The sequence below is a fragment of the Acinetobacter lwoffii genome (assembly GCF_024129355.1).
GTDB classification, from domain to species: domain Bacteria; phylum Pseudomonadota; class Gammaproteobacteria; order Pseudomonadales; family Moraxellaceae; genus Acinetobacter; species Acinetobacter lwoffii_I.
Genome location: NZ_JAMXXP010000026.1, coordinates 1 through 41824, shown reverse-complemented (window position 1 = coordinate 41824; position 41824 = coordinate 1). Strand labels below are relative to the sequence as shown.

At 44.2% G+C, this 41824-nt stretch carries 38 protein-coding genes and 1 other RNA gene; 21 read left to right on the top strand and 18 right to left on the bottom strand.

All coding sequences use genetic code 11. The features are described from left to right. The 3 genes from NI468_RS11970 to rimI all read left to right on the top strand — a co-directional run. Positions 1-125: EF-Tu C-terminal domain-related protein (locus NI468_RS11970; protein WP_075861485.1), on the top strand; the 125-nt coding region annotated here is incomplete at its 5' end. A gap of 223 nt (positions 126-348) precedes the next feature. Beyond that, the gene (locus NI468_RS11965) at positions 349-1230 is read left to right on the top strand and encodes a metal-dependent hydrolase (RefSeq protein WP_253102085.1); all 882 of its coding nucleotides are present in this window, start codon (positions 349-351) and stop codon (positions 1228-1230) included. Positions 1231-1335: 105 nt separating this feature from the next. Continuing rightward, a complete protein-coding gene (rimI, locus tag NI468_RS11960; protein ID WP_253102082.1) occupies positions 1336-1797 on the top strand; it encodes a ribosomal protein S18-alanine N-acetyltransferase in 462 nt (153 codons plus the stop codon). A gap of 12 nt (positions 1798-1809) precedes the next feature. Here the strand turns inward: rimI and NI468_RS11955 are convergent, their stop codons facing one another. The 3 genes from NI468_RS11955 to trxB form a co-directional block, all read right to left on the bottom strand. After that, positions 1810-2625 (bottom strand): arginyltransferase, encoded by an 816-nt coding sequence (locus NI468_RS11955; protein WP_253102080.1) that lies wholly within the window; start codon positions 2623-2625, stop codon positions 1810-1812. A 21-nt stretch (positions 2626-2646) separates the two neighbouring features. Next, a complete protein-coding gene (aat, locus tag NI468_RS11950) occupies positions 2647-3378 on the bottom strand; it encodes a leucyl/phenylalanyl-tRNA--protein transferase (protein ID WP_253102077.1) in 732 nt (243 codons plus the stop codon). A 92-nt stretch (positions 3379-3470) separates the two neighbouring features. Beyond that, positions 3471-4433, bottom strand: a complete 963-nt coding sequence (gene trxB, locus NI468_RS11945) for a thioredoxin-disulfide reductase (protein ID WP_004646117.1) — start codon at positions 4431-4433, stop codon at positions 3471-3473. A 249-nt stretch (positions 4434-4682) separates the two neighbouring features. Between trxB and NI468_RS11940 the strand changes: the two genes are divergently transcribed. Next, positions 4683-7742 carry a DNA translocase FtsK gene (locus NI468_RS11940; RefSeq protein WP_253102074.1) on the top strand — a complete coding sequence of 1020 codons (3060 nt, stop codon included), beginning with the start codon at positions 4683-4685 and terminating at the stop codon, positions 7740-7742. Positions 7743-7803: 61 nt separating this feature from the next. Here the strand turns inward: NI468_RS11940 and NI468_RS11935 are convergent, their stop codons facing one another. The 6 genes from NI468_RS11935 to NI468_RS11910 all read right to left on the bottom strand — a co-directional run bounded on the left by NI468_RS11935 (position 7804) and on the right by NI468_RS11910 (position 12323). After that, the gene (locus tag NI468_RS11935; protein WP_004279254.1) at positions 7804-8091 is read right to left on the bottom strand and encodes a PA4642 family protein; all 288 of its coding nucleotides are present in this window, start codon (positions 8089-8091) and stop codon (positions 7804-7806) included. A gap of 196 nt (positions 8092-8287) precedes the next feature. Further along, positions 8288-8560 carry a cell division topological specificity factor MinE gene (gene minE / locus NI468_RS11930; protein WP_004279256.1) on the bottom strand — a complete coding sequence of 91 codons (273 nt, stop codon included), beginning with the start codon at positions 8558-8560 and terminating at the stop codon, positions 8288-8290. Between the two features lie 2 nt (positions 8561-8562). After that, a complete protein-coding gene (gene minD / locus NI468_RS11925; protein ID WP_004646120.1) occupies positions 8563-9375 on the bottom strand; it encodes a septum site-determining protein MinD in 813 nt (270 codons plus the stop codon). 66 nt (positions 9376-9441) lie between these two features. Next, the gene (gene minC / locus NI468_RS11920; protein WP_168386748.1) at positions 9442-10155 is read right to left on the bottom strand and encodes a septum site-determining protein MinC; all 714 of its coding nucleotides are present in this window, start codon (positions 10153-10155) and stop codon (positions 9442-9444) included. Positions 10156-10314: 159 nt separating this feature from the next. Continuing rightward, complete coding sequence (locus NI468_RS11915) at positions 10315-11379, bottom strand: preprotein translocase subunit SecA (RefSeq protein WP_168386749.1); 1065 nt, start codon at positions 11377-11379, stop codon at positions 10315-10317. Between the two features lie 2 nt (positions 11380-11381). After that, on the bottom strand, positions 11382-12323 hold the full coding sequence (locus NI468_RS11910; protein ID WP_168386750.1) for an acyltransferase: 942 nt from the start codon (positions 12321-12323) through the stop codon (positions 11382-11384). A gap of 252 nt (positions 12324-12575) precedes the next feature. On the opposite strand from NI468_RS11910, the gene NI468_RS11905 reads away from it, so the two are divergent. The 9 genes from NI468_RS11905 to NI468_RS11865 all read left to right on the top strand — a co-directional run bounded on the left by NI468_RS11905 (position 12576) and on the right by NI468_RS11865 (position 21887). Then, on the top strand, positions 12576-13229 hold the full coding sequence (locus tag NI468_RS11905) for a YiaD family glycine zipper/OmpA-like lipoprotein (protein WP_004646124.1): 654 nt from the start codon (positions 12576-12578) through the stop codon (positions 13227-13229). Between the two features lie 137 nt (positions 13230-13366). After that, on the top strand, positions 13367-15406 hold the full coding sequence (locus NI468_RS11900; RefSeq protein ID WP_004730583.1) for a UvrD-helicase domain-containing protein: 2040 nt from the start codon (positions 13367-13369) through the stop codon (positions 15404-15406). A gap of 47 nt (positions 15407-15453) precedes the next feature. Beyond that, positions 15454-15906 (top strand): dUTP diphosphatase, encoded by a 453-nt coding sequence (gene dut / locus NI468_RS11895; protein WP_004646127.1) that lies wholly within the window; start codon positions 15454-15456, stop codon positions 15904-15906. A gap of 387 nt (positions 15907-16293) precedes the next feature. After that, entirely contained in the window at positions 16294-17712 is a 1419-nt protein-coding gene (locus tag NI468_RS11890; protein ID WP_253102071.1) for a phosphomannomutase/phosphoglucomutase, read from the top strand. Between the two features lie 10 nt (positions 17713-17722). Beyond that, the gene (gene argB, locus NI468_RS11885; protein ID WP_004279270.1) at positions 17723-18631 is read left to right on the top strand and encodes an acetylglutamate kinase; all 909 of its coding nucleotides are present in this window, start codon (positions 17723-17725) and stop codon (positions 18629-18631) included. A gap of 131 nt (positions 18632-18762) precedes the next feature. Continuing rightward, positions 18763-19611, top strand: a complete 849-nt coding sequence (locus NI468_RS11880) for a class II glutamine amidotransferase (RefSeq protein WP_004730575.1) — start codon at positions 18763-18765, stop codon at positions 19609-19611. 274 nt (positions 19612-19885) lie between these two features. After that, complete coding sequence (locus NI468_RS11875) at positions 19886-20332, top strand: bacteriohemerythrin (RefSeq protein ID WP_004279272.1); 447 nt, start codon at positions 19886-19888, stop codon at positions 20330-20332. A gap of 143 nt (positions 20333-20475) precedes the next feature. Continuing rightward, positions 20476-21555 carry a hypothetical protein gene (locus tag NI468_RS11870; protein WP_114541547.1) on the top strand — a complete coding sequence of 360 codons (1080 nt, stop codon included), beginning with the start codon at positions 20476-20478 and terminating at the stop codon, positions 21553-21555. After that, entirely contained in the window at positions 21555-21887 is a 333-nt protein-coding gene (locus NI468_RS11865) for an RnfH family protein (protein WP_253102069.1), read from the top strand. The genes NI468_RS11870 and NI468_RS11865 overlap by 1 nt, the downstream gene beginning before the upstream one ends. Positions 21888-21987: 100 nt before the next feature. Here NI468_RS11865 and NI468_RS11860 read toward each other — a convergent pair whose 3' ends face one another. Further along, a complete protein-coding gene (locus NI468_RS11860) occupies positions 21988-22386 on the bottom strand; it encodes an outer membrane protein assembly factor BamE (protein ID WP_004279275.1) in 399 nt (132 codons plus the stop codon). Positions 22387-22498: 112 nt separating this feature from the next. On the opposite strand from NI468_RS11860, the gene fur reads away from it, so the two are divergent. Then, a complete protein-coding gene (gene fur / locus NI468_RS11855; RefSeq protein ID WP_005096051.1) occupies positions 22499-22936 on the top strand; it encodes a ferric iron uptake transcriptional regulator in 438 nt (145 codons plus the stop codon). 67 nt (positions 22937-23003) lie between these two features. Here the strand turns inward: fur and NI468_RS11850 are convergent, their stop codons facing one another. Together NI468_RS11850 and NI468_RS11845 are read right to left on the bottom strand one after the other, a co-directional pair. After that, complete coding sequence (locus NI468_RS11850) at positions 23004-24125, bottom strand: PilT/PilU family type 4a pilus ATPase (RefSeq protein ID WP_004279277.1); 1122 nt, start codon at positions 24123-24125, stop codon at positions 23004-23006. A gap of 30 nt (positions 24126-24155) precedes the next feature. Beyond that, on the bottom strand, positions 24156-25193 hold the full coding sequence (locus tag NI468_RS11845) for a type IV pilus twitching motility protein PilT (protein ID WP_004279279.1): 1038 nt from the start codon (positions 25191-25193) through the stop codon (positions 24156-24158). 123 nt (positions 25194-25316) lie between these two features. Here NI468_RS11845 and NI468_RS11840 point away from each other — a divergent pair, with 123 nt between their 5' ends. After that, positions 25317-26006: a YggS family pyridoxal phosphate-dependent enzyme gene (locus NI468_RS11840; RefSeq protein ID WP_253102088.1), complete on the top strand. Its 690-nt coding sequence runs from the start codon at positions 25317-25319 to the stop codon at positions 26004-26006. A gap of 31 nt (positions 26007-26037) precedes the next feature. On the opposite strand, the gene NI468_RS11835 is transcribed toward NI468_RS11840, so the two are convergent. Genes NI468_RS11835 through NI468_RS11825 form a run of 3 tightly spaced genes read right to left on the bottom strand, consistent with a single transcriptional unit; the run spans position 26038 to position 32017 of the window. Next, positions 26038-27144 (bottom strand): acyltransferase family protein, encoded by a 1107-nt coding sequence (locus NI468_RS11835; protein ID WP_253102067.1) that lies wholly within the window; start codon positions 27142-27144, stop codon positions 26038-26040. A 5-nt stretch (positions 27145-27149) separates the two neighbouring features. Then, on the bottom strand, positions 27150-30755 hold the full coding sequence (locus tag NI468_RS11830) for an AAA family ATPase (RefSeq protein WP_253102065.1): 3606 nt from the start codon (positions 30753-30755) through the stop codon (positions 27150-27152). Positions 30756-30763: 8 nt separating this feature from the next. Further along, positions 30764-32017, bottom strand: coding sequence for an exonuclease SbcCD subunit D (locus NI468_RS11825; protein ID WP_216986595.1), 1254 nt, complete (start codon positions 32015-32017; stop codon positions 30764-30766). A 471-nt stretch (positions 32018-32488) separates the two neighbouring features. Here NI468_RS11825 and NI468_RS11820 point away from each other — a divergent pair, with 471 nt between their 5' ends. Further along, on the top strand, positions 32489-32947 hold the full coding sequence (locus NI468_RS11820; protein WP_004646142.1) for an ABZJ_00895 family protein: 459 nt from the start codon (positions 32489-32491) through the stop codon (positions 32945-32947). A gap of 153 nt (positions 32948-33100) precedes the next feature. Then, positions 33101-34006, top strand: coding sequence for a TIGR01777 family oxidoreductase (locus tag NI468_RS11815; protein WP_216986596.1), 906 nt, complete (start codon positions 33101-33103; stop codon positions 34004-34006). On the opposite strand, the gene thiO is transcribed toward NI468_RS11815, so the two are convergent. Both thiO and hemB read right to left on the bottom strand, forming a co-directional pair. Then, positions 33995-35119, bottom strand: a complete 1125-nt coding sequence (gene thiO / locus NI468_RS11810) for a glycine oxidase ThiO (protein WP_253102062.1) — start codon at positions 35117-35119, stop codon at positions 33995-33997. The two genes, NI468_RS11815 and thiO, sit on opposite strands and share 12 nt — an antisense overlap. A gap of 15 nt (positions 35120-35134) precedes the next feature. After that, positions 35135-36148, bottom strand: a complete 1014-nt coding sequence (gene hemB / locus NI468_RS11805) for a porphobilinogen synthase (protein ID WP_004646145.1) — start codon at positions 36146-36148, stop codon at positions 35135-35137. A 105-nt stretch (positions 36149-36253) separates the two neighbouring features. On the opposite strand from hemB, the gene NI468_RS11800 reads away from it, so the two are divergent. Then, on the top strand, positions 36254-36751 hold the full coding sequence (locus NI468_RS11800) for a thioesterase family protein (RefSeq protein ID WP_004646146.1): 498 nt from the start codon (positions 36254-36256) through the stop codon (positions 36749-36751). Positions 36752-36829: 78 nt separating this feature from the next. On the opposite strand, the gene glpK is transcribed toward NI468_RS11800, so the two are convergent. Next, the gene (glpK, locus tag NI468_RS11795) at positions 36830-38314 is read right to left on the bottom strand and encodes a glycerol kinase GlpK (protein WP_216986598.1); all 1485 of its coding nucleotides are present in this window, start codon (positions 38312-38314) and stop codon (positions 36830-36832) included. 130 nt (positions 38315-38444) lie between these two features. Between glpK and ssrA the strand changes: the two genes are divergently transcribed. The 3 genes from ssrA to NI468_RS11780 all read left to right on the top strand — a co-directional run bounded on the left by ssrA (position 38445) and on the right by NI468_RS11780 (position 41804). Next, positions 38445-38803: a transfer-messenger RNA gene (gene ssrA / locus NI468_RS11790) on the top strand. 182 nt (positions 38804-38985) lie between these two features. After that, complete coding sequence (locus NI468_RS11785) at positions 38986-40125, top strand: tyrosine-type recombinase/integrase (protein WP_100328909.1); 1140 nt, start codon at positions 38986-38988, stop codon at positions 40123-40125. Between the two features lie 440 nt (positions 40126-40565). Then, a complete protein-coding gene (locus NI468_RS11780) occupies positions 40566-41804 on the top strand; it encodes a hypothetical protein (RefSeq protein WP_253102059.1) in 1239 nt (412 codons plus the stop codon). Positions 41805-41824 lie beyond the last annotated feature (20 nt).

Below are 41824 nucleotides of genomic sequence, written 5' to 3'. Positions count from 1 at the left end.
GTGACAACGTTGAGATGTCAGTAGAGCTAATCCACCCGATCGCAATGGACCCAGGTCTACGTTTTGCGATCCGTGAAGGCGGTCGTACAGTTGGTGCTGGTGTAGTTGCTAAAGTAACTGCATAATCGCTGATTGTGTAAGAAAAGCGCCTCTTTGAGGCGCTTTTTTTTGATCTAAACTTTTATAAAACTAAAAATAAATTGTCTGACAATGATTTTAAAAGCTGTCCTTATCTGATATCGGCTTGACCTAAACTGCACTTATGTAAAAAAAATTACCACGTAATATACAGATAAGAATATGAATATTAAATTTTCGGGCCTGGATTGGCCTGATGGGAGTGGTCACATGAATGCGAAAGTAAATATTACCAATCGTGCCGGTGCTAGTTTTCCAGTTCGTCGCATGAACTTTGATTTTGATGCTGTACCGGAATATTGGATGAATGGTTCAGCAGGTCTCACTCATTTTATGACGGCATTATCTGCGCTATTTCCAGCAGGTGAAAAGTTTTTTATAGATTCAGTCCGTGCGGTGCGTAAACATCCTGCGATTGCCAATAATGAAGCATTACAAAAAGAAATTTCCGCTTTTATTGGTCAGGAAGCGATGCATACTCACGAGCATATCGGCTTTAATGCATCTGCACAAAAACATGGGCATGATGTCGAGACGCTTGATCGTTATACCGATAAAGTCATTCAAACGACACGTAAAGTCATGGCTAAACTGGGTAAGCCTGTGGGAATTACCCAAGAAATGGTAGATTTGACTGCAACCACGGCACTTGAGCATTTCACTGCAACCATTGCCTCACAGCTTTTGACCAATAGCCACATTCAGGAATTGATGACAGATGAAACCATGAAAACCATGTGGTTATGGCACGCCATCGAGGAAAATGAACATAAGGCAGTGGCTTATGATGTCTTCGAAGGGGTTTTTGGCAAAGGATTAAAAGCCTATGCATTGCGTACGTCTTCCTTGGTCATCGCAATGGCAACCTTATTTGTGGTGCAAAGCTATTTCCTTGCCCGTCTGCTCAAACAGGATCAGCAGCTCAATTTTGAGTCCTTAAAAGCCATTTATACCTATGCCTATAGTCCTTCTAAAGGTGTCATTACGGGTATGGCGAAAGAAATGCTGATGTATTTTAAACCGGGATTCCATCCGAATGATCATCATACAGATCGACTGCTGGCGACTTGGAAAACTAAATTGGGTCTGTGACAGAACTGAAGATTGAAGAGCGACTGAAATCGCTCTTTTTTTTGCTCGATTTTTTGCATGAACTTTCTATAATGCGGAGGTTGATTCTATATAAGATGAACGAAGATGATTCGTTTAATGCAAGCAGCGGATGTAGAAGCCGTTGCAAAGATTGAGAGATCGGTTCAATCACACCCCTGGACTTTCAAACAGTTCGAAGATGCTGTAACAGCTTATCAAAGTACCGTGATTGAAGTGCAAGGGCAGGTGGCCGGATTTTGTATTTTACAACCGGTGCTAGATGAAGCCAATTTATTGCTGATGGCGATTGATCCGGCACAGCAAGGTCAGGGCTTGGGCTATCAGTTGCTGGAGGCTTCAGTGGCGATGCTAAAAAATAATCCGGTGCAGATTTTCCTAGAAGTGCGCGAGAGTAATCTGGCTGCGATCAAGCTGTATGAAAAATCAGGCTTTCATCAGATTGATCTGCGCAAGAATTATTATCCTAACAGTAACGGAAGCCGTGAACATGCCATCATTATGGTGAAAGCATGTACAGATGATTTTGCCAGTCTGTTTAAATCATAAAAGCTGACGACCTTATTTAATAATCTGGTGATTCCATCCGCTGGGTAAGGTCGTCATTAATGAGTTTCCCAAGTGCTGAATCTCCGTGGCACTTAGGGCATGATTTAAGCGTCGCCATTGTCCATCGATCAAGAGTTCCAGTGGCAGGTACTGAGATTTGTAATTCATCTTGTTGGAATGTGGTACCCAATATCCCAGATAGATAAATTGCAAGCCCAGCTTTTGTGCATGTTCAATCTGTTTCAAGATCGCAAATGCACCGAGTGAACGACGATTTTCATCAGGATCAAAGAAGGTATAGACGGCAGAGATGCCATCATCCAGCAGATCGCAGGTGGAAACGCTGATTAGACGCTCACCTTGCCATAACTCCAGAAAGAAGCTGTCGGTACAACTTTGTAATAAAAATTTTTCGAACTGATCCCGAGTCGGTGGAAACATGTCGCCATCTGCGTGGCGTTCATTGATATAGCGTTCATACAGCGCATAATGCAGGTCACCGGCGTGCTCTGGACTGGTAATTTTCATCACCAGATCCTGATTACGTTTCCAGGCTTTTTTTTGTGAACTGTTCATGCGGAATTCAACAACAGGCACACGCGAAGACAGACATTGACGACACAGATGACATTCGGGTCGATACACGAAATCACCACTGCGGCGGAAACCGGTACGTGACAGTTCCGATAAAGTTACGACATCAATTCGATGTGCAGGATCCAGAAAAACCATGCGCGCCGACTTGTTGGGTAAATAGCTACAATCATGCGGCGGCGTAATATAATACTGTAAATCGTTCAGTAGGGCCTTTGGCTGATAAGAGTTCATAACAACTACCCTCTGTTATTTTCATTCACTTAAGCGCGCGTTTTGCGCTATTGTTTTACTTGAAAATACACCTTCCTGATAATTTTTCCAATCGATAGCAGGCTTTTTTACAATATCTTGTAAAGAATTAAGATAGGCTTGGCGAGAAAGTGTGCAGGCACCCAGGCTTAAAAGATGATCGTTGACCAGTTGGCAGTCGATCCAGGGTAGTTTATTTTCCTGTCCAATCAGCATTAAAGTATAGAAAGCCATTTTAGAAACATCGGTTTGCGTACTAAACATGGATTCACCAAAACAGCCTTGACCGATGGTCACACCATAAAGTCCACCGACGACGCGATCTTCATCCCAGACCTCAATGCTATAACCATATCCTGCGTCGAACATGTCACAATAGCCTGCGATAATATCTTCACTGATCCAGGTGTCGTCTGCATAAGCACGCGGCAATGAACAGGAACGAATCACCCTTTCAAAAGCATGATTGACCGTAATTTTATAGTCCTGCTTTTTCATATTGCGTAGCAGGGATTTGCTTGGATGATAATCTTCGGGGCGAATAATGCAGCGTGGTTCCGGACTCCACCAGCAAATTGGATCACCTTCTGAAAACCATGGAAATAATCCATGTGTATAGGCTTCATAAAGTGTAGAAGGGGAGAGGTCGGCACCAATACAAATCAGTCCTTCACCTTCAGGATCAACCTCGACCGGATTGGGAAAAATGAATTCTGAGAGAGGAAGTAAAGACATGGCAGACCCGACATAAATCTATAGATAAATCATCATCTCATTCTAGCAATAAAAAAGCCGCCCATAATGGACGGCTTTTTTATTCTTGCTGCTTAGTCTAGTTTGCCCATCGCATCAAGATATTTTTCTGCATCAAGCGCAGCCATACAGCCTGAACCGGCAGAAGTAATGGCCTGACGGTAAATGCTGTCCGCAATATCACCGGCTGCAAATACACCCGGTACCGAAGTTTGGGTTGCATTACCTGCAGTACCGCTTTGTACCTGGATATAACCGTCACGAAGCTCTAACTGACCTTCAAACATGGTGCTATTTGGCTTGTGACCAATCGCCACAAACATACCCGTCACATCGACGTTTTGAGTAGAGTCATCTTGAGTTGATTTAAGACGAACCGAGGTCACGCCAGATTGCGCATCACCTAATACTTCATCGACTTGATGGTTCCAGATAATGCTGATCTTGCCTTCTTTTTCTTTGGCAAATAAATGATCTTGCAAGATTTTTTCAGAACGTAATGAATCACGACGGTGAACCAGAGTCACGTGAGACGCAATATTGGATAAGTACAACGCTTCTTCAACAGCGGTATTACCACCACCGACAACCATGACTTTCTGGTTTTTATAGAAGAAACCATCACAAGTCGCGCAAGCACTGACACCTTGACCCATATAGGCTGCTTCAGATTCCAGACCGAGGTATTGGGCAGTTGCACCGGTACAGATGATCAGGGCATCACAGGTGAACTCTTCCATATCGCCTTTTAATACGAACGGGCGCTGGCTAAGATCCACTTCATTGATATGGTCATACACGATTTCAGTGCCAAAACGCTCTGCATGTGCCTGCATACGTTCCATCAATGCTGGACCAGTCAAACCTTCGGGATCACCCGGCCAGTTATCGACGTCAGTCGTCGTGGTCAGCTGACCGCCCAGTTGCAAGCCTGCAATCAGGGTAGGTTTCAAGTTTGCACGCGCTGCATATACTGCTGCGCTATAGCCTGCAGGGCCAGAACCTAAAATAATCAGTCGTGAGTGACGTGCGCTCATCAGCTGTATCCTTTTTTATTTAGAAATTTATTGAATTATACGTGAAACTGTATAACAGTGGTGTGAGATTAAAGTCGATATTATTGATCATTGAAATCGATTTGGGCTATATAGCATAAGTAACATTGTGCTTGCACAATAGTGCATCTTTTTTCACAGAACAGGTGCATAATATGCATTTTATTGCGTCGCTTTTTTCAAGCATTGAAGCAAAAGAATATTCATGAAGAATTGGTTACAGGACAGTATATGACAGCGGTGTCGAGTGCCTATGCACAGCGCTTAGTAATGACATTATTTTTAGTCTCATTTGGGATTTATCTGTTTCTTGCAACAGTGACCTATACGCCATTTGATCCGGGGTGGATGCATATCTCTAGTGATACGCAGACCGTTTCGAATGCTAGTGGGGTAGCGGGTGCCTGGATTGCAGACCTTTTGTTTGGCTTTCTCGGTTGGGCAAGTCTGCTGATCCCTGTCTATCTGTTTATGGAGGCGATTCAGGTCTGGTGGCCGCGTAGCTTCCTGAACCGGCCATTTCGCTATGCTGCGCAATTCTTCCTGTTGCTGAGCACCTCAGCGCTTTTGTTTTTATTCTGGCAAGTTCCTGCTGATACGCTGGATAATTCTTCCGGCGGTATTATTGGCTATGAATTAGGCCAGAGTCTGGAACAATTGCTGACAGTCTATGGTGCAGCATTCTTCCTGCTGGTGCTTTGGGTGGTGTTATTTACCTTGGCTTTTGGGGTGAAGTGGAACAAGACCTGGAGCAGCCTCAAAGCAACCCCTGCTTATTTACAAGACCTGTTCTACCGTAATGTGCCTGAAGGCATGTCCGATTTTGATCGGACTGCACCTGTCGCCAAAAAAGAGCCAGTCATTAGTGCAAAAAAAGTAGCGGTTGCAGTAACACCTGCGCCTGAGCATCAACTGGTAGAAATAGATCCGGTGGTACGTGATCAGGTGGCTGAACGCTTATTTGATGATTTTGCCGATAAAGAATCACAACAACCGCAGTTTTATGAGGATATTCCTGAGGCTGAGCAGCAGGCTCCTGAGCCAGTCGAGACATTTAAGCAAGTACAGCAAGTGCCTCAACAGCCGGATCGTGTGGTAGCCACAGGCGAGGTGTGGCGTGCCTTACATTCAAATGAAGATCAGCGGCATAAACAGGATATTGATGCCTTACTCAAAGCAGCCGAAGAAGAACAGCTTGATTCTCCAGTCTCACATATAGCTGCTCCACAATCTGTTGCAGCACAGACTCATGCTCACACCAGAACCGCATCGGCTCCACATACAGGTCTGGACTGGGATGATGATGAAATCTTTGATGAACTTCTGGCTGCAGTTCCGCAAGGCAAAACTGCGACCGATGTGCATAGTCCATTCAATACAGCGCCAGCCGAAAAGACCTCAAGAATTGTAGAAGACATGACCAATGTTGCACCGGCCATGGCATCCATGGCGACTGCACATGTCGTGAAAAACAGCGCATTACAGACCGATCTGGATGACCTGGGTGATTTGTTAGTTGAAGAGGAAGAGCCAAGCCAACCGGTACGTAGTTCTAGCTATGCTCAATCTTCTGCTTTTGTTCAGGCACCAATTCAGCATCAGGGTATAGAGCAACCAGTATCTCCTCCTTCTGCAACTCATGCAGCAGTACGCGAGGCTTTATCTAAAGAAGAATTTGTAGAAGCCTGGCAAGAAACGGCTGGTAAACCACAAGATGAAGACGAGTTTGATTTTGATGCTCCTTTAACTGATGCTTCAGGCCGTCCGATGTCACGTGCCATGCAGGTGGTGGAGCGCCGTAAAGATTTATCACCACTTCCAGGGCTAGATTTACTGGATGAAGTCGATCCGAATAAAAAAGTGAATTTTACCGAAGAGCAGCTGGCACGTTTATCTGAATTGCTTGAAATCAAGCTGCAAGAATTTAATGTCAAAGCCAAAGTGGTAGAAGCACAGCCAGGCCCAGTCGTAACACGTTTTGAACTGGATCTGGCGCCAGGGGTGAAAGCTTCTAAAGTGACCAATATTTCCCGAGATCTGGCACGTTCGATGTCGATGGCATCGGTGCGTGTGGTTGAAGTCATTCCAGGCAAGCCGTATATCGGAATTGAAGTACCAAACAGTACCCGTGAAATGGTCCGTTTGATCGAACTTTTGACCATTCCAGCCTTCACTGATCCGAATAGCATCCTCTCCATGGCAATGGGTAAGGATATTTCCGGTAATCCGGTGATTGCTGATCTGGGTAAAGCGCCGCATATGCTGGTGGCAGGAACCACAGGTTCCGGTAAATCGGTGGCGGTCAACTCGATGATTTTATCGATGTTGCTGAAATATACCCCAGATGAATTGCGTTTAATTCTGATCGATCCGAAGCAGCTGGAACTGGCGAACTATAATGATATTCCGCATTTGTTGACGCCTGTAGTCACCGATATGAAAGATGCGGTCAGCGCATTGAACTGGTGTGTCAATGAGATGGAACGTCGTTATAAGCTGATGTCTTTCTTGAAAATCCGTAAACTAAGCGACTATAACCGCAAGGTGGAAGAGGCGATTGCCAATGGTGAAGACCTGATCGATCCAACCTGGAAAGCCAGCGATTCTGTTGTGGGTGAACGTGCGCCGCGTTTGACGCCATTGCCTTCCATTGTGATTGTCGCGGATGAGTTCGCGGATATGATCATGCAGGTCGGTAAGAAAGCTGAAGAGATGATTACCCGTCTGGCACAAAAATCACGTGCTGCCGGTATTCACCTGTTGCTTGCGACCCAACGTCCATCGGTGGACGTGATCACCGGTTTGATCAAAGCCAATATTCCAACACGTGTCGCGCTACGGGTTAACTCCAAGATCGACTCGCGTACTATTCTGGATGCGGGTGGTGCAGAGGACTTGCTCGGTCACGGTGACATGCTATTCCTCGGCCCGGGTAAAATCGAACCTGAGCGTGTACATGGTGCCTTTATTGCCGATGACGAAGTCAACCGGATCTGCGATGCATGGCGTGAACGTGGTTCACCAAATTATGTCGACGAGATCCTGACACCATTTGATGAAGAACCATCCAGCCGTGGTTTTGAAGATGGTGGTGAGGGCAGTTCAGACCGTGATGCACTGTATGACCAGTGTGTAGCTTTTGTTTTGGAAACCCGTAAGGCTTCTACTTCATCCTTGCAACGTAAATTCAGTCTGGGCTATAACCGTGCTGCACGGATCATTGACCAGATGGAAGAAAACGGCATTGTCAGCGGTATGGGTGCCAATGGTAAACGCGAGATTCTGGTTTAATTTCAGTCTACCTTCAATAAAAAAGCCTGCTTTCAAAGCAGGCTTTTTTATGTATTTTGACTCAGGCAAATTTTGCCAATACATCCAGAAACTCGGCACTTTGACGCGGGAAAGTGGCAATCACGTCATGAATCCGTTGTCCTTCCGGATTGGTTGCATTGACATCACGGCCATCAGCGACAAATTTCGTCAACAGGCGTTCATAATCAAATGGACGCATATGCTTGAAAGCATGATAGAGCACGTGAAAATCAGCATTAACACCTGCAGGAGGAAGCTGATTCAAGTAGGCAAATACACGCTCATCTGACCATTCTTCGTTAAAGGTCGCTGGTTGAGATAATGCCATCGCAATTTCCTTGATCTAATGTAGTTTTTTCGGCATGAAAAAAGGCAAAATATGAGACTAGATTAGCAAAGCACTGCTTTGCCTAGTCGCAAGACTTGAAGCTATGCTTCAAGTGGGCGGAATATAGCTAAACTACTATTTCTACCACTCTCATATTTTGCCTTGAATCAATTTACTTGACCAATCAAAAATCAGATTATCGTTCTTCAGGTAAATTGATATTCATTTCAAGCATTTCAATATTGGCTTCAGAACGGACCTGCATTTGAATATGCTGTTCATCGACACCGCGAACATAACGATTGACCACTTGCATGATTTCAGTCTTCATCTGGTCAATTTTGTCCTGGCTCAAGCGACGACCCAAGCCTTGTTCGGATGCAACGATCACTTTCAAACGGTCTTTAGCAGTCCGTGCGCTTGATGGTTTATCCTCGCCACTAAAAAGTTTACTCCAGAATCCTGCCATGTCTACGCTCCAAATAGTCGTGCTAACCAGCCCTTAGGTTTTACCTCGATATGACGGTAAGGACGCTCTTCGCCAAGGAAACGCGCAACCAGATCATCATAGGCCTGACCTGCAGAAGCTTCAGTGAAAAGAATCACCGGCTTACCTTCATTCGATGCCTGTAAAACGCTTGGACACTCAGGAATAACGCCCAAGGTCGGTACACGTAAAATATCCTTAGAAATATCATCAATCGTTAGCATTTCCTGTTTATCGGCACGTTCCGGATTGAAACGGGTAATACACAGATGCTTACGAATGCGACCTTCGTTTTGTTCTACTTTTTTAGTTTTACTGTCGAGCATACCAATGATACGGTCAGAGTCACGTACTGAAGAAATCTCAGGGTTGGTCACAATGATGGCTTCATCCGCATGATACATGGCCAAAATAGCACCACGCTCAATACCGGCAGGCGAATCACAGATAATATAATCAAATTCCTGCGAAAGCTCATCCATTACACGAGCAACACCTTCATCGGTTAAGGCATCTTTATCACGTGTTTGTGATGCAGGTAAAATATATAAATTTTCAATATCTTTATCGCGAATCAGTGCTTGTTGTAATCGTGCTTCGTTATTTAAAACATTCACAAAATCATAAACTACACGGCGTTCACAGCCCATAATCAAATCAAGGTTACGTAAACCTACATCAAAATCAATAACAACAGTTTTGTGACCACGTAGGGCTAAACCTGTTGCAAAAGATGCACTTGTTGTAGTTTTACCTACACCACCTTTGCCTGACGTTACGACAACAATTTTCGCCACCGAATCCACTCCTGTTATGGTTCAAATCCCCTGTTTAAAATGGGGTTTTTGGTGTTTATTTATACATTAAAATTGTAGAGCTTCAAATACAAGCTCTAGTTGATCATTCAAGTAAATATGCACAGACTTTTTAACTACATGCGGTGGAATGTCATCCGCCACACAATAGGTTCCTGCAATTGAAATCAGTTCAGCTTCGAGGCTATGACAGAAAATACGTGCTGCAGTATTACCACCCGCACCTGCAATGACCCGGCCACGTGCGCTGCCATAGACATGAATATTGCCTGAAGCAATCACTTCTGAACCACTGTTGATGCCGGCATTAATAATAATGTCGCCATTATGCTGCACGATACATTGGCCGGTACGCAGAATTTCATCATGATATGAGGTGATATGCGCGACGATCGGGGCAGTAGGCGCTTGATCATCATTCACCGCTGTAGGTTCTGGTTTAACTTCCACCACCTGTTCTTTGGTGGCTTTAATTTCTTCTAACTGGCGATCAGGTGGCAGTACCGGGAACTGAATGGCGCGCGCCTGATCTCCAAGTAAGCCTTCAGTAACAGCCATAGGCTGTACATCCAGACTGATTAACAGTTGGATCAGCGCAATGAGTTCCTGTTCAACTGAACTTTCAATGACTGCCAAAGTGCCGGGTGGAAATGCTGCTTGTAATTTTGGGCTAAGTTGCTGGCGGATTGCATCATGATCATTGGTATCTAGGCTAATGCGTATCGCATTGACCATTCTGCCTTTTATCCGTATATCAGCCATAATTCTTCCTTAAATACTTCTGACCTGCTGGTTTTGTGTCGAAGCAATGTTGTAAATAGTGCAAATCCTAGAACAAATTGCAGTAATTCTCTAGCGATCTCAGTTATTTTTTTATGCGAACAGAACCGGACGGATTGATCTGATTCTGTACTTTAAACTTTACTTATCTATTGAGCTCTGATTTTGCTCATGTTCTTCTAAAATCTGTTGCCATTGTTTGACTTTCACCTGTTTCCGGATTGCTTCAAGTGTTTCAAAAACAGCCGATTCGACCAATTTATCAATATGTGGATTATGTTCAATCTGAATCTGGCTGATTTTATCTGAAATTAGGGCAAAAGTCGGATTTTCTTTTTGACCTGTGTGGGTAAATGGTTCAATCAGTCCTTGCGTGATATTTTCGCCCAGACGTTGACCAATACTTTGAATTTGCTGTTCAATCCGGCTGCCAACAATTGGAATCAAACGTAATAATTGGGTTAGTTCTGGAGTATCTTCAATCGCCTGATTCACTACTTGCCCTACATTTTTAGCGATCATGGAACGTTGTGCCTGTAATTCCTTGCCTAAAGATTCCTGCAAGATATCTGCCAAGGCAATCGCCAGTAATTTACGGTGATGTTCCACCAAATCATCAATTAACTGTTTATGTGATGTGCTCGTGGTCAGTTCACGCTTAATACCGTCCAGTACGGTCAGTACCACCCGGCTAGAAAGCTCTTCCATTAGCATGTTGTAATAAAAGTTACCTTGGCGATACCAGCGGTTAGGAATTACTTTATAACCATGGCTATGCAGGTTGTAGCCAATCGCGACCGCACGCAGCAGGCGCAGGAAACGTAGTTGAGGGATAATGGATAAAATTTCATACCAGTGCACAAAAGGGAAGAACCACCAGCGTCGATGATGACGCAGAACAATCGCGATGACCCAGCGTGCCAGTAATTCACAGACCAAGAAGGTGGTAAACCAGCCCTCGGTAATAATGACCCAAGGGCGTAAATCACTTTTATAAAACTGCAACACTTCGGGTAAACGAATGAAGTCAAACAACCACTGACCAAAATCGCTCATTAAAATGGCGTTGGCACTGAGACAGAACAGATTGATGACGATCAAAACCATCATGAAAATGTCGTAAATCAGTGCAATTTTCCAGCCCCAGGTTCCTTTACGAACAAATTTAAATGAGCTGGACGTAATGTCCGGGTTGTCGTTCTTCATAATTACTCGGTTACAGATCCGACCGGGGCTTGGGCAAAGTTCTGCTGCATTTGTGCGATGAGCTGATCTTTTTCAGTCCAGATTTGATCAATCCATTTTTGAAAACGTGCACGATATTCAGCATCATCTTCATAATTGCCGCCCAGTACCCAGTCTGGAATATCAATTTTTCTTAAATTTACCGCAATACGTGGCACTTCACCTAACCAAAATTCACCATAGCCCGGAATACCGTCAGGATAAACAATGGTCATGTCGACCAGCGCATCAATTTTATCGCCGAGAATACTCAGTGCCAATGCCAGACCACCGGCTTTAGGTTTCAGTAAATGTGTATAGGGAGACTGCTGCTGATCATGCTTTTCTTGGGTAAAACGCGTGCCTTCCAGATAATTTAACAGGGTAAAAGGCTGACTGATCAGCTGTTCACAAGATTTGCGTGCTTCTTCCATATCCCGGTATTTCAGCGCAGGATTTTTGGCAATCTGTTCCTTGCTATGCCGCTTCATCATCGGGAAGCCTAAGATTTTAAAGGCCTGACCCACAAAAGGAATAAAAATAAGCTCCCATTTGGTAAAGAAACGCGTCAGGGGCATACGGCTCAGACCGAAGTACTGGTTGACCGTGGTATCGACCCAGCTTTGATGATTACAGGTCATCAAATAACGGCCCTGCATATTCAAATCCAGTGATTCATCTACACTGATTTGCCATTCGGTATTTTTCAGCACATGCTCAATTAGCCAGTTGTTGACCCCTAACCAGCTGTTGGTAATCTTGATATTGGTTTCATCCACTTTTGCGGATTTTTTAAAAAGTTTGGTTAAACCCAAGGCCAGCACCGGGGGACCATGAAAAAAAGTACTGCCCGTCATGACGGATGTGACCGTCAGGCCACGCGCCAGTTTTTTTAAAGTCGGTTGCTTGTTGCTATTCGATGACATATCCAAACAGTCCCCAGAGATTAATCACTTAAATTTTTTCATATTTTGAGTAATATAGAGACAGTTAGGCAAATAAAAAAGCCTAAACAGGAAACTATGAAGATATTGTGACGAACTACTTGGTTTTAGTTACATATAAACATTACAAAATATTACTAAACGATTTATTATTAACAAAAATTCAATGGTTAGCCCATTCAATTTAAATCATTATCTCGCTTAACAACAAAGCATACAACAAGGAGTCATGCGATGCGTGCACTAGTCATTTCAGCAGCTGTAGCAGGGGCCGTAGCACTTACAGGTTGTCAATCAACTGGTAATAACATCGGTGGTGTGGAATATGATAAAGCTGCTCTAGGTACTTTAATTGGTGCTGCAGCAGGTTACGGTGTTTCTAAAGGCAATGCGAATACCAGCCGTCAAAATAACCGTGCAGCAGCAATTGGTGCTGTTGTAGGTGGTGCAGCGGGTGTCTATCTGGATAACAAAGAGAAAAAATTACGTCAAGCAACAGCGGGTACGGGCGTAGACGTTAACCGTAATGCAGATGGTTCGATTAACCTTGTGATGCCAGGCAGCATTACATTTGATACCAACAAATCAAATATCAAACCAAACTTCTATGGCACTTTAAACAAAGTGGCGCAAGTATTAACTGAAGATAACAAGAGCGGTATCCTTGTAACTGGTTATACAGACAGCACGGGTAATGACTCAATTAACTTGCCATTGTCTCAAGCACGCGCAAACTCTGTAGCGACTTACTTGGCAGGCCAAGGTGTTTCACGTACACGTATTAATGCTCAAGGTTTAGGTTCAGCGAACCCAATTGCAGACAATACAACTGCCGCAGGTAAAGAGCAAAACCGTCGTGTAGAAATCGCGGTATATGCAGTTCAATAATTCTTGAACGCTTAAGAAAAAACCACCTTCGGGTGGTTTTTTTATATCTGAATATTGATCTGATTAATCGTATTTTAAATTAGGCAACTGACGCAGAGATGACTATAATCGGAGCCGAATCTAGAAGAGGAAGCCATATGTCACTCGCCAGTCAGTTAAATGACAAGCAACTTGAAGCCATGAAATACACTCAAGGACCCTTGTTAGTACTTGCAGGAGCGGGTTCAGGCAAGACTTCAGTGATCACGCGAAAAATCGCGTATTTAGTCAAGCATTGCGGGATTCCCGCACATCGTATTACTGCGATGACTTTTACCAACAAGGCAGCACGTGAGATGAAAGAGCGTGTCAGCAAATTGTTGACGCGTGAAGAAAGTAAAGGCGTTTCAGTTTCGACCTTCCATACTTTTGGCCTGAATATGCTGCGCCTGGAGTTGAAACATACCCCACTGAAAAATAATTTCTCGATTCTGGATGCTGACGACTGTAAACGCATTCTGATGGATCTGATGCAGCGTGACAATTTATCCGGTGCAGAAAGCAAAGAACTGATTGCCAAAGCCATGAAAATGATCTCGGACTGGAAAAATGATCTGATTCCACCCGAGCAGGCACATACTACCTGTGAAACTGCCGAAGATGTGCAGTTTGCGCATTTATATCAATTATATGAACGTAATTTACGCGCTTATAACGCCGTGGATTTTGATGACCTGATTGTGATGCCAACGCGCTTGCTGCAGGAAAATGCCGAAGTTCGTGACAAATGGCAAAATCGCGTGCGTTATTTGCTGGTCGATGAATATCAGGATACCAATACGGCGCAGTATATTCTGGTGAAATTACTGGTTGGCGTGATGGGACAGTTCACCGCCGTAGGCGATGATGACCAGTCGATTTATGCCTGGCGTGGTGCTAAACCGGAAAATATGGCCTTGCTGCAGCAGGATTTTCCTAATTTAAAAGTGATTAAACTGGAACAGAACTATCGTTCGACCAGTCGTATTCTCAAAGCAGCCAACACCGTGATTGGTAATAATCCGCATATTTTTGATAAAAAGCTTTGGTCGGACAAAGGCCATGGTGAAGTGATCCGTGTGATTACCTGCCGCAATGATGATGATGAAGCAGAACGCGTGGTTAAAGACCTGATCACGCATAAATTGATGAACGGTAAAAGCTGGAAAGATTATGCGGTGTTGTACCGCGGCAATTTCCAGGCGCGTATCTTAGAAACCCATCTACGTCAGATGCAGATTCCGTATAAATTATCTGGCGGACAGTCCTTCTTCGCACGTGCCGAAATCAAGGACATGATGAGCTATTTACGCTTGATCATTAACCCTGAAGATGACAGTGCATTTTTACGAATTATCAATACGCCAAAACGGGCAATTGGTCCGGTAACGCTGGAAAAGCTCGGTCTATTTGCTCAGGAAAATAATCTGTCGCTTCTGGCTGCGGCTGCGGATCAGCGTCTGACCATGGCGATTCCGAAAAAGGCCACGACTCAATTGGCTGAGTTTGCCGATTTTATTGAGGGTTTTACCCGCAATTTACTGGATGATGATGAACCAGTGCCAATTATCCGCCAGATGATGATTGAAGCCGGTTATATCGATTACATCAAGGAAACTGCAGCCACACCAGCGCAGGAAAAGACCAAGCTCGACAATATCGAAGTGCTCTATAGCAGCATTCAAAGCCTGATTAACCGCGCTGAAGATGTTGATGAAAAAAATATTGAAAGTGTGATTCGTAAAATGGTGCTGCTGGACATGCTCGAGCAGCAGCAGGAAGAAGAGGACACCGATAAAGTCAATTTATTGACTTTGCATGCGTCTAAAGGTCTGGAATTTCCTTATGTCTATCTGATCGGGCTGGAAGAAGAAATTCTGCCACATAAAAACTCGATCGCTGCAGAAACGGTCGAAGAGGAACGCCGTCTGATGTATGTGGGGATTACCCGTGCACGTCAGGGACTGACCATTACTCTGGCAGAACAGCGCAAGGCCGGTGGGCAGATGAAGCAAATGACCCCAAGCCGTTTCCTGGATGAATTACCGGAAGATGAGCTGGAATGGTTAGGCCGCAAGAAAAAGCTGGCCGGTAACATCGATCCAAAATTACAAGCCCAACATTATCTTGATAATTTGCGTAATCTTATCAAACGATAAGGTACAAGACTTGCTCTTATTTTAAATGAAACAACAGGAATGAATACATGAAAGTTCAGGTGAAAGTCCTTGACTCGCGTCTTGGTCAGGAATGGCCATTACCGACTTATGCTACGACAGGTTCAGCGGGGCTGGATTTGCGTGCGTGTGTTGCAGAAACCACAATCATTGAACCAGGCCAAACGGTTTTGGTAAAAACTGGTTTAGCAATCTATATTGAAGATCCTGCATTTGCTGGTCTGATCTTGCCACGTTCGGGTTTGGGCCATAAACATGGGATCGTGTTGGGTAACCTGGTCGGTTTAATTGATTCTGATTATCAGGGTGAATTGATGGTATCCGTTTGGAACCGTAGTCAGACGGCATTCAGCTTAGAGCCAGGTGAACGTTTGGCGCAGTATGTGTTGGTTCCTGTGGTACAAGCTGAATTCGATCTGGTGAATGAATTCGAAGCGACTGAACGCGGTGCTGGCGGTTTTGGTCATACGGGTAAAAACTAAGTTTTAATAATGGCTTACATTCATTAACTGGATGTAAGCCATTTTTAGTTGATTAGATTAAATATTAAAAAAAATGAGTTGGTTGAAATATATTTAAAAAATAAAACCTTATTTTTTCGGCCAAGTAGAATTATTTAAATCTAAAATTTATGTAATGATCAAATGTCTAATTAGATGAAACTCAAAATAAATATAATTGAATAATCATTGTTTAATTACAAGAACCCTATAATTCTAAAGTTGTAGATTATATTTTTATAATTGATTGTTACATTGAAATCGTTTAAAAATAGCAGGTCTTAAAACAAAAACAAATGTTTAAAGTCATTATGATGAAATCATCATTTTAAATCTCCTTATTTTAACGAATAGTGAAAAGACAGTTTTATGGGATCTATGAATCATCCATTCCCCATGCATATCTTTCGTGCCTATGACATACGCGGTAAAGTCAGTCTATTAGGTGCCGGGATCATTGATGCAATTGCCCACGGTTTAGCCCAGCAGTATCAGGCTGCGGGACAGACACGTGTCGCCATTGGTTATGATGCACGCATCAGTAGTCCGGCTTTTGCCGACACGATTGCCCGTATTTTTAAAGATTATTCGCTGGAAGCCACTATTGTAGGTTGTTGTTCCAGCCCAATGCTATATTTCACCGCACGCCAGTTTGATGGCAATGGCATTATGGTCACTGCCAGTCATAATCCTAAAGAAGATAATGGTATTAAATGGATTATTGATGGTGAACCACCTTGTCCTGAGATGATTCAACAGGTGGCCCAACTGGCAAAGTCACATTGCGATAGCCAGCTAATTACTTTAGCTGAACTGCCGCATCAGATTATTCCAGAGTTTTGCCTGCAGTATCAGCAGGGAATATTAGAAGATATTCAATTAAAGCGCTCATTTAAAGTGATTCTGGATGGTCTGCATGGCTCAGCCGGACGTTGTGCTGACTTGGTACTCAGAAAAATGGGCTGTGAAGTGATTGCTTTACGTTGTGAGGCGAATGGACATTTTCCGGATCATGCGCCGGATCCTTCGCAAGACAAACATCTTGAGACTTTACGTCAAACCGTCATGCAACAGCAGGCTGATCTCGGTATTGCCTTGGACGGTGATGGCGATCGCTTGGTTCTGATTGATGAACATGGTCAGATTATCACTGCCGATCAATTATTATGCCTGTTTGCCGAAATTTGCCTAAGCGATTCAGCGCCACGCCAATTTGTTTATGATGTGAAATGTTCGACTCTGGTTCGCGATACAGTGCAACGCCTAGGCGGGGAGCCGATAATGATTCGTACCGGTAGTTCATTTCTCAGAACTTATCTGAACCAGTCTCAGCAGCAGGCCATTTTTGGTGGGGAATATGCCGGACATTATGTCTTTAATGATGGTCGCGGCTGGGGCTATGATGATGGCCTCTATGCAGCGCTCCGAGTCATGGAATATCTCGACCAAACGGAGCAAACTCTCGCGCAGGCCTTAGCAGCTTATCCAAAACGACATGGTACTGAAGATCTTTATATTTCAACGCGCCAAGTGCGTCCTGTTGAGCTTTTAAACTTCGTTGAACAACAATCCGCAAGAATTAATGCGCAAATCAGTAAAATTGATGGCATACGTCTTGATTTTGAGGATGGTTTTGGCATCATTCGAGCATCCAATACAGGTGAGTATTTCACGGTGCGCTTTGATGCCAATAATGCTCAAGGTCTGAATGAAATTCGTCATCTGTTTGTAGCCATGTTGCGTGACCGTTATCCAGAGATCGCTCAAGACATTTTAGATGCTCAATAAGGAGAGGCGAATGCCAAATCAACAAACAGGCATCGACAAAGCACAGATTTTGACAGAAGCTTTGCCGTATATTCAACGCTTTGCGGGTAAAACCCTGGTGGTAAAATACGGCGGTAACGCGATGACCGATCCTGAGCTGGAAAGTTCATTTGCACGTGATATCGTATTATTAAAAACAGTCGGTATTAATCCGATCGTGGTACATGGTGGTGGCCCGCAAGTCGATTCCATGCTGAAACAGCTGGGCCGCGAATCAGACCGTATTGACGGCATGCGCGTGACTGATCCTGCGACCATGGAAGTAGTCGAGATGGTACTTGGCGGTAGCGTTAACAAATCTATCGTGAACCTGATTAACCAGCATGGTGGTCGTGCGATTGGTCTTACCGGTAAAGACGGCAACCTGATTCGTGCGCAAAAGCTGCTGATGGAAAAAGTGGCTGAAGATGGTTCAGTTGAGCAAATTGATCTGGGTCTGGTCGGTGAAGTCGTTGGCGTGAAAACCGATGTTCTGGAAATGTTTACCAATAGTGACTTTATTCCAGTCATTGCCCCGCTAGGTGTCGATGAAGAAGGCAATACCTATAATATCAATGCTGATTTGGTCGCTGGTAAAGTCGCTGAAGCCCTAGGTGCAGAAAAACTGATTCTACTCACCAATATCACCGGTGTCTTGGATGAAAATAAAAACCTGTTGACTGGTTTGACCACTCAAGAAGTCGATCGTCTGATCGAAACTGGCGTGATTTATGGCGGCATGATTCCAAAGGTCGGTTGTGCGCTGGATGCGGTAAAAGGCGGCGTCGTAAGTGCACATATCGTGGATGGCCGTGTACCTCATGCCAGCTTACTAGAAATTTTCACCGATCATGGTGTGGGCACCCTCATTACCAATCGTGCCAATCCGCATCGTTCTTAAGCCAATTTTTGCGAAAAAGAGTCTCAATAGAGACTCTTTTTTATTTGGATTTCTTATAGCCACCTATTTGAAATGACTGGGACAGTCATGCACAATAAGCTTCTAAGTAAATAGAGAGCTGAAACCAGACCATGTGCCAACTGCTCGGAATGAATTGTGCCACCCCGACGGATATTACTTTTTCTTTTCGCGGGTTTTCCCAGCGGGCGGGCATTACCTCTGATCATGCGGATGGTTTCGGGATTGCTTTCTTTGAAGATAAAGCCTGCCGTCTGTTCGTCGATAACCAGTCCGCGATTGAATCACCGATTGCCGAGCTGGTACGTAATTATCCAATCAAATCACGCAATGTGATTGCCCATATCCGTAAAGCGACCCAAGGCAAAATTAATCTGGAAAACTCGCATCCTTTTAGCCGTGAACTTTGGGGGCGGCAATGGATTTTTGCCCATAATGGCGATTTATATGATTATTTTCCTGAACTGTCAGGGCGCTTTACCCCAGTCGGAAATACCGACAGTGAGCGTGCCTTCTGTTACCTGCTGGATCAACTGGTGAAACGCTTTGGCTATCATGAGCCGAAACTGGATCAGGTTTTCGATCTTCTAGCTGAAATTTCACCTGCAATCGCGGAGCATGGCACCTTTAATTTCTGCCTGTCGAATGGTCAGGCCCTGTTTAGCTATGCGATTACTAAACTCCACTGGCTGGTACGTGAATACCCGTTTAGACCGGCTCAGCTGATTGATATTGATGTCGAAGTGGACTTTAGTCAGGTCACGACCCCTGAAGATCGCGTCGCAGTGATTACCACTGAACCATTGACCCAGAATGAAGAATGGACTGCCTTCCAGCCCGGTGAAATGATCCTGTTTCAGCATGGGGCGAAAGTACGTTCTCAGTTGACACATGTTGAACGTCTGGAACGTGAACGTCTTGATCCTTCCTTAAAACGCGTCACGCGAGCTGATCAATATTAAAACGCGATCAAAGACGGAGTTTAAACTCCGTTTTTTTATATTTTTAAATAGGAAAAAATCTAAGAATAAATAAAGGTTTATTACAGTTTTTGGTTAATTAATATCTTAGCCTTTTACTCAGGATAAATTATTTTTAATTATATATAACAGAAACTTAAAATGAAAAAGCCGGATTTAGGCGGAAAGCCGACTAATTTGCTTCATTTTTATTTGAATCAATACGCTATATGCTCATTTTCACGTTATAAGTCCTTAATATTTATAGGTGGTCGTAATGAAAATGAAATGGGTTCCAGATTATAATACTGGTATCGATGTGATTGACGATCAGCACAAACGAATTCTCGATTATATCAACGAAATTGATGCCAATACCGAGCGTGCCCGTATTAAACAGATTCTCGACAATATTATTGATTATACCCAGTCGCATTTCACCTTTGAGGAATCTCTTCAGGAAGAAGCCGGCTATAAATATCGGGTGCCGCATAAACGTGTGCATGACCTGTTTATTAAAAAAATCGAGTCTTATCGTGACCGTTTTGAACTGGGACAGTCCATTGAATCAGAGCTGCACGAAGTATTATCGAAATGGCTGATTAACCATATTCAGCACGATGACGCCGATTATGTCGGTGCCGTAAAAGAAAATATGATGGGGATCATCAAGGAAAAAGAAAAGAAAACAGGTAAAAACTGGTTCGCTCGTTTCTTCTCATAATAAAAGACGTAACGAGATAACAAAAATTAAAATCTAATTATAATTTTTGCGCAGCAAATCACTGTCATGGTGGTTTGCTTTTTGTTTTTGATTTTCACCGCTTCACAAGGCAAAATAGCGCTAGATTTTTATAGGAATGCATCATGCAGGACAATGCTATGTCAAAATGGTTATCGCCGCTGATGGCTTTCTGTTTATCGTTTATTATCATCGCGACGCTCGCACCGATAACCGGTATCCAGATTGATCGTCAGCTGGATTTCTGGATGCTCTGGTTGGCCACCATGCTGATTCTGGCGCTTCCAGTCTGCTACTTGGAAATTGCTTTGGCCAAGCGCTCTAAAACAACGCCATTACAGGCGCTGTCGACGCTGACCCGTGAAGCTGATGCGTCACAGAAATGGCGTATTGTCGGCTGGTTAAGTGTGATCTTTATTCCGTTTTTGGCAGGTGCCATGCTGAACAATGCCAGCAATGTTCTGGCGATTGCTGCACTTGATCTTGCACCCAATCTTCTGTTGATTGGATTGGCAATAGTAGCGTTGGCCCTGTCACTGCTACCGCGTCAAATTTTATTGGCTGTTACCACGATTGGCGTACTGGCGTCTCTGGTTCTAGCCAATGTGATGGGAACGGCGCTACCTGCATGGCAAGTCACACCAGTCGAGTTCTCGGAATGGGGCAATGCCACCGTATTGGCTTTGGTCGCAAGTGGTCTGGGCATGGGCTTGTACTGGCAATCTAGTCTGAGCGCTGTACAACAACAGGATGTCGCCAGCAAGACGGTATTGCCGATCTGGATTGCGCAGCTAGTTGCTGTCATTGCATTTGCTTTCTTTGCTATACAAGCGCAAATCCCTGCATTTACTCTGGTCGTAGCGATGGTCGCAGCTGCTGCATTAATTCTGCAAATGGCACGTGAACAGTTACAGCAACGCCAGCTTCATCGTGCGATTCAATGGGCGATTGTGGCAGCGGTTACACTGATCTGGGCTATTCCAAATCTAAGCCCAATTTTCAATGTGGTCTTGTTAGTCTGGGGCCTATTGATTTGTTTGATCTATGCATTATTTGCCGGCTGGATCATGAAGATTAGTCATTTGCGTAAATCAATGAATTTCAGCTCTGAAGCGTTTTATAACATCTGGCGTATTGCGGTACGTGTGGTGTTGCCGGTGGGGATTATTCTGGCAATCATTGCTGTATTAGGACAATTCGTCTGATGAGTGAGGCGATGATTTGGGTGGCATATGCGACGCCAGAAAAACAATTTCATCTAGCCGTGTCATTTCAGCCTGGCATGACGGCACTGGACGCGATTGAGCAAAGTGGAATCCGTGAGCAGGTCGACTTGCCTGAACTGTTATCTCTGGGCATTTTTGGCGTGCGCTTGCAAGATCAGCAGCAGCCACTGGCAGCAGGTGACAGGGTGGAAATTTACCGAGCACTGACCATCAATCCTAAAGACATCCGACGTAAACGCGCCGAGAAAAATCCGGTGGGTCGTTATGCCAGAGGCAATCTTTTAAAAAAGCTGAAACCATCTTCCGAATAGAGAGCGGCTTGAATGAGCAGTAGTTTCAATGATCTGCTCAATCAATCAGCTTAATTAAAAAAGCCCCTGATGATTCAGGGGCTTTTTCATGAGAAACCGACTATAGTGGAGGAGCATTTAAAATTGCTTCTTTTGATCCTGGTAAGCCGGGTTGAGATTCTGGAATCGTCTCCAGACCTTCAACACGTTCTACGATACCAGACTGGTTAAAGTAGATTTTCAAATGCTGGCCTTGGGCTGCCGGGATCTTGGCTTTTTTAGCGTAGGTTCCTGGGGTATAGTTATAGATGTAGTCCCAACGTAAAGGATTCAGTGGATCGCTTACTGTTGGACTGCCCAGTAAGAAACGCACCTGTTGATGGCTCATTCCTACCTGAATTTTAGCGGCTTGTGCTTGGGTTAAAGGGGTTCCTTGTGGAATATCTACTTTATAAACACCTAATGTCGAACAGCCGACGAGCAATGAAGTGACGAATAACGTCAACATGATTTTTTGCATTTTGCTAAACTATCCCAAATTAATTATGATGCATTTGATCCAAGGATAGATCATACTGCATCTAAACTTTGTTGCATATTCCAACTTTGATTTTGTTGAGAGACCTTTTTACATGACTATTTCAAACCAAGATTTACGAAAAGCTGGGCTGAAAGTTACCCTTCCACGAATTAAAATATTAGAATTACTAGAAAATTCAAGACAACATCATTTAAGTGCGGAAGATATTTACAAGACTTTACTCGATCAGGGCGAAGATGTAGGTTTAGCAACTGTGTATCGTGTGTTAACGCAGTTTGAAGCAGCGGGCATCATCGAACGTCATAATTTTGAAAATAATCATTCAGTTTTTGAAATTATGCAGGAAGATCACCACGATCACCTGGTGTGTTTAAATTGCAGCAAAGTTGTTGAATTTATTAATGATACGATTGAAAAAGAGCAGCATGACGTTGCTGAAAAATTTGGTTTTGAATTAACCGGTCACTCACTGAATCTGTATGGCTACTGCGATGCGCCTGCCTGTCAGGAAGTTTTCCGTAAAAAATAATTTGAGCGCTGGTTCAAACAAAAAACAGGCTTCATGGGAAGCCTGTTTTTTTATGCCTTCAAGATGATCAGGACTGACCATCAAAGGTAATGTTGGAATGCGCACGTAATAAGTGGCTGCCACCTTCTTCTGAGAGCTTGATTTGCAGACGCAGGTCGTTTGGTGAATCTGCATGTTTCAGTGCATCTTTATAGCTGATCTGTTTGGCTTTATAGAGATCATAGAGCGCCTGATCGAAGGTCTGCATGCCCAGTTCACGGGAACGCTTCATCAGATCCTTAATCTCATGCACATCACCTTTACGAATCAAGTCGGCAATCAGTGGTGAGTTAATCAGAATCTCAATCGCTGCACGGCGACCATTGCCATCGATGGTTGGAATCAGTTGCTGTGCCACAATGGCTTTCATGTTCAGGGACAAGTCCATGAACAGCTGATTATGCCGGTCTGCTTCGAAGAAATGGATAATCCGGTCAATCGCTTGGTTGGCGTTGTTGGCGTGCAGGGTAGCAAAGACCAGATGACCGGTTTCGGCAAAGGCAATCGCATAATCCATGGTTTCACGTGAACGGATCTCACCAATCAGAATCACATCTGGTGCCTGACGCAAGGTGTTTTTCAGGGCAATTTCAAATGAATCCGTATCAATGCCGACTTCACGCTGGGTGATAATACAGCCCTTATGCTGGTGAATAAATTCGATCGGATCTTCAATGGTAATGATATGACCTTTGGAATTTTCATTACGATAACCGACCAAAGACGCCAGCGAGGTTGATTTACCAGTACCGGTTGCCCCGACAAAAATAATGATGCCACGTTTGGTCATCGCCAGTTCTTTTAAAATGGGCGGTAACTTGAGTTCATCCATGGTCGGAATGACGGTTTCAATCCGACGCAAAACCATCCCCGGTTGATCGCGTTGCTGAAAGGCACTGACACGGAAGCGGGCACTTTTATCCGGCGTGCTGATGGCAAAGTTACATTCACGACTGTCAGCAAATTCTTTACGCTGTTTTTCGGTCATGATGGAATGGAGCAATTGTCCTACTGCCGCACCGGGTAATTTTACCGAACCAATTGGTAAAATCTGCCCATTAATCTTGATGGACGGTTCGACATCGGCAGTAATGAACAGATCCGATGCTTTTTTCTCCACCATATAATCGAGTAAGCCGTTAAAATCCATGTATATAAACCCCAATACAATTCAATTTTTTTATAAAAATGCTTCTGGCTGTTTGGCTGCAGTACGTGCAACTTGCGGGCTGATCAAACCTTTGGATACCAGTGTTTTCAGAGTCTGGTCCAGTGTGGTCATGCCATAGTTGGCACCGGTCTGGATTGCCGAGTACATTTGTGCGACTTTGTTTTCACGGATCAGGTTACGGATCGCCGGAATACCGATCATTATTTCATGCGCTGCGACACGCCCACCGCCATTTTTCTTCAGTAGAGCCTGTGAAACTACGGCTTGTAGGGATTCAGACAACATGGCGCGTACCATGTCTTTTTCTTCAGCAGGGAATACGTCGATCACACGGTCAATGGTTTTGGCCGCTGAGGTGGTATGCAGGGTGCCGAAAACAAGGTGACCAGTTTCTGCCGCAGTTAAAGCCAGACGAATGGTTTCAAGGTCACGCATCTCACCGACCAGAATAATATCCGGATCTTCACGTAATGCAGAACGTAATGCTTCATTAAAGCCATGCGTATCACGATGCACTTCACGCTGGTTAATCAAACATTTCTTGGACTGATGCACAAATTCGATCGGATCTTCGACGGTCAGAATATGGTCATAGCGGTTGTCATTAATATAATCCAGCATCGCCGCCAAGGTAGTTGATTTACCCGAACCGGTTGGACCTGTGACTAGTACCAGACCACGTGGATATTCACAGATATCTTTAAAAATCTGTCCCATGCCCAGATCTTCAAGGGTCAGTACTTTAGAGGGAATGGTACGGAATACCGCACCGGCACCGCGGTTCTGGTTAAATGCGTTGACACGGAAACGTGCCACGCCAGGCACTTCAAAAGAAAAGTCAGTTTCCAGATTTTCTTCAAAATCACGGCGCTGTTTATCGTTCATGATGTCATAAACGAGTTTATGCACTTCTTTGTGTTCTAATGCTGGCAGGTTGATGCGACGAACTTCCCCATCGACACGAATCATTGGCGGTAAGCCCGCAGACAAGTGTAAATCCGACGCACCATTTTTAGCAGAAAATGCCAACAATTCTGTGATATCCATAAGGTCCCCGAGTTCATTAAAATGTTAATTATTTTGATAGAATAATAAGGCTTTCCCACAGCTTAACCAACACTTAGTTCATGGGCAAGGGAAAAAAAGATGAATGAAATGAGAACCCCATCAATGAATATGTTGCAACAGTCACGAAATCAGGTCTTAGTGCAAATTGAAACTGCCTGTATTCAGGCCGGCCGCGAAGCAGATGCGGTGCAACTGCTTGCCGTTTCCAAGACCCAGCCGAGTAGCGTGCTGGCAGATATGTATCAGGCAGGGCAACGTGCTTTTGGTGAAAATTACTTGCAGGAAGCGCTGGAAAAAATCACGGCACTGAAAGAGCTGGAGATTGAATGGCATTTTATTGGTCATGTGCAGCGCAACAAAACCAAGGCTCTGGCGGAAAATTTTGCCTGGGTACATGGAGTCGATCGCCTGATTATTGCCGAGCGTTTATCAAATCAGCGTGGAGATAATCAGTCCGCACTGAATATCTGTATTCAGGTGAATATTGATGGCCAGGATACCAAAGATGGCTGCCAGCCGGAAGAAGTCGCAGAACTGGTGGCACAAATCAGCCAACTGCCGAATGTACGTTTACGTGGCCTGATGGTGATTCCTGCACCGAATAATCCTCAAGCCTTTGCTGATGCCAAAGTTTTATTTGATGCAGTCAAAGTTCAGCATGCACACCCTGAAGATTGGGATACTTTAAGTATGGGCATGTCTGGGGATATGACCGAAGCGATTGCTGCGGGTTCTACCATGGTTCGTGTTGGCACAGCCCTATTTGGTGCACGGCCTAAAAAAGATGTATAAACTACTAATGTCAGTTTTTTGCAGCAAAGCGTTATCGCAGGGTATTGGATAACGCTTTTTTTCTGGCTGGTTCGAGCCATTTGGCCATTAACCAGGCAAAAACTATTAAGCTGCACATGCTGGCAAGCAAAGCTAAAATTGCTCCGCCCAGACCATAGGCCAAAGTTGCCGGAATACAGCCCAAAATAAATAAAAGTAATGGGAAATGGGTGACATACAAGGTATAGGAAAAGTCTGCGGATTGAACCCAGACCGGATGATAATGACTGCGTCGATGCTGGAGCTGTACCAGCCAGCAGCTAAAGGCCAGACCCACACAGAAATTAAAAGGGGCAAAATTCGCAGCGCGGTATTGCTGGGCCTCATCAATCACCTGAAACTGGTAAGCATCAAAACAGGCGATTAGAAATGCCAAGCCGAATAGGGCTAATTTGACTGATTGTAAGCGGTTTAAAAAACGTAGCTGGATATATCGAAATGAACAAGCAAAGGCAGTGAGCCAGACCAGAAAATAAATAAAAAACTGGATGTTCAGTACTGATAGTATAGCCAGAACCATAAAAAACCCGATTTTGGCGATTTCCGAATTTTTTAAAAAAGGTAAGAATCCGGCCAGCACATAAAACCACACTTCATAGCTCAGACTCCAGAGCGCAGCATTGGCTGAAACCGTTGGCGTCACAAAGCTATTCAAAAATAGCAGCGAGCCAACAAACTCCATCATGTCTATACTATAGTCAGTCCGGATCATCATGCCAAAACTGTGTTGAAAAGCATGCGTGTGGCTGGTAAATAATAGTGGAGCAAGCAGATATAAAACCAGGGTCAACCCCATGGCAAACAGAAAGGGCGGTAAAATTCTGCGGCCACGCTGTCGGGCATAATGGTGCAGATTGAACTGACCATGCTGATGAATGTTGTACTGGATTGAATAGCCGATCAGATAGCCACTTAAGGCAAAGAAAATCATGACTGCAGCCTGCCCAAGCAGGCGTATCCATGAATAAATGCTGGTATCGAAAGGCCCAATAAATGCCTGAAAGCAGTGACTGAATAACACCACAATGGCACTGATACCCCGTAGGCTCTCAAGCTGTAAGCTGAAATGGGGCGAGAGCTTGTCCGGGGCAGTATTCATGATCTTTAACCTATAATCTGAATAGTGCTGGCGCCTGCACCGACCGGTTTGACCTGAATTTGTACCGGAATCCGTTCATGCATTTCCTGTACATGCGAGATCAAGACGACTTTACGGCCCTGACTTTGCAAATGATCCAGCGCATTCATGACCATATGTAAGGATGCCGGATCTAGCGTCCCGAAACCTTCATCAATAAACAGTGATTCCAGTTTCATGGAGCCGGAGGCCATATTGGCAATTGCCAAAGCCAAAGCCAATGAAACCAGGAAGGTTTCACCTCCCGATAGAGACAGCACAGGGCGGACTTCACTATTCATGTCCAGATCAATAATCGCCAGACTCAGGCTGTCCGGAATACGGTGTAACTGATAGCGGGGTGCCAACGGTTGCAACTGCTGATTTGCATATTCCACCAGAATATCCAGGTGATGTTCCTGGGCAATTTTCTGGAATTTGGTGCCTTCCTTATGTCCGATCAGATCGTAAATGCGCCCCCAGCGATATTCTTCGGCTTTGATCTGCTCAATTTGCTGCTGATATTTGGCATAGGTGTTTTGATTATTGGCATTCATACGCAGTTTGGCATCAGTTTCATTGAGCACTTCCTGCTGCATTATTTTTTCCTGATGCAGCATGTCAAGCTTTTGTTCAATTTCCTCAAATTCATGTTCTGGCTGTAGTTTTAAATGGGCCTGATATTGTTCTTCCAGTAATTGCCAGGCTGTTCTGGCATTTTCGAGTGCCTGTTTCTGGTTGGCCAGATTCTGACGAATGCGTTGATGGTTGCTCAGATCAATACTGAGCCATTGTTCAATTTGAGCTGCCGTCACTTGAGGATGTGCTGCTTGCCATGCGTGAATATCTTGCTGATATTGAGCCAATTGCTGATCGATCTGCTGAAGTTGGCTGATAAATTCTTGCAGTTTTAAGTGGGTTTGATGCCACTGTTTTTCGGCCTGCGCCGTGCATTGACGCTGTTGTTCTAAAGCCTGCTCTAAGGTCTTGGCTTGTAGATCTAGTGCATCACGCCATTCTGCAGCGACACGATAGACTTGTCCTGCATGCTCTTTGGTCAGTTCAGCCAGTTGTTGACGCAGGTCTTTGCCTTGCTGAATCAACTGCTCTACAGACTGGCTCAATTGAGCAAAATTTTGCTGTTCCAATTGTAGTTGATACTGGCTCTTTTCCAATATCTGCTGCTGTTGATGCAGGTCAGATTCCAGCTGCTTTTGTACTGCCAAGTGCTGCATGCGGTGCTCTACTTGTCGTTGCAACTGAGGTAAGCAGAGCATAGGTGGCTGCGACTGGTACTGCTCGGGCAGTATGCTTAAAACTGGGTGTATCAGCTGGTCGAGTTGCTGACGTTGCTGTAGAGCCAGTTGTAATTGGTGCAATTGCTGTTGTTGTTGACGCCATTGTTGTAATTGTTGCTGGAGCTGTTGTTCCTGCTGTTGTGATAGTTCTAGCTGCTGGACCAGACTTTGAGTGTGATTCGCCAGTAACTGGATGAATGTAGGAAGATCATTGTGCTGCTCGGTAACCACTTCCAGTTTAAGTAGTTGAGATTTACAGTCAGCAGAGGATTGTTGAATCTGGTTTTGCAGGATCTGGCAACGCTGTTGCTGTTGCTCAATTACTGTTTGTGCTTTGGATATTTCAATGCGTTGCTGCTGCTGAGATTGCAGTTGCTGATCGAGCTGCTGTTTCGCCTGGTGTAGCTGTTGTTCCTGTAACTGGTTCAGGCTGTGTTCCAGACGTTCATGGGCTGCATCAACAAAAGGATGGGTGGAACTCCCACAGACCATGCATGGCTCATCCGGTTTTAACTGGGCACGAAGATCCTGCACACTTTGTGCATGCAATAAACGTTGCTGGGCAAGTATCTGTTCCAGTTGTTCATAGGCCTGTTGTTCGGCTTGAATCTGTTGTTGCTGCATCTGTTTAGCATCTTGCAGCGCTTTCAACTGCTGCTGTTGAGTGCGTACAGTCGATTGCAGTTGTTCAAATTCTTGTGACTGTTGAACTGCATATTGCACACGTTGCTGCAGCAGGTCGAGCTGACGCTGTTCAGCTTGGCCCTGTTGACGCGTTTCCTGAATCGTTTTGAGCTGCTGATCCAGTTGTTCCAGACTATGATACTGTTGTATCCACTGATTCAGATTTTCTGAAAGTGCTGTAACGGTTTTTTCCAGTTCAGGCAAAGGCTGCTTCAGGCTGTCCGGATTTTGTTGCTGTAGTTGCTGATACTGACGCATAAAGTCTTGTATGCGTTGCAAGGTACTTTGCGGCTCCAGATCGAATACATTTAAAAAGCCAGATTCAGCCAATTGCTGTGCAACCTTTTCTTGCCGAGCTTGTAGCTGATTCAAAGTCTGTTGTTGCTGTTGCAGTTGTTCTTCTAAAGGCTGTAAACGAAGGGTTTTAAACTGGCTTTGTTCTGTATGCAGTTTTTTGTACTGCTCTGATACAGTATCAATTGCATGATCCAGCCTTAAACCTGCCTCCAGATGCGGTTTCAGGTTTGCCAAGTGTTGCTGAAACTGGTGCTGCTGTTGTTGTAAGGCTGTAAGTTTGGCTTCTTCTGCTACAAAGCTCTGTTTGAGCGTTTCAAATTCCAGCGTAAATTGGGTGTGCTGGTGCTGAATCTGCTCTTTTTGAGGGGCTAGACGGGTACGACTCACAAACTGATCCCGAATCGACTGGAATTCATCCAGCTGCTCCAGTAGCTGTTGCTGTCCTGCAGATTTATTTACTGCATCTTGCTGTACTTCGTAGACTTCTTTTTTGGCATGGACTTCTGCATAGAGTTTATGTCGGTCCAGATGCCATTGTTTCTCATTTTCTAGCAGTTTTTCTGATTGCTGCAAATTCTGAAGTTGCAAAGACAAAGAGTTCTGCTGCTGTTGTAAAGCGCTGATGTCTTCTTCAGACAGAATTTCAATATGCCCGATCAGCTTTTCCAGATCGTTGCGCTTGTTTTTGACTTCGCTGAATTTCTCTGCGGCTTTCTGACTGACCAGACTGAAAATCTGTGAATTAGTCAGATATTCCAGCAAATCTGCACGCTCATTGTCTTTGGCTTTAAGAAAGGCACCGACTTCTGACTGTGGCAATAAAACTGCGCGGGTAAACTGCTCAAAACTTAAGCCTACCAGTTTTTCAATGAGGGGGGTGACTTCCGATATTTTTTGCGTCAGTGTCGTGTCATCATCCAGACATTTGACGTAGCGGTCTACTTTTAGATTGCCATCGACTTTCTGGCGTGCCCGTTTAATTTCCCAGCGTGCCATATAGCGTTTGCTGTCGAGTGCAATAAATTCCAGTTCGGCAAAACCATGCACGCAGCCACGGCGCAGAATATTCTTGGAATCCTTGATGGACACATCCTGACCGCCAGTATCTTTCAGGCTGCCTGTGGCACCTTTTAGGCGAGGAATTTCATTGTATAGCGCCAGGCACATGGCATCGAGCAGGGTAGATTTCCCGGCACCAGTCTTGCCGGTGATGGCAATCAGGCCGGCATGAGCCAAAGGACTCGATTCAAAATCAATATGATGGGTGCCGGTGAGGGAGGCCAGATTATTAAGACTTAGACGTAAAATTTTCATGGCCGATCCTAGGCTTGTTGTTTTTGTGCAAGTTCGTGTTGGGCTTCATTCAGTAATTCCTGAAAATCCCGTTGTACCGAGTGATCCTGCTCATAGCCCATTTTTTTCCAGATATTGAAAAATAGCGATTCCGGAGTAGGGGGTGCCAGATCAATTTTAGACTGGCTTGAACTAAGGTCGACCTGTTGCTGGTAAATCCGGCTGATGCGCAGCAGTCGGTAACGGTTAGCAGGTAGGGCCTGTTCTATTTGCTGACGCAGATCTACCGGAGGCGGCGCATCGGTCGTGTATTCCACCTCCAGAAAATGCCGTGCAGAAAGCTGCTCGATTTCTCCGGCAGGCAAGGCCTGAATTGTAGTGATTAAATTTTCCAGCTTTTCACGAATGCGGAACAGCTCGACAGTACGCGGAATGCTTAAGGCATCGTACTGAAAGCGGTTTTCCGGGTTTTGTTCGGGATCAATCCTGACTTCAACTATTTGATGCTTATAATTAATCTCACTAAATGACAGCGGAATCGGAGAGCCACTATAGCGAATATGCGGCTGACCGACCTTTTGCGGTTTATGCAAATGCCCCAGCGCGACATAATCAATCACGTCATCAAATAGCGCCGTCGACAGCGCCTCTTCATTGCCAACAATAATCGGACGTTCAGAGTCGGACGTCTCACCACCTTGCATGTGCGCATGTGACATTAAAATCAGTGCCTGATGTGGCTGTTTGCGGGCTTTGGCTTCGGCAATCAGTTGTTGATGCAGATAACTGATCGCGTTCTGGCTATTGCTGGTATGTTCATTTAGTCCGGTAATTTCGGCACTGCGTAAATAGGGCAGGGTCAGACACCAGGCGATGATATTTTTATCCCGATCATAAATAGGAATAAGCAGCCGATCCAGATTCAGGGTATTTTCTGCAGTGCGGCCTACGATTCCCACTGCTTTGGCATTAAATTTGGCCAGCAAGGGTTCAACCTGCTCAATCCGGTAACCGGAATCATGATTGCCTGCAATCATCAGGGTCTGCATATGTGGCGCCAGATCGTGGGCATCGGCCAGAAACTGGTATAGCTGTCTTTGCGCACTGGAAGCGGGATTGATCACATCAAAAATATCGCCGGCAATCAGCAAGGCATGCGGTTGCTTTGCTTTAATTTGCTCAAGTAGCCAAGTCAAAAACTGCGCATGTTCAAATTCACGGTCATGGTTATGGAAAAATTGTCCCAGATGCCAATCGGAAGTGTGAAGAAAATGAACCGCCATGTAATGAACCCCTAATATCTGCCTTGCTACTATAGGAAAAAGCACAGGTAAAAATCTACTTGAAAACGATATTTCAGCGAATTGTTTGTGATGTGGGGGCTGAATTTATTTTGATCAGTATGAAAATAAGCAAAGGATTACAACTAAATCATCAGATATCGAAGGCTCTGCAAGCTATCAGATTTTAAAAAAATAAGGATTTTAAAAAAATAAAAACCGACGATTCGAGTGATGATGAAATCGTCGGTCAAATTTGTGTTACATGAAGATTTTGGCTGCTATTCAAAATTTCCCTGTACACTGGACTTATTGCTTTAGCTCTAAAGGTCAGCAAAAATTCGTGGATGCCAGTCCAAATTTTTGTACCTTGTACCCTATATAACGTCACCTTGTAGTGGATGGTTGACAATAAAATGAAAAAAAACCTGATTTTTTTTATACTAGCTTGTTGAAGATCACTGAGTCATGCATATGTTGCCGCTAAGTCGTTATTTTATCTGGTTTTTCGTTATATGTTTTATTTTTACCTGTATTTGCGGTGTACTGGCAGCCTTGCTGCCGATGGGCATGGGTGCAGTCTTGACGATTGTTCCCTATCTGGTGGCCATGATTTGGGTGCTTTTTAAATTTCTAAAACAGCAAAAACGTGCGCCGACCCAGGCAGAGCGTAAAAAATTCACGCTCGGTTTTAGCCTGATTTATTGGGGCTATAATTTATTATTTCTTTTGCTCGGTATTGTGATCGCCACCCGTTCCAATCCGAATGCCTGGCAGGACTTTCTGCTGTATCTACAGCAACCACAGTTTATGAGCATTGTGCTGATCATGTTCCTGATGATCGCAATTCCACTATATCTACTGACGTACTGGTTTTATGGCAAGCAGGCCCAGCGTATGGCAGAGAAAATGTTTGGCCATTCGCCTCAGTGAATATAGATGAATCATTTTGTGACCCGATCTTCATAAATTAATTGAATGATGAAAGATACAAATTCTCCACTACAAAGATCTTCTTGGTTTAAAAAGCTGAAGATGAGTGGCGTATAATTTAAACCAAGAAAATAATAAGGCGAAGAATGACTAATGTATAAACCTGTAGTGCTGGTGACGGGAGCGAGTGGTTTTATTGGCAGTCATCTCGTGCATTTTTTACTGGAACGGGATTATCGGGTGATTGGTCTGACCCGTCAGAAAAATAAACGTGAACCACATCCGGACTTCCACTGGATTAACCAGCTGGAAGAATTAAAACAGCATCAGATTGATTATGTGGTCAATCTGGCTGGCGAAAGCATCGGTCAAGGCCGTTGGACGGCAGCGCGTAAAAAGAAATTGCTGGATAGCCGTTTAGATAGCACCAAACGGTTATTTGATTATTTAGAAAAAAATCAGCTTAGACCGAAACGGATTATTTCAACATCGGCCGTTGGTTATTATGGCATTGATCCGACAGAGCGCTGGGAACAGGTCTGCACGGAGCAAAGTCCGCCACAAGATATTTTTATGTCTGAACTTTGTGCGAAGTGGGAGCAGCTGGCTTTATCCTATACTAACCAGAACACCAAGATTGTTCGCTTTGCGGTGGTGTTTGGTAAAGGTGGCGGGATTCTTCCGCAGATGCTATTGCCGATTAAATTGAATCTGTTCGGACGGATTGGTCATGGACGCCAGCCAGTGACTTGGGTGCATCTAGGGGATGTGCTGCGTGCGATTGAATTCTTGATACTTGAGGATACAGCCGAGCAGATCTTTAATGTGGTCGCGCCAGAAAAAAGTAGTCAGGCCCAGTTTGCACGAACTGCGGCCCAGATTCTGAAGCGCAAACCCTTACTTCCACTACCCGCATGCAGTCTGAAAATGATGCTGGGAGAACAGTCACAACTGGTCTTAAACGGTCAGTATGTACAGTCCAAAGCCTTGCAGGAGGCTGGATTCCAGTTTCATTATCCAACTCTGAAAGAAGCACTGGATAATATCCTAAAGCACTAAACGACTGGGCTCTAATAAACGGACAGGATCATAAGGAGCTGGATCAATGATTGGCATTTGTTTAAGGATGAGTTGAGCGAGTAGTTTGCCTGATGCCGGCCCCATGCATAAACCATTCCGGAAATGTCCAAAATTGGTCCAGGCATTATGTAGCTTGGGAATTTTGCCAATATAGGGAATACCATCGGGTGAGCTGGGTCTTAATCCGGCCCATTGCTTGACCAGCGGAAAATCTGCCAGTTCCGGTACCATCTCGATACACGCCTGTAAAATATCCTGCCGGATTTCACTAGAAGGCGAGGTGTCAAAACCGACCTGACGCATACTGGAACCACATAAAACATGTCCATCCTGACGTGGAATCAGGTACATCACCTTATGCATGCACATGGTCGGCAGCCAGTTTTCTGGCGTTTTAAACAGCAGCATCTGGCCCTGAACCGGCTGTACCGGAATTTCCAAACCAAGTTGCTGTGACCAGTGTTGCGACCATGCTCCGGTTGTGAACACATATTGATCTGCCTGAAAAACCTGGCTATGTTCATCTGAGATACTTTTTACACAGCCTTGCTGAATATTGAGCCGAGTGATTTTACAGTCTTCTTGCCAGGTGACACGAGGATGCTGCTTCAAATAGTGAATGATCGACTGTAATAACCGTGGATTACGGATATTCGCCAGTTCAGGGAAATAAATCGCCTGCTTGAATTTGCTCTGATTAATTCTTGGATTGATCTGTTGCAGTTTAGCCTGATCAAGCAATTCTGCCTGTTGCTGCGGATCCTGATGTGTTTTGGCATAACTTAAACCGATTTCAAAATCGGATTCATCAAAAATCAGCATACCTGTTTGATGAATCTGGAAATCGATGCCAGTGAAAGGTTGCAGTTTTTGATTCCAGTCCTGATACATGGGTTTGGCATGTCGAGCCAGAGCATTTACAGCAGCGGGATAACGCCACGGATACATCGGGGAAAGGATTCCTCCTCCAGCCCAGGATGCAGCCTGTCCGGCGGCCTGTTGATCAAAAAGGGTAACAGAACATCCCTGTTCAAGCAGTTCCAGCGCCGACATCAAACCGGTGATGCCAGCGCCGACAATGGCAATATGCATTGCGCCGAAATCCTTTTACTTCATGTCTTTCAGTTTAAGCGCAGCTTCTTCAGCAAAATAGGTCCAGATACCATCTGCACCGGCACGACGACAGCTCATCAATGATTCTAAAATGACGCTATCAGATAACCAGCCATTTTGAATTGCCGCAGCCAGCATCGCGTATTCGCCACTGACCTGATAGACAAAGGTTGGTACGCCAAAAGTGTCTTTGACTTCGCGGACGATATCCAGATAAGGCATGCCCGGTTTAACAATCACCATGTCTGCACCTTCCTGAATATCCAGCGCAATTTCATGCAGGGCTTCAGCACGGTTACCGACATCCATCTGGTAATTGTATTTATTGCCGCCTTTTAAGTTGCTGGCAGAACCGACTGCATCACGGAACGGGCCATAGAAACTTGATGCATATTTGGCTGAATAGGCCATGATCGAAGTATAGATATGACCATTTTGCTCAAAGGCCTGACGAATCGCACCGATCCGGCCATCCATCATGTCACTTGGAGCAAATACATCTGCACCGGCTTCGGCATGGCTCAAGCCCTGTTTAATCAGGCACTCGACCGTTTCATCATTTAAGACATAACCGTTCTCATCAATAATGCCATCCTGACCATGCGTGGTATACGGGTCTAATGCGCCGTCAGTAATCAGCACCATTTCTGGCAGTTCTTTTTTCAATAAACGTAAGGTGTTTTGCACCAGACCATCTTCACGCCATGCGGCTTCTGCAGTCAGGCTTTTATCTTCTTGTGGGGTGACGGGGAATAGCGCCAGTTTATTGACACCGAGTTCCAGCAGACGTTCTGATTTTTTTAACAACAAGTCCGCTGACAGGCGCTGGATATTCGGCATACTTGGAATATCTTGGGTCTGGTTTTGTCCTGGCAGGACAAATACTGGATAAATGAGATGATCTGCCGCGAGATGGGTTTCACGAACCATCGAACGTAAATGTTCATTTTTACGAATACGACGCATGCGAGTTGCAGGAAACGCGGGACGATTGAACGTATAAGTCATAAAAATCTCAGTAATCAGTATTAAACTAGGCCTCTATTGTAGCCCTAACTCAAATTTTTGGGCATAAATTAGCGGTTTTTTATTGTGGTGGATTCGGGCAGAGTGATGAGTAAGACAGAGAGAAACTGGACGGGTAATATACATCTGGGCTCGAAAGTGGATATTGATGTAGTCCTGAACCAGCTGGTACATGCTTTTAATAGCTCTCCTTTTTTTAAGCATAACGGCATGACCATGCGGGTGGTCGAGGGCCAGATTGAGGCCTATGTAGAAATGCAGGATTTCATGATTGGTAATGTGGCTTTCCAGATTCTGCATGGCGGTCTGGCTGCAACTGTACTGGATAGTGTCGGTGGTATTGTGGCCATGGGCGAGCTGTATAAAAAAGCTGAACCGGAAACGATTGCAGATACCATTAAAAAAGTATCGCGTCTGGCGACGGTCGATATGCGGGTGGATTATCTGGCGCCTGGACGTGGCAAATATTTTATCGCGCGTGCAGAAACCTTACGTTTGGGGCGTAAGGGCTGCACCATGCGCATGACCATGGTCAATGATGAAGATAAGGCGATTGCAACAGCGATTGCTTCTTATGCCTATTAATGAAATCGTGAACTGAGGGAGTTAAAAGCACTGTTTAACAGTGCTTTTTTATGATGATCAAATATGAACCTAGAGGATTTAGAGATCAGATTTAGCCCGTTTCAAGGCATTTTGCCATTTGGCTAAATGCATTTCTCTTTCGTCATTTTGCATTTTGGGTTCAAAAGCACGGTCCAGCTGCCAGGACTGGGAAATTTCATCCAGGTTTGAAAATACGCCAGCTTTTAATCCGGCCATAGCGGCCGCGCCCCAAGCAGTAGCTTCCAGCATTTTCGGACGCAGTACCGGTACATTCAGAATATCGGCCTGAAATTGCATCAGCATGTCATTGCTGCTGGCACCACCATCAACCCGCAGTTCTTTAAGAGGATGTGCAATATCAGATTGCATCGCACTGAGCACATCCGATACCTGAAAGGCGATTGATTCTAATGCGGCACGAGCGATATGCGCTTTGGTCGTACCGCGTGACATGCCACAGAGTAAGGCACGTGCTTCACTATCCCAATGCGGCGCGCCCAGTCCGGTAAATGCGGGAACCAGAACCACGCCGTCACTATGCTCGACCTGATGCGCCAGTTTTTCCACATCACTGCTTTTTTGAATAATTCCGAGGCCATCGCGTAACCATTGCACTACAGCACCAGCCATAAATACGCTGCCTTCGAGCGCATAGGTAGTTTGGCCCTGGGCTTGCCAGGCGAGAGTAGAAAGCAGCTTGTTCTGGCTAAGCTGAATGTTATGTCCGGTATTGAACAGCATAAAGCAGCCAGTACCATAGGTGTTTTTAGCACTGCCCACCTCAAAACAGGACTGGCCAAAGAGTGCAGACTGCTGATCCCCCAAAATTCCGGTAATGGGAATATTGGCCCCCAGTAAGCCAGAAGCCGTGTCAGCGACATAACAGTCAGAAGAGATAATTTTCGGTAAGATCGAAACCGGGATATTAAACAGCTCGAGTAGCTCTTCATCCCACGATTGTTGCTGCAGATTCATTAACATGGTACGAGAAGCGTTACTGGCTTCAATGACGTGCTCTGCACCTTGGGTCAGATTCCAGATCAGCCAGCTATCGATAGTGCCAAATGCCACATGGCCCTGTTCAGCAAGTGCCCGTACCCCCTCGACATGCTCTAAAAACCAGACCAGTTTTCCCGCACTAAAATAAGGATCAATCCGTAGGCCGGTTTTTTGCTGAATTTTGGACATCAGGCCTTGTTCAATCAGCCGGTTACACCAGTCAGATGTACGACGGTCCTGCCAGACGATTGCCGGAGCGAGCGGTTTGCCGTTTCTACGATCCCAGACTACGGTCGTTTCGCGCTGGTTAGTCAGGCCAAGGGCTTTAATATCTTTTGCCAGAATACCTGCAGTCGCCAAAGCTTGTTGTACCACGGCAATCTGTGAGCTCCAGATTTCTTGAGCATCCTGTTCCACCCAGCCCGAATGTGGGGTGTGGATATGCGTTTCACGTTGAGCCGTTGCCTGAACTTGTCCATGTTCATTAAAAATAATGGCCCGACTTGACGTAGTTCCCTGATCTAGTGCCAGTAAATAGCTCATAATTTTTCTGTTATTTGGCTTGAAAAGTAAAATATTAGCGCAATAATGTAATTAAGCGCATCAAGTTGTGTAAATGTTCAGAAAATACATCGTAATTTTTGACATTTATGCTATGATTGCCTTGTACTTTGGGGGTGTTTCTGGCTTCGACGCTGGTGATGAAACTCATAGATGCATGCCGAGAGCGCATTTTCTCTCGTAAATCAAATTTGCATTTTTTAGTCGCAAACGACGAATCATACGCTCTAGCTGCCTAAGGGCAGCTTGTCCGCCTCTCCGAATACTTGTGGTTAGAGAGTCCGACTGAAGCGCACGCACACAAGTCCGTATAAAGCCAAGCCTCGGGGCTTTGTACTAAATTAAGAGGATCGCGATTTGTACCCTGTTCGTCGGGTCACAAAGAGTTAAAACAATAGACGATATCTAAGCATGTAGTATTCTCGAGCGTAGTGCTGGCGGACGCGGGTTCAACTCCCGCCACCTCCACCAAAATTCTTTCCGAAGTAATCCATCGGAATCTAAAAAAGCCTTTAAACTCAATGTTTAAAGGCTTTTTTTTATGCCTGTTTGTCCGATATTATCTGATCCTATTCGACCCCATATTTGCTCTTTGCGGGTAAATATTGGGAAAATTTACCCAGAAATTAATACATCAATTATGGGTAATCGACATGCCACTTACAGATACTGAATGCAGAAAAGCACAGCCGAGAGATAAACAGTATCGTCTTTCGGATTTACATGGTTTATCCCTCATCATTACCACCAAAGGTCAAAAATATTGGAATGTACGCGTCACTGTCCATGGTGAACGTAAGTCTGAGTCGCTTGGCCCATATCCAGATTTAAGCTTAAAAAAGGCAAGGGAGCTTGCATATGAGCTTAAGCATCGATATTCACGTTCAGTATTGCATGAAGACTTAAAGCCCTATTTCAAAGAAGTTGCAGAAGATTGGTTTAATAATCAAAAAGAAACCTGGTCATCCAAACACATCAGTAATGTTCGAGCTTCATTGGATGAGCTTTATATTGTTCTTGCTAATAAGCGTATTAATCAGATTCAGGCACCTGAGATTCTGCAGATCATTAAGAAAATTGAGGCAAGAGGCTCGCTTGAAATTGCAAAACGTACTTTGTCTCGTTGTGGCATGGTCATGAAATACGCTATTGCCCATGGATATCGCTATGACAATCCGGCAGGTGATTTAGTCTATGCCCTCAAGAATAAAAGGGTCAAAAACCTGGCTTCGCTTTCTGCCTCTGAGATGCCTGAATTTCTTAGACGTATTAAGGCTTATCCTGCCGATGCTCAAACACATCATGCCATTGTCCTGATTATGCTGACAGGCGTTCGGGTCAGTGAGTTACTGCAAGCACGTTGGGAAGAGTTTGATTTGGAGGGGCGTAAGTGGGATATTCCTGAAGAGCGAATGAAGAACCGACTTCCACATCGTGTACCGTTGACGGACATGATGATTGAAGAGCTGCAATCTTTAAGACTGACTCATAATCAGGAGTTACTTTTCCCACATCGTTTAAATAACAAAGAACCTATGCGTAGCGAGTCTATTTTGGCCGTGATCAAGCGTTCGGGCTATACAGGTCGGATGACCACACATGGTTTTAGATCGCTATTCAGTACAGTCGTAAACGAATCGAATCTGTTTAATCCAGATGCTATTGAACGTCAGCTTGCTCACGTACCCCAGAATAGAATTCGCTCGGCGTATAACCGAGCACAGTATTGGGATGAGCGCGTAAGGATCATGGAGTGGTATGGGGAGCAGGTGAAGGCTTGGGTATATAAGTGAAAATTATTATTTAGAAATTTTTTATAAATTCTAAAGGACTGGAAAGAAAGTTTTCAGTCCTTTTTTTAATTGACGGATTCAAGTGACAGAACCTATGTTTAAAGAGAGCATGTAGCGTTGCTATTGTCAGTGACTAAATATTTATTAGGGCTAATAAAATAAAGGATGATTTTTATCCAATATCTAAATTATTTTTCTACTTTACAAGCTTTCCCTTAAGAAATTCTGTTTAGTTAGGCAGTCCATTTTATCGGCAGATTTGTCGATTAATTTTATAAACCATATGATAAAAGGAGTATGCTGATAAGGTTCTTACGATCAAGTATTAATTATTTATTGTGTCTTTGAATTAACTTTGAATAAGTGAAAATAGGGTGTTAATTTAAAAATAGGGTTATATCATATAGCTTATAGGATAAAATTAAAAAGGGGTAAGTACAGTGGACCTAGAGCGAATAAGTTCAACACAGAGGAAAAAAGAAATATTGGAAATGATCAGCTTCTGGAGAAGATTAAGATGTTTTAATTATTTTTTTGATGAAGAACAGACAATACAACCAAAACGGAAAATAATAGAAAATATAGAATTACACCTGCTTGATAAGTTATTTGAGTTTAGCTTATCTACTGCTTATGGGGAAGATATTTCTGATTTATTAGAATCTCAAATCCTAGACTTGTTTCAAGCGGTTTTAAATACTCGTCAAGGTCTGGATCTTGAGATAAGCGCTTTATTTGCACAACAAAAAATTACGCATACTTCAGTTTTTCCTTTATCTCAAAATTACTCTTTAATGATAGGTCGTTTAGAATACCCTGCAATTTTTGCAAAGAAGTTAGGTTGTCATATAACCCAATTTGTTGGTTGTAACTTTTCAAAAGAAAATATTGACATGAAGACGGCTAGTTTTATCAAGAATCAAATTCGCATTACAGATCAATTTTTTGAGGAAATGGACCAGAGAATTACTCCTTTCCAACAAAGGCTAGATGATTGCTTTAAATATACTCGATCCATTAAATTTATAAGTCTTAAACTTTTATATGTTAATCGTTTTTATGATTCACCTTCTATATCATTTCAGACACTGCAACAGGTAAGGGAGTGTTATGAAAAGCACTTAATATTTTTTCGACGCAAAGTTCAGCATGTGGAAGGACTGCTTTGCTGCTTTGATAAATTAGAGTTTGGTATAAACGACAGTTTTTATGTGTTTGGGGTTTTTTTATTTAAAAATGAAGCGCATGAATCTATTTCAAAGATGGAAGCTAAAATTCATCAGTTATGGGAAAGTACATTCAATGAGTTGGCTGATTTTGAGCGCTCTCTCTTATCCACGACAGTAGACGGGAAAACTATTCCATATTGTAGAAGGGTAGATACGCAGTGGAGTGATTTTGTTGCAGAAGGTATTCTGAAAAAAGGATCAACTAAATACGTAAAATTTATCCGTACTACATTGAATTATTTGGCTAATCAACAAGAGATTTTTTCAGTTATTGTTGTCGATCAAAAGCTTGAATCAGGGTTTCATGGTTATTACCCGGTTCCATCTGACCGTCTTAGAATACATGTTAAGCCTGCTCTCACAAAAAAAAAGCGCAACCCTATTAGGGTGTGTCCTCATTTGGCTTTGCACCAAATAAATATACAGGCTATACGAATCATAGATTTATAATTGCGTGCCAGTTTATCAAA

What these genes read in the sequence shown, in the direction of transcription:
- NI468_RS11835 (WP_253102067.1), bottom strand. Translation starts at nt 27,144, where the DNA reads ATGAATACTGCCCCGGACAAGCTCTCGCCCCATTTCAGCTTACAGCTT.
- NI468_RS11940 (WP_253102074.1), top strand. Translation starts at nt 4,683, where the DNA reads ATGACAGCGGTGTCGAGTGCCTATGCACAGCGCTTAGTAATGACATTA.
- rimI (WP_253102082.1), top strand. Translation starts at nt 1,336, where the DNA reads ATGATTCGTTTAATGCAAGCAGCGGATGTAGAAGCCGTTGCAAAGATT.
- glpK (WP_216986598.1), bottom strand. Translation starts at nt 38,314, where the DNA reads ATGAGCTATTTACTGGCACTAGATCAGGGAACTACGTCAAGTCGGGCC.
- NI468_RS11815 (WP_216986596.1), top strand. Translation starts at nt 33,101, where the DNA reads ATGTATAAACCTGTAGTGCTGGTGACGGGAGCGAGTGGTTTTATTGGC.
- NI468_RS11910 (WP_168386750.1), bottom strand. Translation starts at nt 12,323, where the DNA reads ATGTCATCGAATAGCAACAAGCAACCGACTTTAAAAAAACTGGCGCGT.
- trxB (WP_004646117.1), bottom strand. Translation starts at nt 4,433, where the DNA reads ATGAGCGCACGTCACTCACGACTGATTATTTTAGGTTCTGGCCCTGCA.
- NI468_RS11850 (WP_004279277.1), bottom strand. Translation starts at nt 24,125, where the DNA reads ATGGATTTTAACGGCTTACTCGATTATATGGTGGAGAAAAAAGCATCG.
- NI468_RS11905 (WP_004646124.1), top strand. Translation starts at nt 12,576, where the DNA reads ATGCGTGCACTAGTCATTTCAGCAGCTGTAGCAGGGGCCGTAGCACTT.
- NI468_RS11880 (WP_004730575.1), top strand. Translation starts at nt 18,763, where the DNA reads ATGTGCCAACTGCTCGGAATGAATTGTGCCACCCCGACGGATATTACT.
- NI468_RS11965 (WP_253102085.1), top strand. Translation starts at nt 349, where the DNA reads ATGAATGCGAAAGTAAATATTACCAATCGTGCCGGTGCTAGTTTTCCA.
- NI468_RS11865 (WP_253102069.1), top strand. Translation starts at nt 21,555, where the DNA reads ATGAGTGAGGCGATGATTTGGGTGGCATATGCGACGCCAGAAAAACAA.
- NI468_RS11800 (WP_004646146.1), top strand. Translation starts at nt 36,254, where the DNA reads ATGAGTAAGACAGAGAGAAACTGGACGGGTAATATACATCTGGGCTCG.
- aat (WP_253102077.1), bottom strand. Translation starts at nt 3,378, where the DNA reads ATGTCTTTACTTCCTCTCTCAGAATTCATTTTTCCCAATCCGGTCGAG.
- dut (WP_004646127.1), top strand. Translation starts at nt 15,454, where the DNA reads ATGAAAGTTCAGGTGAAAGTCCTTGACTCGCGTCTTGGTCAGGAATGG.
- minE (WP_004279256.1), bottom strand. Translation starts at nt 8,560, where the DNA reads ATGGCAGGATTCTGGAGTAAACTTTTTAGTGGCGAGGATAAACCATCA.
- NI468_RS11840 (WP_253102088.1), top strand. Translation starts at nt 25,317, where the DNA reads ATGAATATGTTGCAACAGTCACGAAATCAGGTCTTAGTGCAAATTGAA.
- NI468_RS11875 (WP_004279272.1), top strand. Translation starts at nt 19,886, where the DNA reads ATGAAAATGAAATGGGTTCCAGATTATAATACTGGTATCGATGTGATT.
- NI468_RS11825 (WP_216986595.1), bottom strand. Translation starts at nt 32,017, where the DNA reads ATGGCGGTTCATTTTCTTCACACTTCCGATTGGCATCTGGGACAATTT.
- NI468_RS11935 (WP_004279254.1), bottom strand. Translation starts at nt 8,091, where the DNA reads ATGGCATTATCTCAACCAGCGACCTTTAACGAAGAATGGTCAGATGAG.
- fur (WP_005096051.1), top strand. Translation starts at nt 22,499, where the DNA reads ATGACTATTTCAAACCAAGATTTACGAAAAGCTGGGCTGAAAGTTACC.
- NI468_RS11845 (WP_004279279.1), bottom strand. Translation starts at nt 25,193, where the DNA reads ATGGATATCACAGAATTGTTGGCATTTTCTGCTAAAAATGGTGCGTCG.
- thiO (WP_253102062.1), bottom strand. Translation starts at nt 35,119, where the DNA reads ATGCATATTGCCATTGTCGGCGCTGGCATCACCGGTTTGATGTCGGCG.
- NI468_RS11870 (WP_114541547.1), top strand. Translation starts at nt 20,476, where the DNA reads ATGCAGGACAATGCTATGTCAAAATGGTTATCGCCGCTGATGGCTTTC.
- argB (WP_004279270.1), top strand. Translation starts at nt 17,723, where the DNA reads ATGCCAAATCAACAAACAGGCATCGACAAAGCACAGATTTTGACAGAA.
- NI468_RS11915 (WP_168386749.1), bottom strand. Translation starts at nt 11,379, where the DNA reads ATGAAGAACGACAACCCGGACATTACGTCCAGCTCATTTAAATTTGTT.
- NI468_RS11820 (WP_004646142.1), top strand. Translation starts at nt 32,489, where the DNA reads ATGTTGCCGCTAAGTCGTTATTTTATCTGGTTTTTCGTTATATGTTTT.
- minC (WP_168386748.1), bottom strand. Translation starts at nt 10,155, where the DNA reads ATGGCTGATATACGGATAAAAGGCAGAATGGTCAATGCGATACGCATT.
- NI468_RS11785 (WP_100328909.1), top strand. Translation starts at nt 38,986, where the DNA reads ATGCCACTTACAGATACTGAATGCAGAAAAGCACAGCCGAGAGATAAA.
- NI468_RS11900 (WP_004730583.1), top strand. Translation starts at nt 13,367, where the DNA reads ATGTCACTCGCCAGTCAGTTAAATGACAAGCAACTTGAAGCCATGAAA.
- NI468_RS11890 (WP_253102071.1), top strand. Translation starts at nt 16,294, where the DNA reads ATGGGATCTATGAATCATCCATTCCCCATGCATATCTTTCGTGCCTAT.
- NI468_RS11955 (WP_253102080.1), bottom strand. Translation starts at nt 2,625, where the DNA reads ATGAACTCTTATCAGCCAAAGGCCCTACTGAACGATTTACAGTATTAT.
- hemB (WP_004646145.1), bottom strand. Translation starts at nt 36,148, where the DNA reads ATGACTTATACGTTCAATCGTCCCGCGTTTCCTGCAACTCGCATGCGT.
- NI468_RS11830 (WP_253102065.1), bottom strand. Translation starts at nt 30,755, where the DNA reads ATGAAAATTTTACGTCTAAGTCTTAATAATCTGGCCTCCCTCACCGGC.
- NI468_RS11860 (WP_004279275.1), bottom strand. Translation starts at nt 22,386, where the DNA reads ATGCAAAAAATCATGTTGACGTTATTCGTCACTTCATTGCTCGTCGGC.